The 54,858-nt window shown below is 66.1% G+C and carries 60 protein-coding genes, 1 tRNA gene and 2 pseudogenes (1 of these 63 only partly in view); 24 read left to right on the top strand and 39 right to left on the bottom strand.

The genetic code is table 11. The annotated features are described in order from the left end of the window. A protein-coding gene (locus ACZ3HV_RS31120; RefSeq protein WP_465689407.1) for an STAS domain-containing protein crosses the window boundary here: on the top strand, positions 1-431 show its 3' portion. It extends 85 nt beyond the left edge of the window; the window shows 431 of its 516 coding nt (coding positions 86-516); its start codon lies off the left edge, out of view; it ends in the stop codon at positions 429-431. 297 nt (positions 432-728) lie between these two features. Next, the gene (locus ACZ3HV_RS31115) at positions 729-2,036 is read left to right on the top strand and encodes an NAD(P)/FAD-dependent oxidoreductase (protein ID WP_465689405.1); all 1,308 of its coding nucleotides are present in this window, start codon (positions 729-731) and stop codon (positions 2,034-2,036) included. A 98-nt stretch (positions 2,037-2,134) separates the two neighbouring features. On the opposite strand, the pseudogene ACZ3HV_RS31110 reads toward ACZ3HV_RS31115, so the two are convergent. The 4 genes and pseudogenes from ACZ3HV_RS31110 to ACZ3HV_RS31095 all read right to left on the bottom strand — a co-directional run. Beyond that, positions 2,135-2,320: pseudogene (locus ACZ3HV_RS31110) on the bottom strand (glycoside hydrolase domain-containing protein); the annotation flags it as partial. Positions 2,321-2,358: 38 nt separating this feature from the next. After that, positions 2,359-2,766 (bottom strand): annotated as a pseudogene (locus tag ACZ3HV_RS31105) (GH92 family glycosyl hydrolase); the annotation flags it as partial. A gap of 50 nt (positions 2,767-2,816) precedes the next feature. Beyond that, the gene (locus ACZ3HV_RS31100) at positions 2,817-3,473 is read right to left on the bottom strand and encodes a response regulator (RefSeq protein WP_465689403.1); all 657 of its coding nucleotides are present in this window, start codon (positions 3,471-3,473) and stop codon (positions 2,817-2,819) included. Then, complete coding sequence (locus ACZ3HV_RS31095; RefSeq protein WP_465689401.1) at positions 3,470-4,591, bottom strand: sensor histidine kinase; 1,122 nt, start codon at positions 4,589-4,591, stop codon at positions 3,470-3,472. The genes ACZ3HV_RS31100 and ACZ3HV_RS31095 overlap by 4 nt, the downstream gene beginning before the upstream one ends. A 104-nt stretch (positions 4,592-4,695) precedes the next feature. Here ACZ3HV_RS31095 and ACZ3HV_RS31090 point away from each other — a divergent pair, with 104 nt between their 5' ends. The 3 genes from ACZ3HV_RS31090 (at position 4,696) to ACZ3HV_RS31080 (ending at position 5,856) form a co-directional block, all read left to right on the top strand. Then, positions 4,696-5,202 (top strand): glycine cleavage system transcriptional repressor, encoded by a 507-nt coding sequence (locus ACZ3HV_RS31090; RefSeq protein WP_465689399.1) that lies wholly within the window; start codon positions 4,696-4,698, stop codon positions 5,200-5,202. Next, entirely contained in the window at positions 5,199-5,747 is a 549-nt protein-coding gene (gene def, locus ACZ3HV_RS31085; protein ID WP_465689397.1) for a peptide deformylase, read from the top strand. Before ACZ3HV_RS31090 ends, def begins: the two co-directional genes overlap by 4 nt. A 26-nt stretch (positions 5,748-5,773) precedes the next feature. Next, positions 5,774-5,856: transfer RNA gene (locus ACZ3HV_RS31080), tRNA-Leu, on the top strand. A gap of 97 nt (positions 5,857-5,953) precedes the next feature. Here the strand turns inward: ACZ3HV_RS31080 and ACZ3HV_RS31075 are convergent. The 20 genes from ACZ3HV_RS31075 to ACZ3HV_RS30980 form a co-directional block, all read right to left on the bottom strand. Then, entirely contained in the window at positions 5,954-7,192 is a 1,239-nt protein-coding gene (locus tag ACZ3HV_RS31075; protein WP_465689395.1) for a tyrosine-type recombinase/integrase, read from the bottom strand. A 15-nt stretch (positions 7,193-7,207) separates the two neighbouring features. Beyond that, positions 7,208-7,393 (bottom strand): helix-turn-helix domain-containing protein, encoded by a 186-nt coding sequence (locus ACZ3HV_RS31070; protein WP_465689393.1) that lies wholly within the window; start codon positions 7,391-7,393, stop codon positions 7,208-7,210. Between the two features lie 32 nt (positions 7,394-7,425). Beyond that, positions 7,426-8,988 carry a replication initiator gene (locus tag ACZ3HV_RS31065; protein ID WP_465689391.1) on the bottom strand — a complete coding sequence of 521 codons (1,563 nt, stop codon included), beginning with the start codon at positions 8,986-8,988 and terminating at the stop codon, positions 7,426-7,428. 64 nt (positions 8,989-9,052) lie between these two features. Further along, positions 9,053-9,484, bottom strand: a complete 432-nt coding sequence (locus tag ACZ3HV_RS31060; protein ID WP_465689389.1) for a hypothetical protein — start codon at positions 9,482-9,484, stop codon at positions 9,053-9,055. A gap of 62 nt (positions 9,485-9,546) precedes the next feature. After that, positions 9,547-9,825 carry a hypothetical protein gene (locus ACZ3HV_RS31055; protein ID WP_465689387.1) on the bottom strand — a complete coding sequence of 93 codons (279 nt, stop codon included), beginning with the start codon at positions 9,823-9,825 and terminating at the stop codon, positions 9,547-9,549. A gap of 98 nt (positions 9,826-9,923) precedes the next feature. Then, entirely contained in the window at positions 9,924-10,916 is a 993-nt protein-coding gene (locus ACZ3HV_RS31050) for a hypothetical protein (RefSeq protein ID WP_465689385.1), read from the bottom strand. Further along, positions 10,913-11,230 (bottom strand): hypothetical protein, encoded by a 318-nt coding sequence (locus ACZ3HV_RS31045; protein ID WP_465689383.1) that lies wholly within the window; start codon positions 11,228-11,230, stop codon positions 10,913-10,915. The genes ACZ3HV_RS31050 and ACZ3HV_RS31045 overlap by 4 nt, the downstream gene beginning before the upstream one ends. Beyond that, the gene (locus ACZ3HV_RS31040) at positions 11,227-11,445 is read right to left on the bottom strand and encodes a hypothetical protein (protein ID WP_465689381.1); all 219 of its coding nucleotides are present in this window, start codon (positions 11,443-11,445) and stop codon (positions 11,227-11,229) included. Before ACZ3HV_RS31040 ends, ACZ3HV_RS31045 begins: the two co-directional genes overlap by 4 nt. Further along, positions 11,442-12,284, bottom strand: a complete 843-nt coding sequence (locus ACZ3HV_RS31035) for an FtsK/SpoIIIE domain-containing protein (protein WP_465689380.1) — start codon at positions 12,282-12,284, stop codon at positions 11,442-11,444. The genes ACZ3HV_RS31040 and ACZ3HV_RS31035 overlap by 4 nt, the downstream gene beginning before the upstream one ends. Continuing rightward, on the bottom strand, positions 12,277-13,122 hold the full coding sequence (locus tag ACZ3HV_RS31030) for a hypothetical protein (RefSeq protein ID WP_465689378.1): 846 nt from the start codon (positions 13,120-13,122) through the stop codon (positions 12,277-12,279). Before ACZ3HV_RS31030 ends, ACZ3HV_RS31035 begins: the two co-directional genes overlap by 8 nt. 126 nt (positions 13,123-13,248) lie before the next feature. Beyond that, complete coding sequence (locus tag ACZ3HV_RS31025; protein ID WP_465689376.1) at positions 13,249-13,596, bottom strand: hypothetical protein; 348 nt, start codon at positions 13,594-13,596, stop codon at positions 13,249-13,251. Between the two features lie 47 nt (positions 13,597-13,643). Continuing rightward, positions 13,644-13,973 carry a hypothetical protein gene (locus ACZ3HV_RS31020; RefSeq protein ID WP_465689374.1) on the bottom strand — a complete coding sequence of 110 codons (330 nt, stop codon included), beginning with the start codon at positions 13,971-13,973 and terminating at the stop codon, positions 13,644-13,646. A gap of 133 nt (positions 13,974-14,106) precedes the next feature. Further along, complete coding sequence (locus ACZ3HV_RS31015; RefSeq protein ID WP_465689372.1) at positions 14,107-14,871, bottom strand: GntR family transcriptional regulator; 765 nt, start codon at positions 14,869-14,871, stop codon at positions 14,107-14,109. Between the two features lie 71 nt (positions 14,872-14,942). Then, positions 14,943-15,134 carry a hypothetical protein gene (locus ACZ3HV_RS31010; RefSeq protein WP_465689370.1) on the bottom strand — a complete coding sequence of 64 codons (192 nt, stop codon included), beginning with the start codon at positions 15,132-15,134 and terminating at the stop codon, positions 14,943-14,945. 2 nt (positions 15,135-15,136) lie between these two features. Then, the gene (locus ACZ3HV_RS31005) at positions 15,137-15,979 is read right to left on the bottom strand and encodes a phosphoribosylaminoimidazolesuccinocarboxamide synthase (protein ID WP_465689368.1); all 843 of its coding nucleotides are present in this window, start codon (positions 15,977-15,979) and stop codon (positions 15,137-15,139) included. 238 nt (positions 15,980-16,217) lie between these two features. Then, positions 16,218-17,933, bottom strand: a complete 1,716-nt coding sequence (locus ACZ3HV_RS31000; RefSeq protein ID WP_465689366.1) for a tetratricopeptide repeat protein — start codon at positions 17,931-17,933, stop codon at positions 16,218-16,220. A 627-nt stretch (positions 17,934-18,560) separates the two neighbouring features. Continuing rightward, positions 18,561-20,321, bottom strand: coding sequence for a P-loop ATPase, Sll1717 family (locus tag ACZ3HV_RS30995; RefSeq protein ID WP_465689806.1), 1,761 nt, complete (start codon positions 20,319-20,321; stop codon positions 18,561-18,563). A gap of 1,292 nt (positions 20,322-21,613) precedes the next feature. Beyond that, complete coding sequence (locus ACZ3HV_RS30990) at positions 21,614-22,651, bottom strand: DUF8094 domain-containing protein (RefSeq protein WP_465689364.1); 1,038 nt, start codon at positions 22,649-22,651, stop codon at positions 21,614-21,616. A gap of 361 nt (positions 22,652-23,012) precedes the next feature. Further along, complete coding sequence (locus ACZ3HV_RS30985) at positions 23,013-24,221, bottom strand: GNAT family N-acetyltransferase (protein WP_465689363.1); 1,209 nt, start codon at positions 24,219-24,221, stop codon at positions 23,013-23,015. A 46-nt stretch (positions 24,222-24,267) separates the two neighbouring features. Continuing rightward, complete coding sequence (locus ACZ3HV_RS30980; protein WP_465689361.1) at positions 24,268-24,768, bottom strand: DinB family protein; 501 nt, start codon at positions 24,766-24,768, stop codon at positions 24,268-24,270. 73 nt (positions 24,769-24,841) lie between these two features. On the opposite strand from ACZ3HV_RS30980, the gene ACZ3HV_RS30975 reads away from it, so the two are divergent. From ACZ3HV_RS30975 to ACZ3HV_RS30965, 3 genes are all read left to right on the top strand, one after another. Beyond that, a complete protein-coding gene (locus tag ACZ3HV_RS30975) occupies positions 24,842-25,591 on the top strand; it encodes a DUF4118 domain-containing protein (RefSeq protein ID WP_465689359.1) in 750 nt (249 codons plus the stop codon). A 444-nt stretch (positions 25,592-26,035) separates the two neighbouring features. Beyond that, positions 26,036-26,857: a Bax inhibitor-1/YccA family protein gene (locus ACZ3HV_RS30970; protein ID WP_465689357.1), complete on the top strand. Its 822-nt coding sequence runs from the start codon at positions 26,036-26,038 to the stop codon at positions 26,855-26,857. Between the two features lie 393 nt (positions 26,858-27,250). Continuing rightward, complete coding sequence (locus tag ACZ3HV_RS30965) at positions 27,251-28,495, top strand: VOC family protein (protein WP_465689355.1); 1,245 nt, start codon at positions 27,251-27,253, stop codon at positions 28,493-28,495. Positions 28,496-28,552: 57 nt separating this feature from the next. Here the strand turns inward: ACZ3HV_RS30965 and ACZ3HV_RS30960 are convergent, their stop codons facing one another. Together ACZ3HV_RS30960 and ACZ3HV_RS30955 are read right to left on the bottom strand one after the other, a co-directional pair. Further along, positions 28,553-28,783: a DUF4287 domain-containing protein gene (locus tag ACZ3HV_RS30960; RefSeq protein ID WP_360362475.1), complete on the bottom strand. Its 231-nt coding sequence runs from the start codon at positions 28,781-28,783 to the stop codon at positions 28,553-28,555. A 166-nt stretch (positions 28,784-28,949) separates the two neighbouring features. Continuing rightward, a complete protein-coding gene (locus ACZ3HV_RS30955) occupies positions 28,950-29,978 on the bottom strand; it encodes an SGNH/GDSL hydrolase family protein (protein WP_465689353.1) in 1,029 nt (342 codons plus the stop codon). Positions 29,979-30,070: 92 nt separating this feature from the next. Here ACZ3HV_RS30955 and ACZ3HV_RS30950 point away from each other — a divergent pair, with 92 nt between their 5' ends. Next, positions 30,071-31,444 (top strand): cystathionine beta-synthase, encoded by a 1,374-nt coding sequence (locus ACZ3HV_RS30950; RefSeq protein WP_465689351.1) that lies wholly within the window; start codon positions 30,071-30,073, stop codon positions 31,442-31,444. A 249-nt stretch (positions 31,445-31,693) separates the two neighbouring features. Here the strand turns inward: ACZ3HV_RS30950 and ACZ3HV_RS30945 are convergent, their stop codons facing one another. After that, on the bottom strand, positions 31,694-33,145 hold the full coding sequence (locus ACZ3HV_RS30945; RefSeq protein ID WP_465689349.1) for a flavin-containing monooxygenase: 1,452 nt from the start codon (positions 33,143-33,145) through the stop codon (positions 31,694-31,696). 35 nt (positions 33,146-33,180) lie between these two features. After that, a complete protein-coding gene (locus tag ACZ3HV_RS30940; RefSeq protein WP_465689347.1) occupies positions 33,181-34,413 on the bottom strand; it encodes a lactate racemase domain-containing protein in 1,233 nt (410 codons plus the stop codon). Between the two features lie 253 nt (positions 34,414-34,666). Here ACZ3HV_RS30940 and ACZ3HV_RS30935 point away from each other — a divergent pair, with 253 nt between their 5' ends. Further along, the gene (locus tag ACZ3HV_RS30935; protein ID WP_465689345.1) at positions 34,667-36,046 is read left to right on the top strand and encodes an FAD-binding oxidoreductase; all 1,380 of its coding nucleotides are present in this window, start codon (positions 34,667-34,669) and stop codon (positions 36,044-36,046) included. Here ACZ3HV_RS30935 and ACZ3HV_RS30930 read toward each other — a convergent pair. Continuing rightward, positions 36,012-36,776, bottom strand: a complete 765-nt coding sequence (locus tag ACZ3HV_RS30930; protein WP_465689343.1) for a hypothetical protein — start codon at positions 36,774-36,776, stop codon at positions 36,012-36,014. The genes ACZ3HV_RS30935 and ACZ3HV_RS30930 overlap by 35 nt on opposite strands. Before the next feature lie 18 nt (positions 36,777-36,794). Here ACZ3HV_RS30930 and ACZ3HV_RS30925 point away from each other — a divergent pair, with 18 nt between their 5' ends. Next, a complete protein-coding gene (locus ACZ3HV_RS30925; protein WP_465689341.1) occupies positions 36,795-37,283 on the top strand; it encodes an NUDIX domain-containing protein in 489 nt (162 codons plus the stop codon). On the opposite strand, the gene ACZ3HV_RS30920 is transcribed toward ACZ3HV_RS30925, so the two are convergent. Further along, positions 37,271-37,990, bottom strand: coding sequence for a class I SAM-dependent methyltransferase (locus ACZ3HV_RS30920; RefSeq protein WP_465689339.1), 720 nt, complete (start codon positions 37,988-37,990; stop codon positions 37,271-37,273). The genes ACZ3HV_RS30925 and ACZ3HV_RS30920 overlap by 13 nt on opposite strands. A 140-nt stretch (positions 37,991-38,130) precedes the next feature. Between ACZ3HV_RS30920 and ACZ3HV_RS30915 the strand changes: the two genes are divergently transcribed. After that, positions 38,131-38,958: an AAC(3) family N-acetyltransferase gene (locus tag ACZ3HV_RS30915; RefSeq protein ID WP_465689337.1), complete on the top strand. Its 828-nt coding sequence runs from the start codon at positions 38,131-38,133 to the stop codon at positions 38,956-38,958. 130 nt (positions 38,959-39,088) lie between these two features. Next, entirely contained in the window at positions 39,089-40,564 is a 1,476-nt protein-coding gene (locus ACZ3HV_RS30910) for a M28 family metallopeptidase (RefSeq protein ID WP_465689335.1), read from the top strand. Between the two features lie 35 nt (positions 40,565-40,599). Here ACZ3HV_RS30910 and ACZ3HV_RS30905 read toward each other — a convergent pair whose 3' ends face one another. The 3 genes from ACZ3HV_RS30905 to ACZ3HV_RS30895 form a co-directional block, all read right to left on the bottom strand. Beyond that, a complete protein-coding gene (locus ACZ3HV_RS30905) occupies positions 40,600-41,625 on the bottom strand; it encodes an NADPH:quinone reductase (RefSeq protein ID WP_465689333.1) in 1,026 nt (341 codons plus the stop codon). A gap of 69 nt (positions 41,626-41,694) precedes the next feature. Continuing rightward, the gene (locus ACZ3HV_RS30900; protein WP_465689331.1) at positions 41,695-42,510 is read right to left on the bottom strand and encodes an alpha/beta fold hydrolase; all 816 of its coding nucleotides are present in this window, start codon (positions 42,508-42,510) and stop codon (positions 41,695-41,697) included. A 71-nt stretch (positions 42,511-42,581) separates the two neighbouring features. Continuing rightward, positions 42,582-43,406, bottom strand: coding sequence for an alpha/beta fold hydrolase (locus ACZ3HV_RS30895; RefSeq protein WP_465689329.1), 825 nt, complete (start codon positions 43,404-43,406; stop codon positions 42,582-42,584). Positions 43,407-43,669: 263 nt separating this feature from the next. On the opposite strand from ACZ3HV_RS30895, the gene ACZ3HV_RS30890 reads away from it, so the two are divergent. The 3 genes from ACZ3HV_RS30890 (at position 43,670) to ACZ3HV_RS30880 (ending at position 45,703) form a co-directional block, all read left to right on the top strand. Continuing rightward, positions 43,670-44,491: a class I SAM-dependent methyltransferase gene (locus ACZ3HV_RS30890; RefSeq protein WP_465689327.1), complete on the top strand. Its 822-nt coding sequence runs from the start codon at positions 43,670-43,672 to the stop codon at positions 44,489-44,491. A 43-nt stretch (positions 44,492-44,534) separates the two neighbouring features. Next, positions 44,535-45,071, top strand: coding sequence for a DinB family protein (locus ACZ3HV_RS30885; protein ID WP_360362523.1), 537 nt, complete (start codon positions 44,535-44,537; stop codon positions 45,069-45,071). A gap of 125 nt (positions 45,072-45,196) precedes the next feature. Further along, a complete protein-coding gene (locus tag ACZ3HV_RS30880) occupies positions 45,197-45,703 on the top strand; it encodes a GNAT family N-acetyltransferase (RefSeq protein ID WP_465689324.1) in 507 nt (168 codons plus the stop codon). A gap of 15 nt (positions 45,704-45,718) precedes the next feature. On the opposite strand, the gene ACZ3HV_RS30875 is transcribed toward ACZ3HV_RS30880, so the two are convergent. The 4 genes from ACZ3HV_RS30875 to ACZ3HV_RS30860 are packed head-to-tail and all read right to left on the bottom strand — an operon-like array spanning position 45,719 to position 47,125. Next, entirely contained in the window at positions 45,719-45,985 is a 267-nt protein-coding gene (locus ACZ3HV_RS30875) for a hypothetical protein (RefSeq protein WP_465689322.1), read from the bottom strand. After that, complete coding sequence (locus tag ACZ3HV_RS30870; protein ID WP_360362532.1) at positions 45,966-46,166, bottom strand: hypothetical protein; 201 nt, start codon at positions 46,164-46,166, stop codon at positions 45,966-45,968. Before ACZ3HV_RS30870 ends, ACZ3HV_RS30875 begins: the two co-directional genes overlap by 20 nt. Further along, positions 46,163-46,342, bottom strand: a complete 180-nt coding sequence (locus ACZ3HV_RS30865; RefSeq protein WP_465689320.1) for a hypothetical protein — start codon at positions 46,340-46,342, stop codon at positions 46,163-46,165. The genes ACZ3HV_RS30870 and ACZ3HV_RS30865 overlap by 4 nt, the downstream gene beginning before the upstream one ends. A gap of 18 nt (positions 46,343-46,360) precedes the next feature. Next, the gene (locus ACZ3HV_RS30860) at positions 46,361-47,125 is read right to left on the bottom strand and encodes a hypothetical protein (RefSeq protein ID WP_465689318.1); all 765 of its coding nucleotides are present in this window, start codon (positions 47,123-47,125) and stop codon (positions 46,361-46,363) included. A gap of 348 nt (positions 47,126-47,473) precedes the next feature. Between ACZ3HV_RS30860 and ACZ3HV_RS30855 the strand changes: the two genes are divergently transcribed. From ACZ3HV_RS30855 to bfr, 4 genes are all read left to right on the top strand, one after another. Continuing rightward, positions 47,474-47,974, top strand: a complete 501-nt coding sequence (locus ACZ3HV_RS30855; RefSeq protein WP_465689316.1) for a histidine phosphatase family protein — start codon at positions 47,474-47,476, stop codon at positions 47,972-47,974. A 547-nt stretch (positions 47,975-48,521) separates the two neighbouring features. Next, complete coding sequence (locus tag ACZ3HV_RS30850; RefSeq protein ID WP_465689314.1) at positions 48,522-49,094, top strand: hypothetical protein; 573 nt, start codon at positions 48,522-48,524, stop codon at positions 49,092-49,094. A gap of 71 nt (positions 49,095-49,165) precedes the next feature. Beyond that, positions 49,166-49,375: a (2Fe-2S)-binding protein gene (locus tag ACZ3HV_RS30845; protein WP_465689312.1), complete on the top strand. Its 210-nt coding sequence runs from the start codon at positions 49,166-49,168 to the stop codon at positions 49,373-49,375. Next, a complete protein-coding gene (gene bfr / locus ACZ3HV_RS30840; protein ID WP_465689310.1) occupies positions 49,362-49,850 on the top strand; it encodes a bacterioferritin in 489 nt (162 codons plus the stop codon). The genes ACZ3HV_RS30845 and bfr overlap by 14 nt, the downstream gene beginning before the upstream one ends. Here bfr and ACZ3HV_RS30835 read toward each other — a convergent pair. Then, positions 49,847-50,857, bottom strand: coding sequence for an aminoglycoside phosphotransferase family protein (locus tag ACZ3HV_RS30835; protein WP_465689307.1), 1,011 nt, complete (start codon positions 50,855-50,857; stop codon positions 49,847-49,849). The two genes, bfr and ACZ3HV_RS30835, sit on opposite strands and share 4 nt — an antisense overlap. 208 nt (positions 50,858-51,065) lie before the next feature. Next, positions 51,066-52,436: an FAD-binding oxidoreductase gene (locus ACZ3HV_RS30830; protein WP_465689305.1), complete on the bottom strand. Its 1,371-nt coding sequence runs from the start codon at positions 52,434-52,436 to the stop codon at positions 51,066-51,068. 139 nt (positions 52,437-52,575) lie between these two features. Here ACZ3HV_RS30830 and ACZ3HV_RS30825 point away from each other — a divergent pair, with 139 nt between their 5' ends. The 4 genes from ACZ3HV_RS30825 (at position 52,576) to ACZ3HV_RS30810 (ending at position 54,703) form a co-directional block, all read left to right on the top strand. Continuing rightward, a complete protein-coding gene (locus tag ACZ3HV_RS30825) occupies positions 52,576-53,274 on the top strand; it encodes a winged helix-turn-helix transcriptional regulator (protein ID WP_465689304.1) in 699 nt (232 codons plus the stop codon). A gap of 276 nt (positions 53,275-53,550) precedes the next feature. Further along, entirely contained in the window at positions 53,551-53,892 is a 342-nt protein-coding gene (locus ACZ3HV_RS30820; protein ID WP_465689302.1) for a transposase, read from the top strand. Beyond that, positions 53,889-54,155 carry a hypothetical protein gene (locus ACZ3HV_RS30815; RefSeq protein ID WP_465689300.1) on the top strand — a complete coding sequence of 89 codons (267 nt, stop codon included), beginning with the start codon at positions 53,889-53,891 and terminating at the stop codon, positions 54,153-54,155. Before ACZ3HV_RS30820 ends, ACZ3HV_RS30815 begins: the two co-directional genes overlap by 4 nt. Then, entirely contained in the window at positions 54,110-54,703 is a 594-nt protein-coding gene (locus tag ACZ3HV_RS30810; protein ID WP_465689298.1) for an IS3 family transposase, read from the top strand. The genes ACZ3HV_RS30815 and ACZ3HV_RS30810 overlap by 46 nt, the downstream gene beginning before the upstream one ends. Positions 54,704-54,858: the final 155 nt, after the last annotated feature.

Genomic DNA, 54,858 nt, shown 5'->3' with positions numbered 1-54,858 from the left:
ACCGCGCGTCCCGTCCCAACGTCGCAGTGCTCGGCCGCGTACCGGGCAGCTCCGAGCCGTGGGTGGACCGGGCCCGCTATCCAGACGCGCGGTCCGAACCGGGGGTCTTGGTCGCACGGGTGGAAAGTGGCCTGTTCTTCGCCAACGCGGACCACGTCCGGCAACGAATCCGGGACCTCGCGCGCACCGAATCAGCCCGGGTCGTGGTCCTCGACGCCGAGACGACGCCGTCGATCGACATCACCGCAACCCAGATGCTCCTGGACCTGTCCCGCGACCTGTCCCGCAACGGGATAGCCCTGCTGATCGCCCGCGACATCGGCCAGGTTCGCGACCTGCTTGGCCAGGCAGGCGCAGAAGACACTCTGACCCGCATCTACCGCACTGTGGACGCCGCCGTGACCGCCGCACTCGACAACGAAGGGGCCTGAACCGACCGGACCGAGTGCCCGGGACGCTCACCCGAGCCAAACCCGGATCCGCTGCGCGAAACCCCGTGGAGATCTGTCAGCAGGTCGGCGCAGTGGTGGGCTTGCGGTTCTGTGACGGTGGTTGTGAGTGCTGGCGACCGGGTGCTTCGGGCCGCACCATGAGGGGATGGTGATCCCTCGAGTGGGGGAGCGTTCGGTGGGTGAGATCACTCGCGGGAGGGTTTGTGAAATGTTTCACGAGCCCTTAGCGTTGAAGCGAACATGAAGTCGGAGAACCACTCAGGGAGAGTGAACCGCATGACAGCCCAGGTGCCGCACATCCTCGTCGTCGGAGGCGGTTACGTCGGGATGTACACCGCGTACGGCCTGCGCCGCGCGGCTCGCAAGGGCCGGATCCGGGTGACTGTGGTCGACCCGCGTTCGGTGATGACCTACCAGCCATTCCTGCCCGAGGCTGCGGCCGGCTCGGTGGAGCCGCGGCACGTGGTGGTACCACTGCGTAAGACCCTCAAGGGCTGCCGGGTGGTGACCGGCCGGGTGACCGGGATCGATCACGCGCACAAGGTCGCCAAGGTGATGCCCGAGGAGGGTCCGGAGTACGAGTTGGCCTACGACCAGATCGTGGTCGCGCTCGGCTCGATCGCCCGTACGCTGCCGATCCCCGGCCTGGCCGAGGAGGCCACCGGGTTCAAGAACGTCGAAGAGGCCATCGCGCTGCGCAACAAGGTGCTGGACCGCCTCGACGTCGCGTCGTCGCAGCCCGACCCCGCGCTGCGCAAGTCCGCGCTGACCTTCGTCTTCATCGGCGGTGGGTACGCCGGTGTCGAGGCGTTCGCGGAGCTCGAGGACATGGCCCGTTACGCCACCAGGTACTACGACAACATCAAGCCCGAGGACATGCGCTGGGTGCTGGTCGAAGCCACTGACCGGATCCTGCCCGAGGTCGGCCCGGACCTCGGCAAGTACACCGTGGACCAGCTGCGCAAGCGCAACATGGACATCAAGCTGGAGACCCGGCTCGAGTCCTGCGAGAAGGGTCGCGTGATCCTCAGCGACGGCGACGAGTTCGACGCCGACACGATCGTCTGGACCGCCGGTGTGAAGGCGAACCCGGCGCTCGCCGCGACCGACTTCCCGCTGGACGAGAAGGGCCGCGTCAAGACGCTGGCGAATCTGCGGATCGAGGGTGTCGCCGACGCCTGGACCGCCGGTGACAACGCCGCCGTCCCCGACCTCACGAGCGAGACCGGCGCGTACTGCGCTCCGAACGCCCAGCACGCGGTCCGCCAGGCGCACCAGCTCGCCGCGAACATCCTCCGGGTGGTCGACGGGCAGCCCCCGCAGGACTACAAGCACAAGTACGTCGGCTCGGTCGCGAGCCTCGGCCTGCACAAGGGCGTCGCGCAGCTGTACGGCGTGAAGGTGAAGGGCTGGCTGGCCTGGTTCCTGCACCGGACCTACCACGTGTCCCGCGTCCCCACCACCAACCGCAAGGCACGGGTCATCCTCGACTGGACGCTGGCGCTGTTCTTCCGGCGCGAGGTCACCAGCCTGGGCAGCCTGCAGACCCCGAACGACGAGTTCCGCCGCGCGACGCAGTCCTGATGATCGGCGGGAGCGGCACCCCATTCGCTGCGTGCCGCTCCCAGCTGTACGACGATCCGCCCGCCGCGCGTCACGAATGACTCCGGCAACCAAGACTCAGCTCGCGTGCGCCCGTTGAACGTCAGCGACTGCACGTACTGGTTCGCATCCGACGTCGCCGGCGCCTCCACAGTCAGCCGTATGCCGTTGCTCCGCCGCAGCTCCACCTTCGGGAACAGCGGGCTCCCGACCAGCAGTTCAGCGCGACCAGGAGTCTGCGGGAACAGCCCGATCGCGGCGAACACGTACCACGCGGACAGCGTGCCCAGATCTTCCAGGTGCCGTTGGCAACGATCGGCTGGTCGAAGGACGCGGTGAAGTAGAGGCGGTAGTACGACTTCCGGTTGTTCACGCCGCCGTTCGCGCGACGGCCGCAGAACGCGCCGGTCAGCACGGAGCCGGTGACCTTTCGGCCGGCGGCGCCGATGGAGATCTCCGCGTCCTCGCTGCCGTTGAGGGAGTTCGACGTACGGAACAGCAGGTTCGCGGCCCGGTCGGCCGGGAAGGTGAACTCGCCGACGCCCGCGCGGGTGCTGACGGCCAGGTCGGTCTTCACGCCGTTGGCCAGCGTCACGGTGTAGCGGCCGGGCTTGGCCGTCTCGTCCGCGTGGCTGAAGTTGCTTGCGTACTTCGCGTCCGTCGTGTCGGCGGTCGGCGAGGAGTCGACGGTCCCGGCGCCCGGCATGATCGGTACGTCGGTTGCCGTGCGGTGATGCTGAGGTGTCTAGTGCAACAGGCTGTCTAGTGCAAGAGACCGGCATCGTGGACGAGCAAAGCGATTTGCACGCGGTTGTTCAGGTCGAGTTTGGTCAGGATCCGGGAGACGTGCGTCTTCACGGTCGGGACGCTGAGGTAGAGCGTCGCGCTGATCTCCGCGTTCGACTTCCCCTCGCCGACCGCAACGGCGATCTCACGCTCACGCGCGTTCAGGCCGTCGAGCCGGGCGCGCGCCTTGGCCTTGCGGTCGTCGTGGCCGGAGGCGGCGACGCGGGTGATCAGGCGTTTGGTGACGGCCGGCGAGAGTACGGGCTGTCCGCCGGCTACCCGGCGTACCGACTCGACGATCTCGGCCGGCGGGGTGTCCTTGAGGACGAACCCGGCAGCCCCGGCGCGGAGCGCGCGCAGGACATGCTCGTCGGCGTCGAACGTGGTCAGGATGACGACCTCGGGCGCGCCCGGGCGCAGCCGTACCGCCTCCGTCGCGGTCAGCCCGTCGGTGCCGGGCATCCGGATGTCCATCAGGATGACGTCCGGAGCGAGCCGGTCGATCAGTCCTGGTACGCCGCTACCGTCACCGGCTTCGCCGACCACCCGGATGTCCGGCGCGCCCGCGAGCATCATCTTCAGCCCGGCACGCAACAGCGGATCATCGTCGACGATCAGTACCCGAATGGTCATGCGGGCCACGGTAACCAGGCGAAGAGGCGGAACTCGCCGTCGGGGGTGCGACCGTGTTCCACCCGTCCCTCGACCAGGGCCGCGCGCTCGGCCAATCCCTTCAAACCCTGACCGTCTCCTCGTCTGCGGTTCGGCGCCAGGTTGCGCACCTCGACTTCCAGGCCGTTGCCTGGGGCACCGGTCACGCTGATGCTCACATGCTCGCCCGGCGCGTGCTTCATCGCGTTGGTGAGACCTTCCTGCACGATCCGGTACGCCGTACGCCCGACGTGGTCCGGCAGTGGGCCGGGGGCATCCAGCGTGAGATCGACGGGGAACCCTGCGGTGCGGGACCCCTCGACCAGCTGCGGCAGGTCGGCGAACGTCGGCTGCGGGAGTTCACCCACCGGAGCCCGCAGTACGCCGATCACCTCGCGAAGGTCCTGCAGGGCCTGGTGCGCGCTGGCCCGGATGATCTCGGCGGCCCCGGAAACCTCCTCGGTGGACGCGTCCGGGCGATACGCCAGCGCGCCCGCGTGCACGCTCAGCAGCGACAGGCGATGCCCGAGTACGTCGTGCATCTCGCGAGCGATCTCCTCGCGGGCCCGCATTTGGGCCTGCTTGGCCTCGAGCTTGGCGACGGTCTCGGCCCGCTCGGCGCGATCGCGCAGCGTCTGCAGGAGTTGCCGGCGCGAGCGGATGTAGAAGCCCCAGCCGGCCACCGCGATGTAGATCGCCACGGCGGCGACCGCGAGCGCCTGCTGGTCCTCCTTCTGCCGGACCTGGAAGTACATGACCAGGCTGACGGAGTTCGCGACGAAGATCAGCAGCGACGTACGCCATGGCTTGTGGATCGCCACCGTCATGATCAGCAGCAGCGTCGCGCCGCTGGCCGCCTCGGAGTAGATCGAGACCACGGCCGCGACGAGGGCCAGCTGGACCGGCCAGCGCCGGCGGAACCAGAGCGTGAGGCAGAGCGCCATCCCCGACAGGAGGTCCAGCGCGAGCAGTGTCTGGTTGACGGGGTCGCGCTCGCCTTCGCTGTACGTGTACAGGCCGAGCAGGACAGCCAGGACGAAGGTGATGCTGTCCACGATCCAGTCGCGCGTACTGCGGCGGCGGTGCGTGGACCCGGTCATGCTCCGAATCTAGCGGTGCGTAAGCGCTCTCCGGAGCCTTTGGGGCTGTCCGGATACCGAAGTCGTTTTCTTGAGCTACTTAGGTCAACGGTAGGTTGCCGGGCATGAGTCAGCTCGCTGTCACCGTCATCGGACCCGACCGCCCGGGCATCATCGCGGACGTCACCGAGGCCCTGGCCGGGACCGGAGTCAACCTCGAGGACTCGACCATGACGCTGCTGCGCGGTCATTTCGCGATGATGATCGTCTGCTCCGGGCCGTTCGACGAGGTGAAGTCGGCGCTGGAGCCGCTGCGCGGCGAGCTGGTCATCACGGTGCGGCAAGTTGGCCCCGAACACGAGCACGCGCCGATCGGACCGCCGTACATGCTGAGCGTGCACGGGGCGGACCGGCCGGGGATCGTGGCGGCGGTGACCCGGATGATCGCGTCGGCCGGTGGGACGATCACGGACCTGACGACGCGGCTCAGCGGGGAGCTGTACGTCCTGACCGCGGAGGTTGAGCTGCCGCCGTCCGCTGTCCTGTCGATGCTCTACCGGGCGCTGGAGATCACCGCCGAGGAGCTCGGCGTCGGCGTCACGTTGCGCCCGGCCGAGAGCGACGACCTGTGACCGTCCTGACCGGCTGGAGCCCTTCGCAGCTAGGTGTTTCCGGCGAGGTTCTGGAGGTTCTCCACGCGCCGCACCCCGTCCTCGCGACCGAGGGCGCGACCGTGGATCCGCTCGACCCGGCGATGATCCAGCTCGCGGCCGACCTGGTCGCAACCATGCGGGTGTCGCCCGGCTGCGTCGGGCTGGCGGCGCCGCAGGTCGGAGTAGCTGCGCAGATGTTCTCGCTCGACGTCACCGATCACCCCAAGACCCGCACCTGCCACGGCGTTTTCGTCCTCTGCAACGCCGTCGTGGTCGAAGCATCCCGCCAGGAGAAGGGCCGCGAGGGCTGCATGTCCGTCCCCGACTTCACCGGCGACGTCAAACGCGCCACCCGGCTGACCGTCACCGGCGTCCTCCCCGGTACGACGGACGAGATCACGATCACCACCGACGCCTTCGAAGCCCGCGCCCTCCAGCACGAGATCGACCACTGCAACGGCAAGCTCTTCCTCGACCGCGTCGCCGGCGCCCACGCCGTCTACCCCCGCAAGGTCTACAAGTAAGTTGTAGTCTCAGTCCTCGCCGTACAGCCCGGGTGGCGGAACGGCAGACGCAGCGAGCTTAAACCTCGCGGCCCTAACAGGCATACGGGTTCGAATCCCGTCCCGGGCACCTGGCTCTGACCTGCGCAGATGCCGCGCATGGAATATTAGCCAGGCTGGAAACAAGCCAGCAATGGTTGCACCGGCGGTTGCAGTTGTCGCTGCGATCACGCCCACAGCGCCTTCCCCATCTTGGCCGCAGCATCCTCGGCAAGCTTGCTCGTCACATGCGTGTAGCGCTTGGTCACCGCCAAGGACGAGTGTCCGAGAATCTCTTGCACCACCCGAATGTCAACACCCTGCTCAAGGAGCAACGTGGCAGCCGTGTGCCGCGCATCGTGCGGTCGCGCATCCCGAAGGCCGGCCGATTTGAGCATGGCCTTGAACTCAGCCCAGTCCCGTCGCGGGTTGATAGGCCTGCCAGTCGGGCCAGCGAAGACGAGATCCCAGTCTTCCCACTGATCCCCTGCGGCGAGCCGTTCTGCCGACTGAGCGGCCTTCTGAGCCTTCAGTTGCGGGATCAGCGGCTCGGGGATGACGCTCCACCTGGTCTTCCCACCCTTCGGTGGTCGGAACACCCACTCACCGCCCTTACGCTCCGGGCAGTACCGAGCGTGATTCACACATGCGGGAGCACAGGTCGCACGATGACGGGTCGTCGCGCACTCCCTCGGATCTGAACAGCCGTGCGAGAACCTCTGACGCTTCAACTGCCACACCTGAACACGACGCTTCTCAAGATCGAGATAGCTCCACCGCATTCCGAGAGCCTCGGACTGCCGATGACCGAGCGCGAACGCTACAGACCAACGGGCGCCATTGCGCCTCTTTGCCGACTCTCGCAGGATCGCCTTTGCCTCCTCTTGCGCAAGGGCTTCGATCTCGGTGTCGCGATGTTTCGGCGCATCGATCAGGGTTGCCACGTTGACTCCGATGATCCTTCGACGCACAGCCATCTTGAGGCACCGACTGATCTGTTGATGGACCATCAGCACTGACTTGGTCGCCAGTCCCGCGTCGGCGACTTCGAGGTAGAGAGCATCGAGGTGCTCGGCCCGCAGCTTGTCGAGCTGATGCCGGCCAATGCGAGGAATGACCCAGTTCTCCAGGCGCGGACGGTAGACAGACTCGATCGTTGATTCACTTGCTGTCCGCGGGGCGATGTCAGACAACCACGTTCGTATCCACTGCGCGACCGTTGGAATCTTCCCGGCAACGGACACGACTCCGTCCGCACGGTGCTGCTCGAGCTCCTTGACCTTGTCGGTTACCTCCGTCTTCGTTTTGCCACGCCGGTGGCGTCGATCCGGTTGGCCGTTCGCCTTGACGCCGACGGTTACCCAGCCATGCCAGACACCATCAGCATCCTCGTAGATCGAGGACCGACCGTTGGCATTACGTGCCATCTGAACTCACCTCCTCTATGCCGCAGCTGATTCGAGCTTCTTGGCGTACTCACGCAACGCGTCGACTGACACGCGTCGGGAGCGCCCGATCAGTACCGAGTTGACCTCGCCCTTGGCGATCAAGTCGAACATTCGAGTCCGACCGATGCGCAGCGCAGCAGCGGCCTCCTCAACGGTCATGAAGATCTGAACCTCAGCCATGTCTGAAACCTCCTTTCGTTGACAGTTACGTGTCACTCGTCGTTGTTCTCGGCAAGTAGTTCCTTGACGAGGCGTCGGTGTTCTCGGGCTTTGGCGGCGGCGGTGTTGGCGAGGAGTGCGTCGCCGATGGTTCGCCAGCCGGTGCCTGCGTAGGTGAAGTTGCCGACGATGAGGGTGGTTTCGACGTCGTCGGTGTGGTCGGCGGTGCGGTGGTGGTCGCGGCGCCAGTTGGCGCGGGCTTCGCGGAGTTCTTTAAGGGTGGTGGAGTACTGGCGTGACTTGGTGGAGAAGTGGCCGCCGAAGCCGAGCATGTGCGCCCAGCGCTGCAACCGGCGATACGAGAGCCGTCCGGAGTTCTTGACTGCCTCTTGCTCGTCGAGGTCGGAGCCGGGGCGCCCGACCCGCCAGCAGGCGTCGACCAATCGGCCGGCATGGGTGTGCTCGCTGGCGTAGCGCCGAACCGTAGCTTTGGTGAGCCGTGCCGACGAATGCCCGGTGGCCTCAGCGCCCTTGGTGGCGTACTTGGCGAGATACCCGGCAACGGCGGTCTCGGTGATCGCACCATCAACGGCCTGCCGGACAGGACGTACGTCGAGCTGGGTCTCCCACTCGATCAGCCAGCCCTCGGCGTTGTCCGGGTGCGGCAGGGACCGGAAGCGGGTGCTGGTGGCGGCGCGGCGGACGGCCTCGGCAAGCAGGGCGAAGGTCGCGGCGCAGACCGGTGGTTCGATGAGGGTCGGGTCGAGCGGGTCAACCCCGTCGAGGCGCATCAGCGCGTGGAAGTGGGCGACTCCCCTGGCCTGCATTTCGGCGACCTTGCCGTAGGACAGCTTCACCGTCGCAGCGTGTTTCTTGGCTTCGGTGCGGAGGATGTCTTTGGCGCGGTCCATCGTGCGCCGCCACAGTTCGCCGGACAGGGCGTTCCAGACGACCTGGTGGTCGTGGTCGTAGCAGTCCAGGCACAGCGGGGTGCCGAGGATCTTCTCGCCGTCGCGGTGGGTCTGGTGACAGCGCAGGTCGATGCCATGGGGGCAGTGCTCGGGGTTGCGGCGGGGTCGGCAGGGCCGGTTCCTCAGTTGGCCGGCGCGGCCTCGGATGGCGCGGGTGCCGTGGACCGGGCCGAAGGTGGGAGCGGTGAAGGTGACGAACGCCGATGGATGCTGGGCGACGGTGGTGGGGATGCCTTTGCCGCCTTGGAGGCCGGCCAGAACGAGTTGGTAGGTGTCACCGCGGTAGGTCTCCGCACAGGAAGGGCAGACGGCAGCGCGGCGGTTACCGCAAGCCTTGTAGATCACACCGTCGGGCATCACATCGGTGTGCCGGGTAGAGATGATCCGCCCGGTGCGCTCGGACACGACGTACGACTCCCCACGGAGACGGATGGGCTGGGCGCAGCCACCTGCGGAGGCGGTGTGGTCAAGCCAGCCGCTGTAGTCAGCGGTCGACGCGGCGCGGGCGATGGCTTCCTCGACGCCGGAGGCGGGGTTGTGACGCTTGCCGGGATCGATGGCGGGTCGACGGGTCTCGATGACCAGGAGCGGCTCCTGGAGGCCGCTCGGGACGTCGGTGGCGGTGTCTGGGTTGGTGTGAGTCACGAGCGGCCTCCTCTCGATCGATGCGTCGTGATGGTGTGGCGGGTCGGTGTCCGGTTGGTGCTGGCTACAGGAGTCGGGGTGCGGCGGTGTAGCCGTGGCGGGTGGCGTAGCTGGTCTGCACAAGGCCGAGGCGCGGAAGGTCGATCAGTTGACCGGTGGCTTCGCAGTCCCGGTGGATCGCGGCGACGAGTGCCGTCATGCCGGCCTCCTCCTCGATGCGGACGGCGAGGGTGTTGTAGGCGAAGCGCAGGCAGCTGTGGAAGACGTCCCGCCTGGCGATGCAGGCCGGGTCGGTGAGGCGCGACCAGACGCCTCCCGGAGACCAGAGGCCGTCGTCGGACCAGGCGTCAGCCGGGGTGTTCACATCGGGGTGACCGTGGAGGTACGCGGTGCGGAGCGCGTCGATGACAGCGGTAAGGGTGGCGGCGGGCAGGAGCGCGCTGGTGTAGGTGGAGGTGATGGGCCTGGCCGCACTGGTGTCACTGGTGGTGCTCATGGGTGGTTCCTTCCGGTGGTGGCGGGCAACGACCCGGGATTGGTGTCGTTGACGCCTAGGTGTCAAAGGACGGGGATGGGGGCGGGTTCGAGTTCGGGGAGTCCGAACATCTGGTAGCCGCAGCCGATGCAGTAGCGGCCGATGACTCGGTAGGGCTCGGGGTTGCTGGCGGGGTTGATCTGGACGACGAGGGCGTAGTCGTCGCCGGGTTCGAGGACGGTGGGGCACCAGTCGTGACCGTCGAGGTGGTCGGAGGCGACCCAGTCGCAGAGGAACTGGTGGTCGGCGGTGGCGCGGTGGGCGGTGATGTTGGCGTAGGCGTTGATGTCGACAGTGGTCATGTCTGGTGTCCCTCCGGGAGTGGTTGGGTGTTCGGTGTTCGCCCTCGTCTCCGAGACCTCGTGGATTCCGGAGACGGGAGCCAGCAACGAACCGGGATCTATTCGTCAGGTTCGAAGGTGGACTCGCAGACGCCGCAGGTGATCTCGCCCTCGGCGAGGACTGCTTTGGCGACGCGGATGCGGCGTGGGCACTGGCATGCGCAGGCGACCGCGTTGTTGGAGGTCTTCTCCTTGCCGGTCCCGATGGCCTCGGGATGGCGGTAGGCGATCAGTGCCTTCTTCAATTCGCCGATGACACCCTTGTAGGTGGTCGCGGTCTCCGTGCGGAGGGTGCACAGCGACCAGCCGATGCGTGGGTCTTTGGTGGCGTCGAGTCCGAGCTCGGAGGCGAGTTCGGCGAACTTCTGGTTGTGCCACCGGCCTTGACGGCTGGTGTCCTTGATCTCGCGGACATCAGCCAGAGCGTGTGCTGCCTCGTGCAAGAGGGTGGTGAAGACCTCTTCGGCGGGGCGTTTGAGTCCTTCGCCGGAAATGAGAACCTCGGCCAGGCGCTGTTCGCCGTGTTGCCACCGCACCGGTGCGAAGTGCCCGTACTTGGCGTGTTTGGTGGCGGTGCCGGAGCCGACGATGATCACGACGGCCGGCACTTCTTGGTGGTTGGCGCGGATCGCGGCCCACGAGGTTTCAAGGGCCAGGACGAGCTCGGCGGTGGTGTATTCGGTTTGACGCTTACGTGTCAGCCGAGCCTTGGGCGACCCGTTGCGAGTCGTCTTGTTGGCGGGCTTCTTGGTGGCCCGCTTGATGGTGACCGTGACAGCGGGGTGGCTGCCGCCGGTGCTGAGTTCCTTGAGTTTGTTGCGCACAGCAATGAGTGAGGCGTAACCGGTGGCTCTGCCGCCCTCGGTGGCCCGGACCTGGTCCATGTGGGTCTGGACCGAGTTCAGTGCTGTAGTGGGTGCGCCGTTGTAGACGGCGGTGGTTTTCGACACGGTCCAGCCGGTGATGCCGGACAGCGCCGTGGTGTTGTGGTTGGTCAAGCCGGTGAGCTTGGTCGTGGTCGCGGGTTTCGCCGCAACTGTCGTGTGGCTCATGGCTGGTCCTCCGTCCAGTTGTCGGGGAGGTAGAGCGCGTCCTGGGTCCAGGCGGCGTTGTCGGTCGCGTGCTGGACTTGGTGTTCCTCGAGGAGGGCACGGGCTTCGTAGAGGGCGTCAATCAGGTGGCTGATCGCGGTCACGGAGCCGGTGACGAGCTCGACCTCGATCGGTGTCCCGCCGAGGTCAATGACGACCTGTGGGGTTTCGCCGTTGCAGACGAGGTTGAGGCCGGCCACTGAGTGATCGGTGAAGTCGTAGCCGACGATGATGCGGTCTTCGCGTTCGCCGCCGGAGGCGTCGTAGTAGGTCATGACCCCTCCTCGTGACGGATGAACAGCTGGTGCCAGGCGCCATAGTTGGACATGGCCTGGCGGCGATTGCTGCGGCACTCAAGGCAGCCGCTAGGGGTGGTTCGGCTGTAGACGATGAAGCCGCAGTCGTGGACGTAGGCGTACTTGTTGGCGCGGAAGTCGAGCAGTGCTGCGTAGCCCGTGCCGAGGTCGGACTCGACGCCGATGGTGATCATGCGGCCCTCCTGAGGTGAGCAGCGCGACGGACGATCTGGTTGACGTGGTGGTCGTTGAGAAATGCGCCTTTCATGCGGCGCGGGAAGCCGCCTTCGGCGCGGAGCAGTCCGACACCCAGGGCTTCGGGTTCGATGTCCACGGCGGTGTGGCCTTGGGAGGCCCAGCCGGTGCCGAGGATGATGTCGCTGCTGGAGTCGGTGGCGCAGCGGAACGCGAGCCGGTAGCCGAATAGGTCTCGCAGTGAGGTCGGGACGATGTCTGCCGAGGGCCGCTGGGTGGCAACGACCACGATGATGCCCGCGGCACGACCACGAGCGACGATGTCTCGGACGAGGGTCCGGAACTCTTCTTGCTGTTCCTTGGTGCCGACGGTGACGGTGAAGTAGGCCAGCTCATCGATGACCACGAGCTTGGCCCGGAAGCCGTCATCGGGGCGGATCTTCTTGCGTCCTGTGCGGGCCAGGTGCAGATAGCGCTGATCTAGGTCGGCTTGGAGTTTGCGCAGTACACGCAACGCCTTGTTCATGTCGTTGCCGACGAAGTCTTTAGCGACGGGCGCGTAGGGCAGGAATTCGACGATCTTGCCGTCGATCAGCACGAGATCAACGTCGACGCAGAGCGCGGCGTGGGAGACGATGTTGCCGAGCGCAACGGACTTCCCGGAGCCGGGTTCGCCGCCGATGAGGATGTTGCGGTACATCAAGGTGACGTAGACGGGTTTGCCTCGTGTGTCGACACCGAGGTAGATGGGGTCGTAGATGGATAGTGCGCCCTTCGGCGCAGGGGTGGCCCCCGGCGTGCGCCGGGGGAACACCTGTTTCGGTTTGAAGCTAGACATAGTCGGACACGTCTTCTCCGTTGGCGCCCAGGATCACCGCGTGGCTGTCGTCCACGGAGGCGGTGGTCTTGGTCTTCGAGGTTCTGGTTCGGGTCTCACCACTGCCGGTTCTGGCCGGCGGTTGGTTGGAGTCCTGCGGGGCGTTGTCCGGCGTGAGGAACGCGAGGACAGCGTCGTCGGCGACTGCCGCTTCGGGCATGCCGCTGGTGTCTTCGAGCAGTGGCGAGTCGATGGTCTTGTTCGACAGCGGGTCGCGGCGGTCGATGTCGATCCGCACGAGGGCGGCGTTGCGCTTGTGCCGGGCGATGGTGGCTTTGCGTGCCCAGCAGGCCGAGGCGAGGGTTTCGGCTTGGTTCTCGAGCTTCTCGACTGAGAGGCCGGGGCGCATCCACAGCCAGACGACCTGTCCGGTCTTGGTGGCGAAGCAGCCCACGATGAACGGCAGGTTGCCGGAGTAGTTGAGCATCCTGGTTTCGATCAGGCAGGCCCTGACCCGGTGGCGGGTGATGACGCACCACATCCGGTTATGCAGGAACCGGCGTACCGGGGTGTCGGCGACGAGCCAGTAGAGGGTCCCGATCAGGAACACGACGGCGACCCAGGTGGGCAGGGTGTCGGTGAAGAAGGTCCGGATCGAGGTGAGGTGCCAGTGCCAGACGTAGATGAGTCCTGTCAGGCAGGCCAGTTCCCAGCGCCAGCGCCACACGGTGAGCAGGAGGATGACCGGCCAGGTCTGGTTCGGCCGGGTGATGGTTTCGACGGCTCCGGGCAGGACACGGCTTGAGCGTCCGCCACGGCGTGATCGCCACGACGACTTCGAGCGGGTAGATTTGGGCATGACAAGACCTCCCGATCAGGGGGTTGAGTCAGGAAAGACACGAAGCCAGGACGGTTTCTCAGGCCTGTGACCCGGCTTCGTGTCTCGCTTCCAGGGAGCGGCCCTTTCGAGGGCCGTTCTTGGTTTCTAGCGGTTGTTGATGGGCGTTGACACGTAGGTGTCAGCCGCGGTGGCTTCATTCGAAGCCGACGTCCACACCAGCAGCGCGTAGTCGCGTGCGGCGTACAGATCACGACGCCGGTTTTCGGCCTCGCGGTACAGGTCCAACAGTTTCCAGAACGCGTCGGACGCGTAGACGGCAAGCACCTCGTGATGGTCGGTGACGACCGGTTCGGCAGCGTGAAGGCTGCGCACGAGGGCGGTTTCGAGGTACGTGAGTACCATCTCGATCTCGATGAGTTCGTTGCACTTGGCCACATACTCGGCCCGTGCCTGATTCGCTGTGACGGTTCGATGTTCCATCGGTTGCGACATGACTACCCCTAGCTGAGCAGTACACGAATCACGGGATCAGTGGAGAACTACTTGCTCGCACCCTGCGCGCCGAGGGTCTTGGCCCGGTACGCGACACCGTTCCGCCCATTGGTGGCCCACGGCATGGCCTCCAGCTCGACCGGCACGACAACAGCGCCAACGTTGACCTTCGGCATGGCATTGCCCGCCAGAGTCACGTTGATCACCTCGCCGCCCGTCTCGTCGAGCGCCATCACCTGAACCGACCAGAGCAGCTCGCCGGTGTTCCGATCCGTCTTCTGCCGACCCGGCCGGCCGTTCTGACCCGGCTCCGTCTTCTCCTCCGCTCCCCTGGTGACCGTGAACGTCTTGCCCGTGGTGTCGATGTTCAGCTTCATGAGGAATCGCCCCTTCTAGGCGTCCGACCCGCCCCCATTGAGCAGGTGTTCTAGTTCGAATACTAGAACACCAATCTCGAGCAGACAAGCACTAAGAGCGATTAGTTGATAACTGATTGTTGACGCTTAAGTGTCAACGCGAGACGCGAGTGGGGGAGTCGCCGAGTCGGCCCCGATAGGTCACGCGCCCGAAGGTGATGCTTTCGCCGTACTCCAGCACGTCGCCGGTGTCGTCGTAGATCCAGTTGCGGCCGACCATGATGAGGGCGCCCTCGTCCAGACCCAGCTTCTCAGCTTGCTCAGCGGTAGCGGCAGCCGGTTCGAACTGGTCCTGCCACGCATCGATCTCACGCTTGAGGATGTTCGCTATGTAGGCGAATGTGCCTTCTTTGATCCGCTCAGCGCTCAGCAGCAGAGGTGCCTTCTCGGCCAGATGACCTCGGTAGTACGACGTCGACGCAGAGGCCGGCTTATCGTCCGACCGATAGGTCGTCCGGACGCGGCGAATGACCGGAGCGCCGGGCTTCAGACCTAATGCGTCGGCAACCTGCTCTGACGCCTCAGTGATCACAGCCTCAGTGATCTTCGCGTAGCTCCCAGTGGGATAAATCTTGCCGGTACGCCGAGAATTGTCGACACGGTCGTTGGCAGCTCGTCCGCGCTCCTCCTCGGTCGTAACGATGCTGCCAACACCACGCTCGGGCTTGATGTACCCCTCAGCCCGCAGAGTCGACAATGCTCGCTGAGCGGTAGCGATAGCCACACCCCAGTCACGCATCAGCGAACGCACAGACGGCACCAAATCGCCAGCCTGCAACTCACCACTGGAGATCCGGGTGCGAATCTCGGTGGCAATCTGCTGATACGGCGGAGCGGGACGCTCCAGCTTCGGGGGCATGACCAGACCTCGACTTCTTGCAATCAGTGTTCTAGAACACCGCAAGCATAGACGGAACAGCGGGGAGCGGTCTAGTAATCGTCCCGCGCGTTGACCCGGTCGATACCGCCGTATCCAGTCGCGGCGACCGAGCGGGCAACCTCCACATCGTGAGGATCCGGCTCGACACCCTGCTCTTTGGCGGCGAGCAGGCGCTTGTGCACCTTCTGCAGCTCCAAGACCTCGCTGAGGCGAGCCTGTGCGATTTCATCCCATGTGGCCATCGTCAGTCCCACTTCAGACCGGTGATGCGCTCGTACATGGCAACGTAGCGAGACCGCGTCTCCTCAACGACCTCCGGCGGGATCTCGGGTCCGGGTGGGGTCTTGTCCCATGTGCCCAGATCACGCGCCCAGTCGCGGACGAACTGCTTGTCGTACGAGATCTGCCGCTGGCCCGGCTTCCAGTCCTCATCACGCCAGTACCGCGAGGAGTCCGAGGTCAGAACCTCGTCCGCCAGGACCAGGGTCCCGTCCTTGGCGAGACCGAACTCGAACTTCGTGTCCGCCAGGTGCACACCACGGTCCTTGGTGATCTCAGTGGCTCTTGCGAAGAGCTCGAGCGTCGTCTCCTCGAGCGTCTTGGCCAGCTCAGGGCCAACAGCCTGCGAGACCTCGTCGAAGGTCATCGGTTCGTCGTGCCCATCCTCGGGTGCCGTCTTCGTGGTCGGCGTGAATACCGGCTGCGGAAGCTTGTCACCCTCGCGGAGCCCCGGAGGGATCTCGACGCCAGAGATCTTGCCGGTCTCCCGGTACGCATCCCAGCCAAGGCCGGCCAGGTAGCCGCGGGCGATGCACTCGACCTGCACGATGTCGACCTGCTGACACCGGACAGCACGACCCTCGAATTCGGCCGGCACGTCGGTAGCCGAGATCACATGGTTCGGCATCACATCCGCCAACTGCTCGAACCACCACAGCGACAGACTCGTCAGCAACTTCCCCTTGTCAGGGACCGGCGTCGGCAGCACCACGTCATAGACCGACACCCGATCAGTCGCAACCAGGATCACCTCCCCCGGCCGATCGCTGTACACATCCCGAACCTTGCCCCGATGCAACAGCTCCATAGGACTGTTCTAGCACACCTGGCCTACGAGCGAAGAACCTCCCCGTATCTCAGGACGACCTTAGTACGGACCGTCAGATGCACCGTCCTGGCCGCGGCAAGTCCGTCTCGAGGCTGGAACCGGGACACAGCGCCTTTCCTCGGCCTGCAGGTTCTTTCGCGGACAGAGCGAGCGCACAAGAACGGCCACCGATCTCGCCGGATACTGAAAATCAAAGCCGCCATCTAACTGCAACTTCTCATTTCTCGTCACCGGCCGGCGCTTCCTTGCGCCCCAGTGATCGCAGATCGACTGCAAGTCCACGGATAGCCGCGATTCTTTCTTTTGCCGTGGGATCCAGTACGAACAGGAACCAAACCAATCCCCAGGTAACGCTAACTAACGCACCTCGACTTATAACATTCTTGTCTGAGCCAACAAGTGGCGCCACCAAGATATATATCAAGCCAGGCACGATTATTGCGATAGTGAACTTGGCTACACCGAGCAGTCGTAATTTTATTCCTCGGGCAGCAGCGGGTTGTGGTCTCCGATACGGAGCTGCTCGCCAGTTTTCAGTAGCGATCGCAACCAGTTGCTGATCCAAGATCTTCGTCAATCGGCTCCAACTTTGACCGGACGGCGAGATTACGAACGTCTTCATATGTCGAAACGATTCGGCGACGCCTTTGGACCAACTGGAGAGCGATGTCTGTGCGCTAGGATCATTAAGTGAAACCTCACGAGCAAAGTACCCCTCGATCACAGCGGCATCTCGCTCAAGCATCCGTATCCATCGGCGACGCATTTCCGGGTTATGCCGATGCTCGACGTTGCGCACCTCCCGAGAGAGGAATGAAATGCTTGCGATAACCCAACCCCGAGCATAGTGAATAAAAAATTGATTTGAGAGAATCCCGCCAATGACACTGATTACGAGATTGAAGAACAGCAAGAATGCAGCCATTATGGCGCCAAGCTTCAAAAGGAGCGCTAACGAGAAGAGGTCGCGCGGCGGAGGCTGCGAGTACAGGCGCTCAACGATCGTTGGAGAGAAATAGATTAGAATTGTTACCACAGCGGCAATAGTTATGCCACGCGCCCGAACTCCAAGCTGCTGGTACACCCATACCAACAACAAGAAAGCGGCCAGGATGGCACCTGTCCACAGGAACCGGGTCGTAGTCCGAACATCGGGGGTCTCGCTATAGAACTGTATGAGTCCCATGATGACTAACGGAGCGGTCGCCAAGAGAGCAAACTTCCGGGCCAACGATGACAAGAAGGAAATAGCAGTGCCGAGCAATTCAGTCTCGTCCAATAGCGCATTTAATCGATACCGTTGCGCACGCACACTGTAAGGTAATCTTGCGATGAGATCATACGACTCGTCTGGTAACCACAGTTGACTTTGAAACTTTCGTTCCAATCTCAACAAAACTTTGTCCAGCGTTGCCCGCAGAAGCCATTGGCCTATTTGGCCAAATCGCGACAAGGTAATGTTGTACTCGTCTACCTCAGTGCAAGCGGGCGGGCTTACCATCCGAGCATGGGCTGTGAGCCCGATTGCTTTGTAAACGCGAGATAAAGTTGCCTGGATTCTGCGATCGTCCTTCTTGTCGTGCGGGAGACGATCATAGACCATTAGCATCTGCCGATAGTTCCTTGCATGGAAAAGCAAGTCAAGCTTCTTGGCAATTGCAGCGGTGTCGTCGCCGTCGAGAATACACGCTTCATCAATGTAGTCGAGTGCATCGCCGAGGTGGTCCTGAGCTTGAGCAATTCGGGCCATCCAATAGCATGCCACCTGACGCATGCTATCTTGCTCCTGCAGTTCAGACGCAATAGACAAGGCAGCGTCATAGTCGTTCTCACCGAAGTGTCGCTCAAGCTCAGCGATCCTAGGTGCGTTCACCGAGCTACTAATGCCCACGACGTCTCCCGCCGCATCGTCAATCTGCAGTTGATCGCCCACTTGAACCCCTCCAGTCCACCAGATCTCTGCTGGTCTGCAGACGCTTGGCGACCCCCACACAACACGATAGCCGCCATGCTTGACCTAGGTATATGGGCACGGCGGAGCGTCCAACCTCGCCAGGCCAGTCAGGCCACTGGTCAATCCCGGAAGCTCTGTCGGTCGCACGCCGATCCACGAGACGATCTGACAAGTTTCTCTACGTCTTCAAGACGGCCCCTTCAGGGCCGAATGCGCGCCGCCACCGGAGGGCGGGCCACCTGCCCTCCACTCCGCTTCGCTCCGCTCCGAGCGCGGCCCTTGGCTTGGCGCGCACGTGCCAACAGGGTGCCGGGTCGAAGACAGCAGAACTCGCCATCAACGATCGACACCCTGTCGATGTACTGCTCGCCTCGGCGGCCGGCTACCCGCTCACGGCGACTGACGCGTTCCCGTCTGACCCGTAGGCTCCCGCATCGCCCCGCTAGCAATCATGGGACAGTGCGGTCCGGACCGGCATGCGTCAAGGGCGCCTGCGGCGTCGCAAGCGATCGAGCAAGCTCGACCCTTGACCCCCACCGGTCCGGACCTGAGGTCGGCAGCTATCGGGGCGATGCCGGGGGACTGCCGTGCGTTGACACGTAATCGTCAACCGACAGTAGTCTTTTCCTCTCCCCTGGGATATGGCTTCTTCGCAATATCCAGAGCCGGGTGGAAGGTGGGATGGATCATGAATCCCGTAGCTTGTCGCAAGTTCGTCAGATGGTCCGGAAATGTCGGGTCGTCGTAACTGAAAATTGCCGGCTCATCATACTCCTTCTCCGAAATAACCGCGCCGATGAAGCCGATGTTGTGCAGCAGGCGGATCAATGGCTGGTAGATCTCTACCCAATCGTCCCCTGAGGTAGAGGACCACAGCGGCTCAGTGAGCTCAGTTAACCAAACAACACCGGGAAAATCTGTGTCCGCCATCATCATGGCGCACTCATCGAGCCGCTCGGTGAGTGCGTCAACTTCTAGGACGTACGGAGATCTTCTAAAATGAGCGAAGATTTCATCGATTCCCGGATATGTTGGTTTCCATTCATCTCGGAGAGCCAAGAGGCGATTAACGGAGTAATCCTTCTCGGCCGTGGCGATAGCCTTCCAAGTCACCTTGCCTTGACTATTTGCATTGGCTAGACACCGGTTCATGAAGGAAATAGCGTCTCGAGGGCGCATCAAGGTCCGATTGATGATGTACCGGAACGGGTCACCCATAGTGTCATTTGCCCGCGGCAAGACATCGCGGACGGTTGAAATCTGAGACAGATCCTGTTGTGATGCTGCGGCGGCCACTCGCCCATCAAGCATGGCCCGAAGCTCTTCGCTCGACCATCTGATGACTTGGGTCAAGTCGCGGTACTTCTCTTCCTGGCCGCCTGAGCGACCAAAGTCTAACGCTTCGAAAATGTTGGTGCGCAGGGCAACCAGGACCTTGAGATTGTCGACACCTTTATTCAGATCGTAAGTTGCCCGGAAGAGGCAGCGGATCAGGTCGTTCGTTATCTTCTCGTCCGCCCAATCGCGGTCTAGATCATCGATCACGATATAGGTGTAGTTTTGCTCGGAGTCGAGAATGTTTTCGTTCAGAATGTCGATCATCTTGTTCAAGCGAGGCAGTTGTGTGGCGTTCACGACTCGCTGGAACACGCTGGCCAGCTCGACTCTCTCGGTCCTGGAAGCAGTGCCTGTTTCACCAATGCCGGCACTCAGGTTGGTGCCATTGGTTCCGATCTTGAGGCCAAGCTCGTCCTTAACCTGCGCCTCGAATTTGTCCGTGACCTCTCGGATGCGCATGTCGGCTTCGTTCCAGAATGTTCCTTCAAACTCCTCCATGTACGCCAGCGCTTCAAGCTTACTCTTGTCTTTCCGAATCTTCTCGCGGAGGTTGTTAAGGAAGCGCGCCTTGGCATCAGCGGAATCAACATTGTAGCGATGCCTAATCACCTCAACCACGAGGACATGCTTCCAGAGCGCAATGAAGAGTGGATCTGGACTCACACCCAAAGAGGTCAGTCTCTGCATGACATCGAGACCGGCCAAGTAGGTTAGAGAGAGATCTTCGGGATTTATATTGATGACGTGCTCGGCGTGCTGCTCCGCCAAGTGCTTGAAACACGCGGATTTGCCGCTTCCGGTGCGCCCGACAATGAAGCATTTGACGTGATCATGAGATTCTAGATCTGCATAGAGCAGGTTTTCGTAGAAGGCATCTCGCAGCAAGCTGTCGAATTCTGCCTGTTCTCCCCCCAACGACAGTTTGCGTCTCAGTACCTGTTTGTTATGTGACCCCACCAAGTCCCCCTCAGGCCTACGGTAGATGGCTCTGCCGCCAATCCGTGTAGCGCATTCGATCCAAGGGAGCATAGTGCGTGCAGCGCCGGATGACACGTACCTGTCAAAGCTGCCTGTTTCGCGAGGCGAACAAACCGGGAGGTCGGAGCACCGCAGGTCCACCAGACCGCCCACGCCGACCAGCAGTCGAGTGACGCAGCGAGGCTGACCAGTACTGTCTCTGTCGAGCCTACAGATCAAGCCGGGTGGTTGCAGTTCTGGTTGCAGTTCGGCCGCATTCAGTTTCGTTCGGACGAGTCGCGCTCGCGGGCAACCGTGACGGCGTGAACCCTTGCGGATCACTCTGGACAGCGGCAGGTCGAACTTAAACCTCGCGGCCTCACAGGCATACGGGTTCGAATCCCGTCCCGGGCACAAGACGCCGGTGTGGTCCGGCCAACGCGTGCTCCGCAGTCGCTCCCTCGTCGCGCCGCTCCTCGTCGCGTCAGCTACGCCCGCTCTCACCCACCCCCGGCTCATCGCCGGTGCATCCCATCCGGCTCTCGCCGGGTCCTCCGGCTTCGCCGGGTGTTGCCGGCTGCCGCTGGCGACCTGCGGGCTATCGCCCGCGTCTTTCGGGCTGCCGCCCGGTTGTACGCGCTGCCGCGCGATCAACCACCTCCGCGCCTCGCCATCTCCTGATGAGTAAGCCTGTTGCGATGAGACGCGGCAACGAAGACCGTCGTGTTCCAGGTGTCATGATGAGGCGGAAACTGCGAGACCAAACACGCTTCAGCCAGTCACCCCCCACTCACACCTGCAAGGCACACACAGGCTCGCATCCGGGCACCAGGCACAACATCTGACAAGCTTCTCCACGTCTTCAAGACGGGCCCTCGAGGGGCCCGAATGCGCGCCGCCACCGTAGGACCGGGGGAGCGGGGCAACCTTCGGCTCCTCGCCTGAGGACTCGTCGGCCCCGTCCCCCGTTGGCTTGGCGCGCACGCGCCAACCGGGTGCCGGTCGAAGACAGCAGAACTCGCCATCAACGATCGACACCCTGCCGATGCACCACTCACGCAAGGGGCGCGGTTACCCGCGGCCTCAGACCGGTGCAGTCTGCCGTCTGAGCCGTGGAACTGGGCTCCGCATCGCCCCGCTAGCAATCATGGGAAGTGCGGTCCGGACCGGCACGCCTCAAGGGCGCCGCCGGCGTCGCTCCGCGATCGAGCAAGCTCGCCCCTTGACCCGCACCGACCCGAACCTAATGGCGGCGGCTATCGGGGCGATGCGGAGAGACTGCCCGCGCAGCTTGACACGTAAGTGTCAGCGGTTGTGGAGGCAACCAGTCGTCGCCGAGCGAATCCCGCCCGGGACGCGACGCCTCAGCTTCCGCGGACCGACAGCGGAAACCAGCGACTCGCGAGGAGGCGCATCGTGCCCTTGCCCTTCGGGGGGATGTAGGCGACCAGTTCGTAGCGCTCCTGCCGAGTGATCGACGACGTGACCTCTGATGGCAACCCGAATCCCTGCTGCATGTCGCCCGCGGTCTCGGTATCCCACACCATGTTGGTGTCACCCTTGTTGCGATAGGAGTGCAGCAGGTCGAGCCCGAACCAGACGAGCGCACCGCCGGATTTCGTCCGCACGGCAAATACCGGGGTCGGGGCGGCAACGGCCCGGCTGGTCCCGGCCCAGTCGTTGCTCGTGTAGGCACTCCGGTTGTCGACGATTCTGCCGCGCACCGTCTGGAAGATGTCATCCTGCGCGAACCGTCTTGCGTACGGGCTCTTGCTGCCCTCGGTCACGGCGCTGGCCAAGACGGCGGCAACCTTGCCCGGTGCGGTCGCCAGGTGGGTGTCGCCTGCGGCCACGACCGCTGGAAAATCTGCAACGTCCACTCCGGGCGCGAGCGCACCGGTCGCCCTACTCGAGAATGGCGCGTAGGTCGCGCGCCACGGCGCACCGCTACGATCCTGGACGAAAAGCAGGAAGTCCCGTGTCGCGGGCTCCGAACCGCGGTCCGTCGCGGCCGTGAAAAACCACTTGGGATAGCCCGTGACCATCGGTGCCGCGCCCAGCGCTCCGACGTACTTGACCGGCGGGTAGCGCAAGTCGTTCTTCCGGTACACGCGGTACTGCGCACTGTGGATCTTCAGAGCCGATCCCGTCTCTATCTTCGCAGCTCGTGCCGGGTCCAGTTTTGTGTTCGCCTGGCCGATAGCCGACATGTACCGCTTTAGCACGTCCTCCGCTCCACGCGTGCTGATCGCGGGGGTCGGCTTCGGTCGGGCCGACGGGGACGGGGACGGCTTCGATGAGACGGTGGCAGCGCGATCTTCGGCGTCCTCCTGATCCCCGCCGCAGCCTGCCGTCGCAAACATGAGAGCAACGACCAGGGCGGTCGCCGGGGTCCAGCGCATTCGTCTCTCGCTTTCGTCGGAGTTGAAGCCGACCGATGATCTCGTCTCCTCGGCAGACGCGCCAAATCCTGCTCTCAGTAGCCGATGAATCGCACGTCCAGGCACGGCCGGTGTCTTCAACGTGTCTGACCGTGAAGCGCCACGGATCATGCTCGATCCCGCCGCAGACAACACAGACGTCTTCGCGCTCCCCGCGCACGAAGGGCCCGGCAAGCTGACCGCCGCTACGAACGGGTCCCGCTCCAGAGCCCGGCCGGCGGCCCGTACTTCGGCAAACTCGACCTGGCCTGAACGACACTCGACCCGTCAGCGGGGTCGAACGCGTGCGCCACCTGATCTGGCGCTGGAAGGAAGGCTGCCATCAGGCGGGTAAGCGGTAGACGGAGATGTGGGAGGGGGAGTCGGCGGTGAAGGGGGTGCCGGTCCAGTCGGCGTGGCGGGATTCGAGGGTCAGGCCGGCTAGTTGGGCCATGAGGTCCAGTTCGGGGGGCCAGATGTACCGGTGGGGGCTTCGGAAGAGTTGGGCTGAGGTGCCTTCGCCGAAGTGGACGTGGTGGGAGACGACGTGCTGGTTCAGTACGTCGTACGTGTCCAAGAGGATGTAGCCGGGATCGGCCACGCCGACGGTGGCGGGGATGCCGGGTGGGAGGCGGCGGAGTTCGGGGACCCAGAGTTCGATGACGAAGCGGCCGCCGGGGGAGAGGTGGCGGGCCGCGTTCCGGAAGCAGGCGACCTGCTCTTCCTGGGTCAGCAGGTTCGAGATCGTGTTGTAGACCAAGTACACAAGGGAGAACTCGCCGGGGACCCGCACCGCGGACATGTCGCCGACGGCGACCGGGATCGTGGCCTCGTCGGCCTTCGTGCGCAGCTGGGCGAGCATCGCGGTGGACATCTCGATCCCGCTGACCGGTACGCCGCGTTCGACCAGCGGTACGGCGACCCGCCCGGTGCCGATCGCGAACTCGAGCGCCCGCCCGTCGCCCGTGAGCTCGGCCAGTCGGTCGACCGTCGGCCCCAGCACCTCGGGGGCGAACATGCCGGCACCGGGGGTGTCGTAACGGCCGGCGGCGTCGGCGTTCCAGATCTCGTTCTGCCGTGCCGCGGCCGGTGCGAGCCAGCGGAGCTTGTCCTCGCCGCCGTCCTCGCCGATCTTGCGGAAGCCGAGGCGGTCGTACAGCCGGCGGGCGTTCGGGTTGTCCTGTTCCACCCCGAGATCCAGCGGTACGCCCGTACGAGCGGCTTCGGACTGCAGTTCCGTGATGATCGCCGTACCGATCCCGCGGTTCTGGACCGTGGGATGGAGCTGGATCCCGTTCAGCTGGATGGATTCCGCGGTGCGGTTGACCCGGAGGCGTCCGACCGGGCGGCCGTCGAGTTCGACCACGCTCAGGCTGGACGACTCGTCCTCGAGCAGGTCGCGGCGGTGCCACTCGGCGAACCCGGCGCGCCACGCATCCTCTTCGAAGTCGGCGTCCAGCCTGCCCTGGGCGCGGGTCGCTTCGAGCGTGACGTCGGTGAGGAAGTCGACATCGGCCGACGTGGCTGGGCGAAGACGGTATGGCTCTGTCATGGCACCCCAACCTAGGCGCGCGGGTCCGCGCCAGGCCACGGCTTTTCTACTCGCCGACCAACCCGTCGGTGCACTCGCGAAGCAGGTCGAGATGGCCGAGATGACGGGCCGTTTCCTCGATCAGGTGGGCGACGGCGTACCGCAGGGTGAAGGTCATGCCGTCCGAGCGGGCGCGGTCATCGAGCGACGCTGCCGCGACGATCTCGCGCGAGCGGGCGCATTCGGCCCGGTACGACGCCAGTACGCCGTCGACCGTGTCGCCGGGGGCGATCGGGAACCCGCCATGGGGGTCCTCCTCGGTCCACGGCCACGCCAGGTCGAGCCCTGCGAAGTCGATCGCGAACCAGAACCGCTCCACCGCGGTCAGGTGCTTGACGATGCCCGCCGGTGTCAGCGCGGACGGGTGGACCGGGCGGGCGAACGCCTGGGCCTCGGTCAGGCCGGTCAGTTTGAGCTCGATGGTCGAGCGGAGGAAGTCGAGCAGGCCGGTGAGCGTACTGCGTTCGTCGGCGTCCTCAGCGGGTCGGATGCGGGCGATTTCGGGCACTCGATCACGGTAGGCCCGATAGACCTCTGTGAGAAACGTTGATTGCCGGCGTCGGGTGAGGATCAATAGGAGTGTGGAGACCTACCGCAATCCGGTCCTGGCGGGTTCGCTGCTCGTACCCCCGGCCGTGTGTGCGCTGCTGACGCCGTTCCGCGACAACTTCGACAACGCGAACGCGGCTCTGCTGCTCGTCGTGGTGATCGTCGGCGTCGCGGCGTTCGGGATCCGGCTGGCCGGCGTACTGGCGGCGGTGTCGAGCGCGGTGTGGTTCGACTTCTTCCTGACCGTGCCGTACAACACGTTCACGATCAACAGCAGCGACGACGTCGAGCTGACCATCCTGCTGGTGCTGATCGGGGCCGCGGTCACGGAGATCGCGATCTGGGGCCGGAGGCAACAAGCCAAGGCGTCCCGGCATCGTGGGTACCTGGACGGGGTGATCACCACCTCGCAGGCGGTCGCGGCCGGCGGGTCCACGGATAACCTGATCGAGCAGGTGCGCGCGGAGCTGACCGCCGTACTGGGGATCGACGCGGCCAAGTTCGTTGCCGGGGACAAGCAAACGCAGGCGCCGCGGCTGAACGCGGACGGATCCGTGACCCGCGGCAGCCACGTCCTCAAGATCGAACGCGACGGACTGCCGACGAACTCCGAGATCGAGCTGGCCGTCCAGCACGCCGGCGAGACCCGCGGCCGCTTCCTGCTGATCGCCGCCGCCCACATCGCCCGCCCGGACCTCGAGCAACGCCTCGTCGCTGTCGCCCTGGCCGACCAGGTCGGCGCCGCCCTCTCCTCCCACGAGGCTCTGCACCCGCACCTCTGACCACCCCCTGATCCGGCCTGCGGGAGCACCGCGTCCTGGGTGGCCGCCGGTCCCGGGGGGGGGGGGGGGGGGGGGGGGGGGGGGGGGGGGGGGGGGGGGGGGGGGGGGGGGGGGGGGGGGGGGGAGAGGGGGGGGGGGGGGGGATCCCCCTCCCCCCCCCCCCCCCCCCCCCCCCCCCCCCCCTCCTCCCCCCCCCCCCCCCCTCCCTCCCCCCCCCCCCCCCTTCCTCCCCCCCCCCCCCCCCCCCCCCCCCCCGCCGGACCGTGATTTCCTTGCCTCCAAACGCCCGTACGACGTACTCGCATCGGGAAGCGATTGAGTTGTGCAACCGTTTGCCCAGCGGGGATTTCGGTTGGGGAACATCGGGTTGATTCTCAGATGTTGTTAAGGGTGGGACCGTAGTATCTCGATACGGCCCCGGATGTGGGTCACCAGGAGGATGACATGCAGAGCAGTAACCCGGTCCTGAACCGGTCGAGTGCGTTCGCGCCTGGCCACGGCCAGGCGTATCCGGGCGCCGCTCCGTACGGCCAGCCTGGACCGTACGGCTCCGGCGGTGTGCCGCCGCAGCAGTACCAAGGTGCTCCGGCCGGCAGCCGCCCGATGACGATGGACGACGTGATCGTCCGGACCGCCGCGACCCTGGCCGTCGTCACGGTTGTCGCCGCGATCGCCTGGAACACGATCCCCGACTCAGTCGTCACCCCCGCTTTCCTGGCCGGTGCCTTGCTGGCCTTCGTGCTCGGCCTGGTGCTGTCGTTCTCCCGCAAGGTGAACCCGGCGCTGGTGATGGTGTACGCCGCGGCCGAGGGTGTGTTCCTCGGGATCGGCAGCAAGTTCATCGCCAACTGGGTCGGTGACTCCGGCATCATCGTGCAGGCGGTGCTCGCGACGCTGGTGACGGCCGGTCTGACGCTGGCGACGTACAAGTACTTCGCGATCAAGGTGACGCCGCGATTCACCAAGATGGTGATCATCGCGACGATGGGCTTCGCCGGCGTGATCCTGATTAACTTCATCGCCAGCCTCTTCGGCTTCAACACCGGGATCGGCGGGTTCGGCGCGATGGGCCTGGTGTTCGCTGCGCTCGGTGCCGGCCTGGCGGTTTTCAACCTGATCCTCGACTTCGACATGATCGAGCGGGGAGTCGCGAACGGTGCCCCGCAGAACGAGGCCTGGCGGGCCGCATTCGGCCTGACCGTCACCCTCGTCTGGCTGTACTGGAACATCCTGCGCATCCTCGCCATCCTCCGCGGCGGCGACTGATCCCGCAGTAACCCGAAGGGCCGGCCCACCAGGGCCGGCCCTTCGGCGTTTCATGCGACAAGAGCGTGCTCGTCACCTCGGGCGGCCGCTGTCCGATCGGGCAGGCGGCGGCGGGGGGCGGCGGCTTGCGTGGGTTGGGACACCTTCAGGCGGGCTTGAACAAGCAATAACCTGTCCAAGCCCACCGGTTCCCACCCCAACCCACCACTTCCCGTCCCAGGCCCCCGCTGGCTGTTCAGCCCACCGGGTTCCGGTCGCAGCCCCCCGGTTGCTGTTCAGCCCACCGGTTCCTGTCGCAGCCCCCCGGTCGTTGTCCGGGGTCGCCAGTTCTGGTTGCGGCATGTTGGGACAATCCGGACGGGAAATGTCCGGATGTGGTTCTACGCTGACGGCATGACGCGACTGGCGGAAAGTGAGTTCGAGCAGGCGGATGGTGTGGGGGACTGGCGGGTGCTCGGGGCTGGGCTGAGTGCATGGTTCACGGCCGGGTCGCTGGGCGCCGGGGCGGAGCTGATCACACGCGTCGCGGAGCTGACGGGTGGGAAGTGGCTGCCGGATGTGGATCTGCGCGCCAGTGGCGTGCACGTCCGGATTGGCGCGTCAGAGCCGGCGGGTTTCGGCGAGAATGACGTCGAGCTGGCCCGCACGGTCTCGGCGGCGGCGCGGGAGCTGGGTTTGGTGGCGGATCCGGCCGCGCTGCAGATCCTGCGGCTGGCGATCGATGTCGTCGACCAGCCCGAGGTGATGTCCTTCTGGCGTACGACGTTCGCCTACGAGCCGATCGGTGACAACGCGCTCGCAGACCCGTTGCACCGGGATCCGGCGATCTCGTTCCACTCCACGGATCAGCTACGGCCATTGCGGAATCGGATCCATGTTGATGTGTGCCGGGGCGCCGAAACGGTGGACGAGGTCAAGGCCACCCTCTCCCAAGAGGCGTACGGCGCCTACGGCCTCACGCTCGCCGATGCAGAAGGAAATGAGATCGATCTGGTCCCGGGGGATGGGCTGCCGGATGCGGCGGACTGGCGGACGCAGTTCGGGGCGATGACCTTCTACCCGACGGCATCGCCCGTACAGGCGAGCAGTCTCGCCGCAGCCGTCGCCAGGTTGGCCGACGACGCGGACGAGCCCGTCCTGGTGGATCTGCGACCGGACGGCGTCACGATCGACGGCGCGAAGGACCAGTGGGAGGTCGACGGCGTGGCCCGGCCGGAATTCGTGGAGCTCGCCGGTCGGATCCAGGCAGGAGCCCACAACCTTGGCCTGACGGCGGACCCCACGCGGCTGAGGTTCGTGCAGCTCGGCATCGACGCTGTCGATGTCCCCACGGTACGAGCGTTCTGGAAAGCGTTGCTCGGCTACCGGCCCGACCCGCGCACCGACCTGACCGACATCTACGACCCGCGCCGGCTCAACCCGGTCATCATGTTCCAGGAGATGGACGCCTCGGACGAGGACCGCCGCAAGCAGCGCAACCGGATCCACGTCGACCTCGACGTACCGCACGACCAACTGAAGGCCCGCATCGACACCGCGCTCGCAGGTGGTGGACGACTCGTGACCGAGACCCCGCAGCAGTGTCTGCTCACCGACCCGGAGGGCCTCGAGATCAGGCTCATCACCCAGGAAACATGAAGACCTGCCCCTCCACCTGAAAGGGCAGGTCTTCTGTAAGTTCGCTCCTGTTCGGGATCAGCCCATTCGCCGGTGCGCTCTGACCAGGTCGTACTCGTGAACGATGGCGGTTGCGTGCCCGTGCGCGAGGGCGTACTCGCTGGAAAGCCATCTCACTCTGTCGTCGAAGCGCAGGAACGACGGTCCGTCGTTCATCAGCTGGAACCACTCGGTCATCTCACGTCCGGTGCACCTGGGCACCCTCTCCACCAGACGCTGATGCGTCTCCTCGGAGTGGCTCAAGCCCATCTTCGCCTCCCGTCATCGGGGTAATGCGTAGTTATCGACTGTGCACCACAAAGATGCCCACAAGCAAGACTTTCGTCATGAATGTCCCCGCTCAGCGGACGCACGAAAACGTCGCGACCCGACCAGAGCCGTCGCCGTACGGCGGAACGCCGCGAAGGTGACGTTGTCAGTTGCCGACCGGGACGGCGTCGGCCGTCTCGGTGCTCTCCTCGTCGACCCGCTCGACATCGACCTCCGGGTGCCGGCGGCGGTGCCGGAGGGCGGCCCAGCGACCGCGTGGCCCGCGCTCGCGACCGGCGACCTCGGTGGCCGCGACCTCGGTCCCGGCGGTCCGGGCGGCCTGGACGGCGGCCTCGGCGATCGGCAGGATCGCCTCGCCCCGGAACGACTCCGGGTGCACGAACGACTCCGGTCCGACCCCCATCGCGGCCGCTACCGAGGGCAGCAGTGCGGCGGAGGCCGCGGCGTACCCGGTGGCTGATGGGTGGAAGTTGTCCCGGCCCCACATCGTCGGGTCGGTCCGGAACACCTTGCCGAGCAGCGACCCGAGCGACACAGATCGGCCGCCTGCCTCGACCACTGCGATGGTCTGAGCGGCGGCCAGCCGCTGGCTCCAGGACCGGGCGACCTGCCGCAGCGGCGGCATGATCGACCGGACCGCGCCGAGGTCCGGGCAGGTCCCCACCACCACCTCACAGTGCGCGGCCCGCAACCTGCGGACCGCGGCCGACAGCAGCCGGACCGAGGTCGAGGGCGGCATCTTGGCCTTCACGTCGTTGACGCCGATCAGGATCACCGCGACATGTGGCCCCGCCTGCAGCGCGGCGTCCACCTGCGCGGCGAGGTCGGTCGACTTCGCACCGGTCTTCGCCACATCGACCAGCCGCACCGGCCGTCTGGCCAGCTCAGCCAGCCCGGAGGCGAGCAGAACCCCGGGTGTCTCGTCCGGCGACTCGGTGCCGTACCCGGCGGCACTGGAGTCGCCGAGCATGGCGAACGTGATCGGATGTCCTGGATAGCGGCCGTACAGGCCGTCGCCCGGAGTCGGGTAGTAGCGCGTCGGTCCGATCACGCGCTTCGCATACTCCGCCTCAGCGGTGAGCACGCCGTACAACGTGGCACCGATGAGGCCGAGTCCCCCGCCCCCAAAAGCTGCGGCCTGGGCCAGTCGCTTCGCGGCCCTGGCTCTACTCATGAGTCAAGGATTACACGCTGTGACGACAACGCAAGTGAAATAGGGATAGGACGCGCCTGAAGTTCCAGAGAACCGAGCACTACAGTAAAGACGTGCGCTACGCAGACTCTCTCCTGGACCTGGTCGGCAACACCCCGCTCGTGAAGCTGGGCAGGACGACCGACGGTGCCAAGCCGCTCGTGCTCGCCAAGGTCGAGTACTTCAACCCCGGCGGCTCGGTGAAGGACCGGATCGCGGTCCGGATGATCGAGGCCGCGGAGGCCTCCGGCGAGCTCAAGCCCGGCGGCACGATCGTCGAGCCGACGTCCGGCAACACCGGCGTCGGACTGGCGATGGTGGCCCAGCAGAAGGGCTACAAGTGCGTCTTCGTATGCCCGGACAAGGTCAGTGAGGACAAGCGCAACGTGCTCAAGGCGTACGGCGCCGAGGTCGTGGTCTGCCCGACCGCGGTGGCCCCCGAGCACCCCGACTCGTACTACAACGTCTCCGACCGCCTGGTCCGTGAGATCGAGGGCGCCTGGAAGCCGAACCAGTACGCCAACCAGAACAACCCCCGCTCCCACTACGAGACCACCGGTCCGGAGCTGTGGGAGCAGACCGAGGGCAAGATCACCCACTTCGTCGCGGGCGTCGGTACGGGCGGCACGATCAGCGGCACCGGCAAGTACCTCAAAGAGGTCTCCGGCGGGAAGGTGCAGATCATCGGCGCCGACCCCGAGGGCTCGGTGTACTCCGGCGGCACCGGCCGGCCGTACCTGGTCGAGGGCGTCGGTGAGGACTTCTGGCCGGAGACCTACGACAAGGACATCTGCGACCGCGTCATCGAGGTCTCGGACGCGGACTCGTTCGCGCTGACCCGGCGGCTGGCGCGCGAGGAGGCCATGCTGGTCGGCGGTTCCGCGGGCATGGCCGCGGCGGCCGCGATCCGGTTGGCGCACGAGCTCGATGACCCCGAAGCCGTCATCGTCGTACTGCTGCCGGACGGCGGCCGCGGCTACCTGACCAAGGTCTTCAACGACGACTGGCTGGCGCAGTACGGCTTCCTCGCGCACGCCCGGCAGGGCGCGACGCTCGGTGACATCCTGGCCGGCAAGGACGGCAGCCTGCCGCCGCTGGTGCACACCCACCCGCACGAAACGGTCGCCGAGGCGGTCGCGATCCTGCGCGAGTACGGCGTCTCCCAGATGCCGGTCGTCCGGGCCGAGCCGCCGGTGATGGCGGCCGAGGTGGCCGGCGCGGTGTCGGAGCGGACGTTGATGGACGCCCTGTACACCGGCAAGGCGCGGCTGGCCGACATGGTCGAGCAGCACATGGACCCGGCACTGCCGTCCCTGGGCGCCGGCGAACCGGTCACCAAGGCGGTCGAGCTGCTCGAGGGTCGCGACGCCCTGATGGTGCTGGACGACGGCAAGCCGGTGGGCGTTCTGACCCGGCAGGACCTGTTGGTCCATCTGTCCGCCGGCTGACTTCCCCTGTGGGGAAGACTTATCGGTCGACGACCGAGGGCACGATGGCGAGCAGGACCATGACCACGATGCCGATCACGATGGCTGCCGCTCCAGCGATCTGAAGGATTTCCATACCTCAAGAATCCTTCAGCGCGGGCCTGTGGACATCGGCCCGAGGACCGGTCTTACCTTCATCCCAAGGTCGTACGCCGCCATCCCCGCACTCCTACTTCGGGAGTGCGGGCCATCCCCTAAGGGACGCTGTCCCTAATGGACCAGCACGAAGTCCGACGGATCCAGTCGTCGCGTACGGCGCCAGTACGAGAGCGTCCACTCCGGCCAGATCGTCGAGTTGCGCCCGGACGCATCCATGTACCAGCTGCTGCAGCCCGACTGCCAGACCGTGTCTCCGAGCTCACCCTGGATCCCGTCCACGAACCGCTCCTGGGCGTCCGCGCGGACCTCGACGTACGACGCTCCGCGCCGCCGCAGCATGTGCAACGCCTGCATCACGTAGCGGACCTGGGCCTCGATCATGAACACCATCGACGAGTGGCCGAGGACCGTGTTCGGGCCGACCAGCAGGAACAGGTTCGGGTAGCCGGCGACCGTGATGCCGAGGTGGGCGCCGATGCCGTTGCGCTTCCAGTGGTCGGCCAGATCCACGCCGTCCTTGCCCAGGATCGGCATCCGGGTCAGGTTGGCCGACACCTCGAACCCGGTGCCCAGTACGAGCGTGTCGCACGCCCGCTCGGTCCCGTCCGTGGTGACCACACCGGTCGGCGTGACCCGCGCGATCGGGGTGGTCACGATGTCCACGTTCGGCCGGGCTAGCGCGGGATAGTAGTCGTTCGAGAGCAGGATCCGCTTGCAGCCGATCTGGTAGTCCGGGGTCAGCTTGGCGCGCAGTTCGGGATCGGTGACCTGCTTGCGGAGGTGGTGTTTCGCCTGGACCTCGAGGCCTTTCATCAGCTTCGGATTGCCCGCGAAGCCGGCGCCGCGGCCCTCGAGCCCCCAGTAGATGACGTTGCGGATCGCCCGCTGACCCGCCGGGAACCGCTCGTGCAGCCGGCGCTCCCAGTGTCCGATCGAGCGGTCCGGCTTCGGCGTGATCCACGGTGGCGTCCGCTGGTACACATCGAGCTGCGCGACCTCCGGGGCGATCGCCGGGACGAACTGGATCGCCGACGCCCCGGTCCCGATCACCGCGACGTTCCGCCCGCGCAGGTCCTGGGAGTGATCCCACTGAGCGGAGTGGAACGTCGTACCGGCGAAGGAGTCCAGGCCCGGGAGGTCCGGGAGCTTGGGTTGGTGCAAGCTGCCGACTCCGGCGACCAGGGCCTGGGTCTCGATCGTCTCGGTGTCGTTCACGGTCACGGTCCACTGACCGGTCGCCTCGTCGAACACCGCCTCGGTGACCTCGGCGCCGTACCGGATCTTGTCCGCGATCCCGTACTTGTCCGCGCAGTGCCGCAGGTAGGCGAGGATCTCGTCCCACGGCGCGAACATCCGCTGCCAGTGCGGGTTCTGCTCGAACGAGAACGAGTAGAGGTACGACGGGATGTCGCACGCGCAGCCTGGATAGGTGTTGTCCCGCCAGGTGCCGCCGAGGTCGTCCGCCTTCTCCAGGATGACGAAGTCCTCACAGCCGGCCTGCCGCAGCTTGATCCCCATGCACAACCCGGCGAACCCGGACCCGATGATCACGACCTCACTCATGTCTGCCGAGGTTACCGGCGGGTCACTCTGTGAGGCTAGTGCTTCAGGCGGTGCAGGATCTCGCCGGCGTTCGGCACCACCAGGGTGTCGGGGTCTTTCTCGTACTGCTCCAGGTCGACGTCGGCCGGATCCAGGTAGCCGAGGTTGGCCGCGCGTACGACGTCCTCCGGGATGCCGGTCGCGAGCGTGACCTGGACGCGGAGGTGCTCGCCGGTCGCGGGATCCCAGGTGCCGGCGCCGCGGAGATGGGTCGAGTGCGCGAGGACGCCCCAGTGCAGGTCGCGGAACCGCTCCCACTGGCCGATGAAGTAGTCGCGGCAGTGGTAGCCGATCTCCTCGATCTCCGGGTGCATCGCGGCCAGTTGGGTGACGTGCGGCGCGTAGAGGATCACCTCGCCGCCGTCCGCGACGATCGGCTCGACCTTGTAGAACCCCTTGGCCGCGGTCCAGATGTCGGCGTACCTTGGCGGCATCACCGAGACCACGCGCTGGACCGGGTGGTCGACGTACCGGACGTGGGTCTGGGCGGAGATCCCGGCGGCGGCCTCCCACGACGAGATCGTGTCGCCGAACGCGATCGCGTGCAGGGCGTCGGTGCCGGACTGCGCGACAACCGACAGCGCGAGCTTCTCGGCCGGGATCATCGCCGCTGCCTCGTCGATCAACGCCCGCACAGGTGTGGTGCCCGGCGTACCGATGATGTTCGCGCTGGTGATCAGGGCGCCGAGCCAGTGGCTCAGGTCGATGACCTCCTGGCCGGCGACACCGGGGAAGAAGTACTTGTTGCCGCCGGAGAAGCCGACCACCTCGTGCGGGAACACCGGGCCGACGACGAGCGCGACGTCGTGCTCGACCACGGCGCGGTTGAGCCGGACCGGGACCTCGTCGCGGAGCATCTCGTCGGAGATCTCGCCGACCCGGTCCGGGCTGATCGTGCCGAGGTCGGCGAAGGTGTCCGGCTTCCACCACTCGTGGTTGATCACGTTCGGGTAGTCGCCACCCAGGTGGGCGCTGAGCTGCTCGGCGGTCATCTCGGCATGGGTGCCTAGGGCAACCAGGATGGTGAGGCGGGAGACCCGGCCGTCGAGCGCGGTGTGGACTGCCTTCAGCAGCAGGGGCAGCGGGCAGCTGCGGGTGGCGTCCGGGACGATCACGCACACGCTGCGTCCCTCGAGCCCCGCGCCGGCCAGGGAGTCGGCGACGAAGCCGATCACCTGGTCCTCGGTCAGTACCTGTCCCGCCCCACCGATCACCGCCGTACTGGTCACGCTCCGACCCTACCGAGCAACGATCCGCGATCCCACCCCGCGACCCGATCCACCTTGGGCACGGGTCAACCAGATCCCGCCGCAAATCATGGTTGAACCGTGCTCAAGGATGCCGGGGGTGACCGGGTGGGAACCGTTGGTAGGGCGGGGGATTGGGGCATCGGGGGGTAAAGGGGCGAGGCGTTGACCGGGTGGGGCCGGCAGTGGACCATCGGTGGATCACCTGGGGGAGTGAGCAAGGGGGAGATCCACCATGGCCGAGACAATCGAGTGGTCGAGACCGCAGGGTTTCGGGGGCGTGCTGCTGCGGAACGGGGACGAGGGGTACGACGACGCCCGGACGGTTTTCAACGGGATGATCGACAAGCGGCCGGCGATGATCGCGCAGTGCGAGTCCGCGGCCGACGTCCAGGCGGCCGTGCGGCACGGCGTGGCCCAGGGACTCGAGATCGCGGTCCGGGGCGGCGGTCACGGGGTGGCCGGGACGGCGGTGACCGAGGGTGGTCTGGTCGTGGATCTGCGCCGAATGAACAGCGTCCAGGTCGACCCGTTCGCCAAGATCGCGCGGGTCGGCGGCGGTGCGACCTGGGGTGATTTCGACCGGGCCTGCCAGAAGGACCTGCTGGCGACGACCGGCGGACGGGCATCTACAACGGGGGTTGCCGGTCTGACGCTCGGTGGTGGATCGGGCTGGCTGGAGCGGAAGTTCGGGCTCGCCTGTGACTCGCTCATCTCGGTCGAGCTCGTCACCGCGGACGGGCGGTTGCTGATCGCGGACGAGACGAAGAACACCGAGTTGTTCTGGGCCCTGCACGGTGGTGGCGGGAACTTCGGTGTCGCGACCTCACTGACCTTCCACCTCCAGCAGTTGCCGACGACAACGTTGGCGTTGCTGATGTGGCCGGCGGCGATGGGTCCCGACGTACTCCGCGCGTACCGGGATCTGATCGAGGCGGGCGCCCCGGAGGATCTCGGGGGTGGCGTGATCTACCTGACCGGGCCGCCGGAGGAGTTCGTGCCCGCGCACCTGCAGGGGCAGCTGATCATTGGTGCGGCCGCGATCCTTGCCGGGAGCGAGGCGGACTTGCGCGAGGTGTTCGCGCCGCTGTTCGCGCTGGCCCCGGAGGCCGAGCTGGTCGCCGAGATGCCGTACGCCGACATCCAGTCGGCGCTCGATGATCCGCCGGGGTTCCGCAACTACTGGTCGGCGGAGCACCTGTCGTCGTTCCCCGATCCGGCGATCCAGGCGTTCAGTGACCGGTCGAAGGACATGATCACGCCGTCACCGTCGCAGCAGATCGCGGTGCCGTGGGGTGGTGCGGTCCTGCGTGGAGCTGACACGTGGCCGCTCCCGCACCGGCAGGCGGCATGGGTGATCCATCCGTTCGGGCTGTGGTCCGATCCGGCGGACGACGCGCGTGGGCGGCAGTGGTCGCGGGATGTGTGCATGGACCTCGAGGAGTGGGCGACCGGGTTCGTGTACCTGAACTTCATCGGCAACGAGGGGCAGAACCGGGTGATCGCCGGGTTCGGTGAGCAGAACTACCAGCGGCTGTCGCGGGTCAAGTGCGAGTACGACCCCGAGAACGTCTTCCACCTCAATCAGAATATTGAGCCGGGCTGGCCTTGCTAGCCGGCTGACGCGACCACTGCACGGCGACGACCGCCGCATAGGCGATCGCGCCCACCGGGACGGACCACAGCCGGAAGAACGGCAATTGGCCGGTGAGCGCGGTCGCCGCGAAAATCACGCCGAACACGGTGACTCCGGCGACCGCACCACGTCGCCTGCTGTCGAGCGTCGTACTGGGAAGTGGACCCATGTGCTGGTCCAGGACAACGCCGAGTGCGCTCAGGCCGGCGATCGACGCGATCGCGAAGAGGATCCCGCCGGGGAGTCCGCCGAAGATGATCGCTGCGGCGTTGAAGAACGTGAGTACGGCGACGACCACGCCGACATCGAGCGCACCGAAGGTCAGTTGGTTGATCATTCGGCGGCGCAGATTCACGCCGTCTGCTGTTGTGGTGACGCCGGGTTCGCCGGAGAACCTCTTGACTGTTTGCACTAGCCCGGTCACGAGCACGATCAGGATCAGTACGCCGACGATCGACAGCACCACGGATCGGGTCGTGGACATGTATTGGACGGGACCATTCCCGAAGTCGCAGCTCGCCGACGGCGGGAACCATCCGGTGTGGACCTCGGCGCCGCCGGTGTTGTCGTATCCGCCGACCTTCCGCGTGCAGGCCTCACTCGGGTCGTACGAGTCCGGCATGGACAGGGTCACCGCTGCCGTCCATCCCAATCCCAGAACCAGGCCTGACCCCAGCAACAACCCGGCCCGCCGCTTCACCCACTCCACCCGCCTACCCTCTCATCGATGACATTTGAAGGCTCATACCTGTGGGAGCTCCGCCAGCGGGTGGGCCCGCGGCTGCTGCTGATGCCGGGCGCCCAGGTGCTGGTGGTGGACTCGGACGATCGGATCCTCTTCCAGCGAAGCCGGGACTCCGGATTATGGGAGCTGCCTGCCGGTGCCGCCGAACCGGGCGACAGCTTCCGTACGGCGGCGGCCCGGGAACTCTTCGAGGAGACCGGGCTTCGGGTGGAGGCCCAGGATCTGGTTCCGTTCGCCAGCCTGTCGGAGGCGGATCTGCATACGCTCACCTATCCCAACGGCGACGTGCTGCAGTGCTTCGCGTTGTGCTTCGAGGCCCGCGTTTGGACCGGCTCCCTGGTGGCGGATCCTGGAGAGGTCCTGGATCTGGGGTTCTTCGAGCGGCCGCCGGCTGAGCTCCATCCGCCGACGAAGGTGGTGCTGGAGTTGTACGCCGCCTATCGCGAATCGGGAGTGTTTCAGGCCCGATAGGCCACGGTGACGATGTTCTCGCTGGTGGGAGTGAGGGGGCCTCGGGACCAGTCGCCGTACTGCGCCTCGACATCGAAGCCGGTCTTGATGAGTACGGCGTTCAGGGTGTCGACCCCGAGGAAGTTGAGGGTGGCGCGGTCGGTGCGGAGCGGGGTGTTGTCCCGGAGGGCGGTCGTTTCGGTGAAGGTGACGGCGTCGCCCTCGACCTGCTCGACGTGATAGATCATCCGGAGTTCGCGGCCGGCGTGGTCGACGACGTCGTACGGGTTGGACGGGTTCCAGCTCTCCCACTCGCGGACTTCCGGGTTGCGGGTGCCGAACACGAACCGTCCGCCGTCGACGAGCGCCGTACGGATCTTGACGAGTGATTCCTCCAGGTCCGCCACGAGGAACTGGAACGCGTTGCTCGCCATCACCGCGACGTCGAACTCATTCACCCACGCGATGTCCGCGGCCTTGCCCTCGACCCACTCGGCGTCTGGCACCCGTTGCCGCGCCCGATCCAGCATCGCCACATCCGGATCGATCCCCGCGAGCCGTCCGGTGTGTCCATCCTGCCGAGCTTTCGCGAGGAGCGATCCCGTCCCGCAGCCCACGTCGAGCACACTGCCCGCGCCCATCACCAAGGACAGGTAGAAGTCGTCGCTCTCGCCCCACCGGTTGAGCAGGTCGTAAAGCTCGGCCGCATCGGCGTCGGAGTACCCCATCCCCCCACCTTCTCCTACCCTGCAACTGATTTTGCTCCCCTGGCACCCGGGACGCCCGGCCGACGGCAATTCGTGCGATGCGGGTATCTCGGGTGGAAAATGGTAGGCGAATTCACTGGTCGGGGTGAGATATTTTCGGGATGCGCGCGGTCACGGGACACGACATTGTGGACGGGTTGTACAGGCTTGGTCTGGATCGGTCGTCGAGTGTGATTGTGCATTCGTCGCTCAGTTCGTTCGGGTACGTCGATGGTGGTGCAGAGGCGGTGTGTCACGCGCTGACGTCGGTGTGCGGGACGCTGCTGCTGCCAGGCGGGACCTGGGATCTCACCGGCGTCCCGGCACCTCCCGGTCTTGTCCGACCGGACAATGCTTACCCGATGGCTGAGACCTGGCCGGAGTTCGACGAGAAGTTGTCCAAGGCAACTAGCTTCCGGATGGATCTGCCGGTCGATCGCTGGCTGGGGCGGATCCCCGACACGTTCCGGCTGGCGCACTCGCCGTTGCGCACCTCGCATCCGCTCTTCTCCTATCTCGCGGCCGGGCCGGACGCCGAGCGGCTGCTCGCCGCGCAACGCCTGGACTGGCCGCTCGGCCCGATCGAGGCGCTCGACGGCGACGTACTGCTGATCGGCGTCGACCACACGACCAACACGACGATGCACCTGGCCGAGCAACTCCTCGGCCGCTCGCGCTTCTACCGCTACGCGAAGACCGCCGAGGGCGTGTGCACGGAGCTCCCCAACATCCCCGGTGACAGTCACCGCTTCGACGCCATCGAGCCCGAACTGCGCTCGGCGACGAAGGAGGTCCGGATCGGACGCGCGCGAGTACGTCGCATCCCGAAGGACGCCGTACTCGCGGTCACCACGCGCCTGATCCTGGACGACCCGGCGGCCCTGCTCTGCACCGACGATCCCGCCTGCCGCTGCGCCGCCGCACTTAACCAACGGTTACGCGTCGCCTGAATTCGATCAGAAACCAATGCAAACATTTCTCTTTCAGAAAGGCTGAGGTCTGGCCGGGCGTCATTCGCCCGGTTAGATTGCCGGCAGCGTGCGACCTGGGGGACTCGTCAATTCGCTTTGTGGGGGAACCATGCGCGTTTTCCGTCGTCGTGGCGCCGCCGGCGCCGTCACTCTCACTCTGGCCGTCGCCGTGGTGGCAGTACAGCAGGCACCGGCCAGTGCCGTTCCGAAGGACGAGCAGTACGCCGAACTGCTCGTCAAGAAGGTGGACGGCAAGAACGTCGAGAAACACCTGGTCGCCTTGCAGGCGATCGCCAGTGCCAACGGCAACACCCGCGCCGCCGGGACGAAGGGTTACGACCTGTCGGCTGCCTATGTCGCGCTTCAGTTGAAGGCCGCCGGGTACAAGGTCACGCTCGACCCGATCAACTTCGTCGAGGCCTGGGTGGAGAACAGTCCACCGGTGCTGCAGCAGACGGCCCCGGTCAACAAGACGTACGTGCCGAACCAGGAGTTCTTCACGTTCCAGCCGTCGCCGCCCGGTGACGTGACGGCGCAGGTCCAAGCTGTCGACCTGACCCTGCCGCCGACACCGGCTCCGTCATCGACCAGCGGGTGCGAGACATCCGACTTCGCCGGTTTCGTGACCGGCCGGATCGCGCTCATCCAGCGCGGGACGTGCCCGTTCGCGACCAAGGTACGCAACGCGGGCTTGGCGGGCGCGTCCGGCATCATCATCTTCAACGAAGGCCAGCCGGGCCGGACCGACGCGTTCCCGCTGGACATCGGCGAATGGCGAGCCGGGATCCCGATGGTGTTCGCCAGTTTCGCCATCGGTAACGAGCTCGCCGCCGGCCCCGCGACCACGGTCCGGCTGAAGGTCGATTCCACCTTGACCCTCGGCACCGACACCAACGTGATCGCCGAGACCAAGAAGGGCGACCCGAACAACGTCGTCATGGTCGGAGCACACCTCGACAGCGTCCCGGCGGGACCGGGGATCAACGACAACGGCTCGGGTACCGCCGCGATCCTCGAGACCGCGCTGCAGATCGGGAACTTCCCGGTGAAGAACAAGGTCCGGTTCGGGTTCTGGGCGGCCGAGGAGATCGGGCTGCTGGGCTCCGACCAGTACGTCGAGGGCCTGTCCGCCGTGGAGCGCGACCGGATCCGGCTCTACCTCAACTTCGACATGGTCGCGTCACCGAACTACGCCTACAAGGTGTACGACGGCGACGACTCCGACGCGACCGGTGCACCGGCCGGACCGCCCGGCTCGGCCCAGATCGAGAACCAGCTGACGTCGTTCTTCGACAGCCGCGGCCTCGGTCACGTCGGCACCGACTTCGACGGCCGCTCCGACTACGGCCCGTTCATCGCGGCCGGCATCCCCGCCGGCGGCATCTTCACCGGCGCCGAGGGCATCAAGACTGCCGCGGAAGCCGCGCTCTTCGGCGGCACGGCGGGCGTCGCGTACGACGTCTGCTACCACCAGGCCTGCGACACCATCGCCAACGTCAACTCCACCGCGCTGGACGTCAACTCCGACGCCATCGCCGACTCCACCGCCCGCTTCGCCTTCAACCTCAGCAGCATCCCCAACTAACTCTGGCGAGAGCTGACCGGGGGCACGTCCCCCGGTCAGTCCCTCAGGTCGATGAGGACCTTGCCGACGATGCTTTGCTGCACGGCTGCGTGGGCATCGGCGGCCTGCTCGAGGGTGTAGTGGTGCAGCGGGAGCCCAGCCTCAGGCCCGACGCGTACGGCGCCGGCCTGGACCGCGGCGGTGAGATCGCCCAGGGCACGTGGGCGCCAGGAGTCCGGGGCGGTGTAGAGCAGAACGAATTGCCACCGCACGTTCGGCACCATCGACGGCCGTACCGGCAACTCCATGGTGTTGCCTCCGTCGGTGGCGTAGACCGCGACGGATCCATGCAACGCGACCACCTCGGCGTCGATGGCCGCGTTCGCCGCGGGAGACACCTCGACGATCGTGTTCACGCCGTGCGGCGCGATCGCGCGTACCTCCTCGACGACGTTCTGCTGTTTGTAGTTGATGACGTGGTCGGCGCCCGCCAGCGCGGCCAGGTTGCCCTTCTCCGGGCTGCTCACCGTCGTGATCACGGTGGCGTCCGACCACCGCGCCAGCTGGATCGCGGCGTTGCCGACCGCGCCCGCGCCGCCGGCCACCAGGACGGTACGACCGGCCAGCCTCCCCGGCCCGAGATGTTCAGGCCCGTCCTCGGTCACCGTCAGACAGCGGTGGGCCGTCAAGAACGGCACACCGAGACTGGCACCGAGGTCGTACGACGCTTCGTCCGGCAGCGGCACCACATGCCGCACCGGGACCACGGCGTACTCCTGCGCCGTACCTCCGGAGGGACGCAGATGGGCCGCCTCCCAGATCCAGACGCGGCGACCCTCGAGCCCCACGTCGACACCTTCACCGACGGCGTCCACGGCACCGGAGCCGTCCTGATTCGGCACCTGCGGCGGGTCGACCGGCGTACCGGCTTCACTGCCCTGGCGCGACTTCCAGTCGGTCGGGTTGACCCCGGACCGGTGGATGCGCACCCGCACCTGGCCCGGCCCGGGCTCAGGCATCGCCCTGTCGACGAGCTTCAGAACACTGGGATCACCGGTCATCGAGTACTCGATCGCACGCACCCCACGACGCTACCTCGCGGCCCACTCGGCGACGAGAGGGCGCCGCTGCCGAGCGGCGCCCTCCTGGAGTCACCGGGTGGCTCGGGCGGCTTGTTCTATGACCTTGGTGATGGGGGCCGGGTTGGAGATCAGGCCGAGGTGGCCGGCCTTGATTCGGGTGATCTCGGAGTTGGCCCGGGTCGCCATGAAGAGCTGGGCCTCCGGGGTGATGATCAGGTCACGGGTGCCGAGGACGTACCAGGACGGGATCGTGTCGTACGCCGGCGTACCGGACGGCTCGAAACCGGCGCTGAGCGTCAGGGGGCGCTGGGACGGGTAGAGGTTCTCGGCCTCGCGGCGGGGGACACCGGACGCGAACGACGTCAGGAAGGTGTCGCGCTTGAGGTAGAGGTCCACGTCACCGGCGGGCGCGCCGGGGTAGGGGACGAAGTCGAAGACGTTCTCGGGCGGGACGGCCAGGGCGGAGTCCGCGCCGGCCAGCGGGAAGATCGGTTCTCCCGCCGCGGGGGCGAAGGCGTCGACGTACACCAGCGCCTTGACGTTCGGGTTGCCGGTCGCCGCGTTGGTGATGACGGCACCGCCGTACGAGTGGCCGACCAGGACGATCGGGCCGGACAAGGTGGACAGGAAGTCCCTGATGGTTGCGGCGTCGCTGCTGAGCAGGCGCAGCGGGTTCGGTGGCACGCGGACGGTGTAGCCGTCGTCCAGGAGGCGACTGGTGACCTTGGCCCAGCTGGATCCGTCCGCCCAGGCGCCGTGCACCAGCACGATCGTCGGTTTGGGTTTGTCCGGGTGTGACGCCGCCGCAGGACTGGCCGCGGCCAGCACCACGGCCAGTACTGCGACCAGCACGGTCAGCAAGCGTTTGAGATGCGAGCGGTGCATCGAAAAATCCTTTCGTCAAGCGACTGTCGCCATGGGAGGGCGCTGATGCATGACGAACTGAAGGGGCCGGGCTATGACCGCAGGAACTCCAGCAGGTCGGCGTTGACCACATCGGCGTGCGTGGTCGGCATACCGTGCGGGAAGTCCTTGTAGGTCTTGAGGACGCCGTTCTGCAGGAGCGCGGCGGACTTGGGGCCCGAAGCGACGTACGGAACGATCTGGTCGTCCTCGCTGTGCATCACCAGCACCGGGATCGTGATCCGCCGCAGGTCCTCGGTGAAGTCGGTCTGGGAGAAGGCGACGATGCCGTCGTAGTGGGCCTTCGCCCCGCCCATCATGCCCTGCCGCCACCAGTTGGCGATGACCGCTTCGGACGACTCCACGCCCGGCCGGTTGAACCCGTAGAACGGGCCGGAGGGCAGCGCCCGGTAGAACTCCGACCGGTTGGCCGCGAGCTGGGCCTGCAGGTCGTCGAAGACGTCCTTGGGCAGACCTTCGGGGTTGGCGTCGGTCTTCACCATCAGCGGCGGCACCGCGCAGAGCAGTGCGGCCTTGGCAGCCCGTCCTTCGCCGTGCCGAGCCAGGTAGTGCGTGACCTCACCGCCACCGGTCGAGTGGCCGACGTGGATGGCGTCGTGCAGGTCGAGATGTTCGACGACCGCGGCGAGGTCGTCGGCGTAGTGGTCCATGTCGTGACCGCCGCCGGTCTGCGTGGACCGGCCGTGGCCGCGGCGGTCGTGCGCGACGACGCGATAACCGTGCTGCAGGAAGAACAGCATCTGGTTGTCCCAGTCGTCGGCCGACAACGGCCATCCGTGACTGAAGACGATCGGCTGCCCGTCGCCCCAGTCCTTGTAGAAGATTTCGGTACCGTCGCTGGTCGTGATCGTTCCCACGGTGGTGCCCCCTTAGAAGGTCATCCAGGCATGACTCAATCAGACCGAACAGGCTCCCCACGGCCCCAGGCCCTCGGTCTCGGCGATCAGCACGAAACCCTTTGTCCACAACAGGTTCGGTGGCCTCGCCACCCCCACGACACCTTAACCCTCGCCCGCCGATCTGAGGAGCCCCGAAATCATGCGGTGGGGGTGATGCCGGCCGGCGGGGTGGCGGGCAGGGTAGGCGCGAAGTCCACCCGTCAATCGGAGGGAGGATCCCGATGGGGATCACACTTCCGGCCTTCACGCCGCTCGAGGACAGCCTGTGGTTGACGCTCTGCTGCCGCGCACTCGACTACCGCTCGCCACGTCCGGTCCTCGGTGACGCCATGGCCGACCAGATCGTCCGTACGGTCGACTACGACTACAAGCGGCTCAACATCGGCACCAACCTGCTGCTCAACGCGACCATCCGGGCGAAGAAGATGGATGAGGTGGCGTCGAGGTACCTGACCCGGAACCCGAATGCCATCGGGCTCGACCTGGGCGCCGGGCTCGACACCCGCCGGCAGCGGCTCGCCCCGCCGGACACCGTCGACTGGTACGACGTCGACTTCCCGGTCGTCGCCACCGCGCGCCGCGAGCTGATCCCGGAGCGCCCGCACTCGCACGTCATCGGTGCCGACGTGACCGAGAAGGGCTGGCTGGACGGCGTACCCAGCGACCGGCCGGCGATCATCGTGGCCGACGGCCTGATGGGGTTCCTCAGCCAGGAAGAGCTGGCGGGACTGTTCGACCAGCTGCTCACCCACTTCCCCAGCGGCGAGATGGTGTTCAACAGCTACACCAAGTTCGCGGTCTTCGCGGCGCGGCACTCGCGCGGCACCGCGTCGGTCGCTGAGCTGATCAAGTTCCCCGGTGTCGACGATCCGCGCGACTTCGAGAAGTGGAACCCGAAGCTGCAACTGATCAAGGAGATCCTGATCAGCCGCGAACCCGAGGTCGCCAGCTTCCCGAACCCGCTGCGCCTCTACTACCGGGCCCAGGCTCGCAGCACCTCGTGGTCCCGCAAGGGAACCATCGTTCTGCACTACCGCTTCTGAGTAGAGGTCACAAACTGACCGCTATGGCTTCTAGGGTCGGAGTATGACGACGAACGAGCAGACCGTGACCGGGGAACGTGCCGACATCCTCGACTTCCTCGCCAAGCACCGCTACTTCCTGCGCCACACGGCGCAGGGGCTGACCGACGAGCAGGCGAACACCCGCAGCACCGTCAGCGCGCTGACCGTCGGCGGCCTGATCAAGCACGTCACCGCGGTCGAGCGGTCGTGGGCCGAATTCGCGCAGCAGGGCGGCGGTGGCGGCAAGGAGGTCGCCGAGGAGATCGAGTACACCCCGGAGATGATCGCCGAGTGGGAGAACCAGTTCCGCCTCGCCGACGGGGAGACGCTGGCCGGCGTACTCGCGGAGTACGAGAAGGTCGCCGCCGCCACCGACGACCTGGTCCGCACGCTCGACCTCGACACCAGCTACGAGCTCCCGGCCGCCCCTTGGCAGCCGCCGGGCGTCTTCTGGACGGTCCGCCGCGTCTTCCTCCACATAACAGCCGAAACCGCACAGCACGCCGGCCACGCCGACATCATCCGGGAAACCATCGACGGCCAGAAAACCATGGGCTAGTCTCCGATCCCCCTGTCGGGCGGCCCGTTCCGGACATTCATTTTCGGACTAGAAACCTCGTGACCTTGTCGACGGCGCCGGGCTAGCCTGCGGACGTCTGGATGCCGGGACTCGGAGGATCTCTCGTGGGCGAGTTGGCGATCAGGGCGTTGCGCGACGACGACCCGGTGGTGATCTCGGCGGCGTTCACCGCAATCGGCTGGGACAAGCCGGTGACGCAGTACGAGAAGTACCTGGCGGACCAACGGTCCGGCTTGCGTAACGTGCTGGTGGCGACCGTAGACGACGAGTTCGCCGGCTATGTCACCGTCTGGTGGGAGTCGACGTACGAGCCGTTCAACGGGATCCCGGAGATCTCGGACTTCAACGTCCTGCCGAAGTTCCGCCGCCGCGGCATCGGCACCGCCCTCATGGACGCCGCCGAGACCCTGGTCGCCGAGCGTTCCGACACCGTCGGCATCGGCGTCGGCCTCTACGCCGACTACGGCACAGCCCAACGAATGTACGTACGCCGCGGCTACCTCCCCGACGGCCGAGGCCTCGTCTACAACGGCAAACAAGTCCCCCCAGGCGAAACAATCCGCAACGACGACGCCGCCAACCTAATGTTCACCAAACCCCTCAGCAGCTAACTCCGGTCCGCGCGCTCAGTGGTCCAGCGCCCGCAGATCGTCGATGCTTTCGTCGATCAAGCGCGCGGTCGGAGCGAGCCTTGCCCCGATCCCCTTGGGCGGGGTCTTGCTGCCCTCGTGGGCCGGCGCGCGGGCACTATCCGCAGGCGGGTCGAGGAACGAGACCGGTGACAGCAGGACCGTCCCCTCGACGGTCAGAAGCCGCAATCCAAGCAGCCGTGCGACCAGCGAGGTGCGTACGACGGCGCCGCCGGCCAGGGTGTTAGTTCCGGCTGGTCTCATCCAGATAGCTGTCGAGCCCGTTGCTCCCCGCTCGGGAAGGCTTGCCGCGTTGACGGCGAGCCTCGTCGAACCGCTGCGACGACCTCTGGACCGCCTCGACAATCTGAACATAGCGTTCACGTCCCGCCTTGGCCCCGAGCACGTACCCCACGCCGAACAGCGCCAGACTGCGCAGCTTCATTTCTTCTCCTTCTGGCGCCGCGAGGTGACCACAGCGCTGGCTGCGCTCACACCGATGGCCGCGGCAGTTGCGGCGAGGCTATTGCGCACCGCACCACGGCGCATCGCCTTCGTCGTGCCGGTCGCGATCTGATCGACGATTCGCTCCGTCCGGCTCTTCCTGTGCAACAGTCCCATGATCGTCTCCACTCCTGGCTAGCGCCGCTTCGACCCGGTCGAGCGTTTGAGGGCGGTCACCAGTTCGGTCTTGCTCATCGCCGACCTGCCCTTGACCTCCTCGGCCGTCGCGAGGTTCAGCAGGTCCGTTTTGGTCATCTCAGTGAGGTCGGCCTTGGCGTGACTCGGTCCGTTGCGCTTGCGCTGTACGGCGGCGCGAGATCGGACCTGTTCGGCCTCGCGGACCCGTTCATCGGCGCTCTTGGCCTCGCGATCGGCGTTCGCGGCAAGCTGCGCGGCCTGCCGGTGTGCCTCCTCGGCCGCAGCCTTCGTCGCCTCGGTGGCCTCGTCGGCCAGCCGCCTGGCCTCTGCGAGGCTGGCGGTCGCGTCGGCCATAGTCTGCTTCGCCTTCGACTGCGCCGCCTCGGCCTCCTCGCGGGCCTTCGCGACCCGGTCGTCCGCCTCCGCCTTCGCCTTTTGCACCATGCGGTCGGCGTCTGCCTGCGCGGAGGCCCGAGCCCGCTCGACCCGCGCATCCGCCTCGCGGCGGGCTTCGCCGACCTTGTCGTTGACTTCCTGGGCCTGCTCCCGCTCCACGTCACGCACGTACGCTCGGCACCGTTCGGCGACATGACGTGCCTCGTCGCTGTACGCCTTCGCCTCCTCGGCCTCGCGAACTGCCTCTTCCTCCGCCTGCTGGGCCTCGTCGGCCGCGGCTCTGGCTCGCTGAAGCCTCAGCTCGATCGAGTCGCCGACGGGCAGCACGTCCATCACGGATGCCCCCGCGTGGCGAGCGATGTCCACCAGGCCGCTTCCTGCCGACTGAGTCGCGCTACCCGCCGCGTCCTTCGTCGCTTCCAATGGCGTCAACGCCTTCGACAGCAGCCAAGTCGTGTTCCGAGGTAAGTCCTTCACCCCGCTACCCCAGGCCTTCACCAACCTGCCCGCAGCGCCTGTTCCGGCCATATCGCTGCCTCCCTGATCCTGATCCGCACGACCACATACCAGGCCCCCAGCCACTCCGCAGGTACCCGGCCCTCGCCACCACAAACTCCTGCCCGACTTGCTTTTGCAGCAGTACCCGTTGAACCGAGGCGGTGCGTAGGGCGTCAATCAGGGGATGGAGTCGTTGGCGGGCGGACGGAGTACCGGATGAGCAGGACGGCGACGCGTTATCTCTATCTCGTCAGGCATGGTGAGGCGCTGGCGGATGGGAGTGGGTTGAGTGAGCGTGGTCGTCGGCAGGCGGTGTTGCTTGGGCGGCGGCTGCGGGACGTGCCTTTGTCCAGCGTTCATCACGGTCCGCTTCCGCGGGCGGCGCAGACTGCACAGCTGGTCAAGGAGCAGCTTAAGAAGGAAGTCCCACAGGAGGTTTCGGAAGAGGCCGGAGACTATGTCCCCTACGTGCCGGAGAGGGACGAGCTGCCGGCGGAGTCGGCGGATTCCTTGCTCGGCTTCCTCCAGCAGTCGACAGCCGAGGAGCTCGAGCGCGGACCTGTGTTGGGCCGCCTGGCACCGGAGCGGTTTGCCGGGCCGGTGGATGGCGAGGACGATCGGCACGAGCTGGTGGTGACCCACAACTTTCTGTTCGGCTGGCTCGTGGGACATGCCATGGATGCGCCGAAGTGGCGGTGGCTCAACCTTGCCCACTGAAACGCCGCGCTGACTGTCCTTCTGTACGCTCCTGGCCAGCCCTCTTCGGTCGTCTTGTACAACGACATGCGGCATCTGATTGCAGAGCTGCGTTGGACCGGTTTCCCTGCAGAGCTGCACATCTGAGCTCGGCTTCCGGGGAGACGAGGAGGGCGTCACCTTCGGGTGACGCCCTCTCTGTGTGGTCAGGTGAGCAATGCTTTGGTGAGGCGGTCGGGCATTGAGGCGAAGGGGGGAGTGGCTGGAGGGGAGGGTGCGGACGGCGAACTTCCTGCTCTCGGTCTTCGAGGGCGGCTGCTCGATCGAGGCCGCGATGGCGCTGGCTCGCGTCGGCGGCATCGATCCGGCCGCGAGCTCTGACCGTGATCTGCTAACTGGCCGGCCAGCAGTTCGATCTGGAGAACGCCGTCGCCGCGGGCGAGGAGGCCGTCACGGCGACCGCTGACCTGTGGACGACCGCTTGGTCCAAGCAGGCGCTCGGGCTGGCGCTGGAGGTCGCGGGCGATCATCAGCGAGTGCCGTCCTGCTCACCGAAGCGAGGGCGGTGATGGATGCGAAGGGCAGTCACTGGTACGTCGCCGCGAACGACCTCATCACCTGTCTTCGATCACTCCGCACCGGCGATTTGGACGAGCTCGACACGGCGAGTCACGAAGTACTCAGCCGGGCTGCCTTGATCGGCTATAAACCGTTCCGCTGCTGGGCGTATCTGTTGTGCAGCCGGGTCGCGGAGCTCCGGGGCGAGACCGCGACAGCTCGTGCAGAGGCCGAACGAGCAGTCCACGCGGCCCGGCGTACCCAACTGAACCACTACGTGTCGTTCGCCTTAGTGCAGCTCGGTCGGACCGCTCTCCTCGACGACGACCAGGCCGCGGCCGAGGGGGCCTGCCGCGAAGCGGTGATGGCTGCCGAGTCAGGCGGCGCTGGCTGGTTCGCAGCCCTGGCCCGCGTCGGCCTCGCGGCGGCCATGCGCTCAAAGGGCGACGATCAGGGCGCGACCTCTGCGCTTCAAGAGGTCGTCGCCTGGGGCGCCAGTACCAATGCAACCGGTCGCCAGTTCTTCTACCTCGCCCTCGCCGGAGACCCCCGAACCCTGGCAGCCGAGGCGCTCAGCGGATGAAATGATCCCTCTGGTCCGATATCCGTGGCCGATCGTGACTGGCCGGCGATGGTTAGGGTAGCCTTTCCTGCGTGATCGTCTGCCACTGCGAGGTCGTCAGCGACCGCGACGTCGTCGAGAGCATCGACGACGGCGCTCGTACGGTCGCGCAGGTGTGCGGGGCGACCGGGGCCGGGCGGAACTGTGGTGGCTGCGTCTTCTCGTTGAAGCGGTTGTTATGCCAGCATGGGAGGTCGGTCTCGGCAGCCTCATTCACGGAGGTGGCAGGTGCAGCCGGTTAGCCCACGCGTCGTCGTACTGCTCAACGAGGCGCTCACACTCGAGTTGACGGTGATCAACGGGTACTTCCTGGAAGCCAGGATGCTCGACAACTGGGGATTCGGCCGGCTCGGCAAGGTCTTCTACGACCTGTCCATCGACGAGATGAAGGACGCCGACGAGCTGATCAACCGCATCCTGTTGTTCGACGGTCACCCGAACCTGCAGAAGCTCGGTGCCGTGACGGTCGGTGAGGACGCCCAGGAGATGCTCCGGCTGGGCCTCGAGAGCGAGCACTCCGCGGTGGCGAAGTTCAACGCCTCCGCCAAGGAGTGCCACGACCTCGGCGACCACGGCACCGCCGCGGTCTTCGAGGACATGGTCCGCGACGAGGAGAAACACGTCGACTGGTTCGAATCCCAACTCGACGCCATCGAACGAGTCGGCGCTCAGCAATACCTCGCCCAGCAAATAGACCCCGGCAACTCACCCGGCTAGAGCAACGGCGGCTTGCTGATCAGGGTCGTGCGGCCGTCGAGGAGATCGATGGCGGCGAGCGATGTGCGGTACCACCTCACGCTGCGCTGGAAGACCGACTGGAACAGATTGCTGATCACGGAGAACCGGAAGTCCCAGTAGCAGAGGTCCCAGCTGTAATCGTTCACACCGGCTTTGCGCAACGCCTCCCAGTAGCGCCGCAAGAGTTCGCGGTCCCGGCTGAGTCGATCGATGGACGGTACGACGGTCAGGCAGTAAGCCAGGTCGTGTGGCGCCAGGCCGGGCTTCAGCTCGGACCAGTCGATCACCTTCGGGCGCGGGTCGCCCGTGGTGAAGAAGATGTTGCCGAGGAAGTGGAAGTCGCCGTGGACGAGCGTGATCGCACGGCCGTCGGCGACGCGGGCCCGGAACTGGCGCTCCCACGCGTCGACGACCTCCGCGAGGACCGAGCGCTCCGCCGGCTCCAGTTCGGAGGTCGTGGCGAAGAATCGCTCGGCCTCACCGCGCACCGCGTCGGCATTGCGCGTGATCACGTCGGGCGGCCACGCTTGCGCCGTACTGGTCACCGACGGCTCCGAAACGCCGCTCAGGTAGTCCGGCACGTCGTTCCAGAAGTGGGCGTGGAAGTCGGCGAGCATGTCGATCGCGCCGTGTAGTTGTGCGTCCGAAACCTCAGCACCGACAACGTGATAGCCCATTGCGCCCAGGTCTTCGGACAGCAGCAGTACGTCGTCGCCGTGATCCTGGAAGCCGAGCAGCCGCGGCGCGGGATGGTTCCACTGCGGTGCCAGTTGCTGGAAGAAGCGGATCTCCTGGCGGGCCGCCGTGGCCCCGGCACCGTTCGCCCGCTTACCGATGACGGTGGTACTGGAGCCGTCCGTACGTCGCAGTCGCAGCCGAACAACCTCAGCCTGCGACGCCACGAACGTGTCCAGCACCTCCACTGCGGCCACCGGCGTACCTAGGGCCGCGCTGACATCGGGGACGGAGAACACTGTGCGGCTCATCGAGCACCATCCCACCACAGAAGCCCGCCCGCCGACTGATCCGTTGCCAGTGCAGCGGGGGCCTGGCGTAGCGTCGAAGACGGGGATGTTATGCAGCGCACGGTCTTCGTGGTCGCCGTTGCGGTGATTGGTGCGCACGTTGTCGATGACTCGTACTCCGCAGCCCAGCATCCGAACCCCCGGGTAGGCCTAGGCACGCCCTGATGCCTCAAGTGGGGTGGATGTTCCTGTTGTGGTGGAAGGTGTTGTCGGGGTCGTACTTGGCCTTGACCTCGGCGAGCCGCCGGTAGGTGTGATCGCCGTATGCCTCTCGGATACGACTGCTGTCGTCGTCGGCATCAAGGAAGTTGATGTAGACGCCGGCGGCTCGGTGTGGCTGGAGGGCTTGCAGGAACTGCCGCGCCCACGCGGTCTCGGCGGCGGCCAGTTCGCCGGCCTGGTCAGGCAACCACACTCCTTCGATGACGATGGTGTGGGCCACATCGCGACCGGCGTATGCGGTGGCGTCGTGGGGGATTCGGGCGACGGCGCCGCCCATGTGAAACATCGCCGCGTACGACCTGGGCGAACCGGCGGTGTAGGCGTGCTCGGCGATGACAGCGATGGCGTCGTCGGAGAGTCCGGCGAGGTTCGTGGACTTCCAGTAGTAGTGCCAGCCATGGGGAACGGTGTCGTCGATGGCACTCTGGTGCGCGACGTACGGCGTGGGCGCGAGCAGGTCCGCGAGCGGCGTCCCGAACCGCCGCAGGCTCCGCACGGCACGCTCGCCGTCTTCCACGGCGCCGGCGTAGCAGCACGCAACAGCGATCGCCGGCCGCCAGTGCAGGTCATCGGGGATGGCCGGCCAGGGTGGGACCGTGCCGAGCCTGACCACGCTGCCGAGCTCGTCGGGGGCATCGGCAACGAAGTCCCGGTAGAAGCGCAGTACCTCCGCGGTGTCCTCGGCCGCCCAGAAGACGGCACCGGCGACGACGTCCGGGCCTACGGAGTGCAGCGCGAACTGGAACGAGGTGACGATGCCGAAGTTGCCGCCGCCGCCTCGTAGGGCCCAGAACAGGTCGGGGTGTTCGTCGGTGGACGCCCGAACGATGCTGCCCTCGGCGGTGACCACCTCGGCGGCCAGCAAGTTGTCCACGGCGAGCCCGTGTTTGCGCATGAGCCAGCCGAGGCCGCCACCGAGGGTGAGCCCGGCGACGCCGGTGTGGCTCACGATGCCGCCGGTGGTGGCCAGACCGTGGGCCTGCGTCTCGTGGTCGACGTCGCTCCAGAGGGCACCTCCCTGGACCCAGGCGGTGCGGCCCGCGGGGTCGACCCACACGGCCCGCATCGCCGAGAGGTCGATGACGATCCCGTCGTCGCATACCGCCGTACCGGCCACGTTGTGACCGCCGCCACGTACTGCGACCTCCAGGTCATGGTCGTGGGCGAAGCGCAGAGCCGCGACCACGTCGGCGGTCCCACTGCAGCAAGCGATCAGCCGGGGGTGCCGGTCGATGACGCCGTTCCACACCGCTCGGGCGGCGTCGTAGTCGGTGTGGTCGGCGGTGATCAGCCGGCCCAGGAACCCGTCGATCTCCATGGCGGTCACCTTCTCGCTCGGGTGGCCGACCTCGCCGGCCGTTTCGCTGTCGACGGCACCATCGCATCGCGGTCGCTCAGGGCCGTGAAGTCAAGAATCTGGACTTCACACGCGAGAGCCGCCGCAAGACACTGGCGTCGTGAGGACATACGGCCAGTACTGCCCCATCTCCCGCGGCGCCGAGATCTTCGCCGAGCGCTGGACGCCGCTGATCGTCCGCAACCTGTATCTGGGGTGCGGCACCTTCAGCGAGATCCTGGAGGGCGCGCCCGGGCTCTCTCGCACCCTGCTCTCGCAGCGGCTCAAGCAGCTCGAACGGTTCGGCATCGTCAGCTCGGCACTCAAGCCCGGCGGGCGTGGGCGCCACTACGAGCTCGCACCCGCGGGGCAGGGCCTGTTCAAGGTCTGCGTGTCGCTCGGCGAGTGGGGTGCCGCCTGGCTCGAGATCGCCCCCGAGCACCTCGATCCCTTTGTCGCCCTGTGGTCGATGTGCAACCTGCTGCGCCGAGACCGGCTCCCTGGCGGGCGCGTCGTCGTCCGCTTCGACTTCACCGGCCGCCAACGCCCCGAGCGGTACTGGCTGCTGATCGAGCACGGCGACACCGAGCTTTGCAAGACCTACCCCGGCCTCGATGAGGACCTCTACATCACGGCGGAAGCCGAAGCCTTCGTCAAATGGCACGCCGGCCAGCTCAGCTGGGCCGACGCCACCCGCAACCGCCGCATCCAGCTCCACGGCCCGTCGTCGCTCGTCCGAGCCTTCCCCACCTGGAACGCGCGCAGTGCCTTCGCCCACATCAAGCCGGTCCCCCGCACTACGGCGACCTCCGCAGCCTGACCGGACGGCTACACGCCCTGACCGGGGCCCAACGACCGAGGGCACCACCATCACTGAACTGCTCCCCGGAAGTTGGACTGAGGTTTTTGGTTCCGACTCCTGGGGAGCAGTTGTACGGGTGGACGTAGTTGGTTGTCTGGGGAGCAGCGGGTCGCGGCGGTAGCGTTGTTCGAGGCTGGCTGGGCCAGGCATGCGGTCGCGACGCGGCTGGGTGTGGGGGATTCGGCGGTGGGCCGGTTGTATGGCCGGTGGCGGGTTCGAGGTATGGGAGCGTTGGTGACGAAGCCGACGAAACGGGTCTTCTCGTTCGAGGTCAAGCGTGAGGTGGTACGGCGCTTCCTGGCGGGTGGGCCGAAGGTCGCTGTCGCGCAGGAGTTCGATCTGTCGTCGCCGAAGCTGGTCGAGACCTGGGCCCGGAAGTACTGCAACGAGGGCGAGGATGGGCTGCGTCCGAAGCGGGCTGGGCGGCCGCCGGGCTCACGGTCAGGACCAGACGGTGCACGCCAGGATGCACACCGGGATGCACACCAGGACGCGGCCAGTGAGTTGGAGCAGCTTCGCCGGGAGAACGAGCGGTTGCGGGCGGAGAACGCCTACCTGGGAAAATTGCGGCCTTGAGAGCGCGCGAGCGACGGGCTCAAGCCGTCATCGCTGTCAAGGCCGATCACCGTCTGGAGGTGTTGCTGGAGGTCGCCCGGCTGGCCCGGTCGACGTTCTTCTACCACCAGGCCCGCCTCGCCCTGCCTGATCCACAGGCCGATCTGAAGGCCGCCATCCGGGACGTGTTCGAGGAGAACAAGGGCCGCTCCGGGCATCGCCGTGTCCACCGTGAACTGTGCGCGCCGGGTGGCGGGTCGCGAAGAAGACCGTCCTCAAGCTGATGCGGCACCTCGGGCTTGTCTGCCTGGTCCGGCGCCGCCGCCGCTACAACTCGTTCAAGGGCGAGGTCGGCAAGATCGCCGAGAACCTGCTGGGCCGCGACTTCACCGCGACCGCCCCGAACCAGAAATGGGTCACCGACGTCACCGAGTTCAGCATCGGCCAAGGCAAGATCTACCTCTCACCGGTCATGGACCTGTTCGACCGGCAGATCATCGCCTGCTCCATCAGCGACTCACCCAACCTCGCGCTGACGAACTCCTGCCTCACGCAGGCACTCACAACCCTCGAACCCGGTCACGCCGTCCTGGTCCACTCCGACCAGGGATTCCAGTACCAACACCCCTCCTGGCAGGCCCTGCTCACCGACGCCGGCGCGACCCAGTCGACGTCCCGCAAGGGCAACTGCCTCGACAATGCAGTCATCGGGAGCTTCTTCGGACACCTCAAAGAAGAACTCTTCCACCACACAACGTTCACCAGCACCAACGCGCTCACCGCCGCGCTCCACGACTACCTCAGCCGGTACACAACCACCGCATCTCACTAGCACTCGAGGGCCTGAGCCCGGTGCGATACCGGACCCAGACCCTCGCGGCATAGGCTCTTACCTAGCCTCGGCGTTTCACGGGAATTTGGACAACACGTGAGGTGAAAAGGCGAGAGTGCCTTGTCTGTAAGGGAAAATTGGGCTTGCGAAGGACC

The organism is Kribbella sp. NPDC020701 (genome assembly GCF_055562215.1).
Note: the sequence above shows the minus strand (reverse complement) of the source record. Positions and strands in the feature narration are given on the sequence as shown.

Coding starts and splice junctions, on each gene's coding strand:
- ACZ3HV_RS31115 (WP_465689405.1), top strand. CDS start 729: ATGACAGCCCAGGTGCCGCACATCCTCGTCGTCGGAGGCGGTTACGTC.
- ACZ3HV_RS31100 (WP_465689403.1), bottom strand. CDS start 3,473: ATGACCATTCGGGTACTGATCGTCGACGATGATCCGCTGTTGCGTGCC.
- ACZ3HV_RS31095 (WP_465689401.1), bottom strand. CDS start 4,591: ATGACCGGGTCCACGCACCGCCGCCGCAGTACGCGCGACTGGATCGTG.
- ACZ3HV_RS31090 (WP_465689399.1), top strand. CDS start 4,696: ATGAGTCAGCTCGCTGTCACCGTCATCGGACCCGACCGCCCGGGCATC.
- ACZ3HV_RS31075 (WP_465689395.1), bottom strand. CDS start 7,192: ATGGCACGTAATGCCAACGGTCGGTCCTCGATCTACGAGGATGCTGAT.
- ACZ3HV_RS31070 (WP_465689393.1), bottom strand. CDS start 7,393: ATGGCTGAGGTTCAGATCTTCATGACCGTTGAGGAGGCCGCTGCTGCG.
- ACZ3HV_RS31060 (WP_465689389.1), bottom strand. CDS start 9,484: ATGAGCACCACCAGTGACACCAGTGCGGCCAGGCCCATCACCTCCACC.
- ACZ3HV_RS31055 (WP_465689387.1), bottom strand. CDS start 9,825: ATGACCACTGTCGACATCAACGCCTACGCCAACATCACCGCCCACCGC.
- ACZ3HV_RS31050 (WP_465689385.1), bottom strand. CDS start 10,916: ATGAGCCACACGACAGTTGCGGCGAAACCCGCGACCACGACCAAGCTC.
- ACZ3HV_RS31045 (WP_465689383.1), bottom strand. CDS start 11,230: ATGACCTACTACGACGCCTCCGGCGGCGAACGCGAAGACCGCATCATC.
- ACZ3HV_RS31040 (WP_465689381.1), bottom strand. CDS start 11,445: ATGATCACCATCGGCGTCGAGTCCGACCTCGGCACGGGCTACGCAGCA.
- ACZ3HV_RS31035 (WP_465689380.1), bottom strand. CDS start 12,284: ATGTCTAGCTTCAAACCGAAACAGGTGTTCCCCCGGCGCACGCCGGGG.
- ACZ3HV_RS31030 (WP_465689378.1), bottom strand. CDS start 13,122: ATGCCCAAATCTACCCGCTCGAAGTCGTCGTGGCGATCACGCCGTGGC.
- ACZ3HV_RS31025 (WP_465689376.1), bottom strand. CDS start 13,596: ATGTCGCAACCGATGGAACATCGAACCGTCACAGCGAATCAGGCACGG.
- ACZ3HV_RS31020 (WP_465689374.1), bottom strand. CDS start 13,973: ATGAAGCTGAACATCGACACCACGGGCAAGACGTTCACGGTCACCAGG.
- ACZ3HV_RS31015 (WP_465689372.1), bottom strand. CDS start 14,871: ATGCCCCCGAAGCTGGAGCGTCCCGCTCCGCCGTATCAGCAGATTGCC.
- ACZ3HV_RS31010 (WP_465689370.1), bottom strand. CDS start 15,134: ATGGCCACATGGGATGAAATCGCACAGGCTCGCCTCAGCGAGGTCTTG.
- ACZ3HV_RS31005 (WP_465689368.1), bottom strand. CDS start 15,979: ATGGAGCTGTTGCATCGGGGCAAGGTTCGGGATGTGTACAGCGATCGG.
- ACZ3HV_RS30995 (WP_465689806.1), bottom strand. CDS start 20,321: ATGCTCCCTTGGATCGAATGCGCTACACGGATTGGCGGCAGAGCCATC.
- ACZ3HV_RS30990 (WP_465689364.1), bottom strand. CDS start 22,651: ATGCGCTGGACCCCGGCGACCGCCCTGGTCGTTGCTCTCATGTTTGCG.
- ACZ3HV_RS30985 (WP_465689363.1), bottom strand. CDS start 24,221: ATGACAGAGCCATACCGTCTTCGCCCAGCCACGTCGGCCGATGTCGAC.
- ACZ3HV_RS30970 (WP_465689357.1), top strand. CDS start 26,036: ATGCAGAGCAGTAACCCGGTCCTGAACCGGTCGAGTGCGTTCGCGCCT.
- ACZ3HV_RS30965 (WP_465689355.1), top strand. CDS start 27,251: ATGACGCGACTGGCGGAAAGTGAGTTCGAGCAGGCGGATGGTGTGGGG.
- ACZ3HV_RS30960 (WP_360362475.1), bottom strand. CDS start 28,783: ATGGGCTTGAGCCACTCCGAGGAGACGCATCAGCGTCTGGTGGAGAGG.
- ACZ3HV_RS30955 (WP_465689353.1), bottom strand. CDS start 29,978: ATGAGTAGAGCCAGGGCCGCGAAGCGACTGGCCCAGGCCGCAGCTTTT.
- ACZ3HV_RS30945 (WP_465689349.1), bottom strand. CDS start 33,145: ATGAGTGAGGTCGTGATCATCGGGTCCGGGTTCGCCGGGTTGTGCATG.
- ACZ3HV_RS30935 (WP_465689345.1), top strand. CDS start 34,667: ATGGCCGAGACAATCGAGTGGTCGAGACCGCAGGGTTTCGGGGGCGTG.
- ACZ3HV_RS30925 (WP_465689341.1), top strand. CDS start 36,795: ATGACATTTGAAGGCTCATACCTGTGGGAGCTCCGCCAGCGGGTGGGC.
- ACZ3HV_RS30920 (WP_465689339.1), bottom strand. CDS start 37,990: ATGGGGTACTCCGACGCCGATGCGGCCGAGCTTTACGACCTGCTCAAC.
- ACZ3HV_RS30915 (WP_465689337.1), top strand. CDS start 38,131: ATGCGCGCGGTCACGGGACACGACATTGTGGACGGGTTGTACAGGCTT.
- ACZ3HV_RS30910 (WP_465689335.1), top strand. CDS start 39,089: ATGCGCGTTTTCCGTCGTCGTGGCGCCGCCGGCGCCGTCACTCTCACT.
- ACZ3HV_RS30900 (WP_465689331.1), bottom strand. CDS start 42,510: ATGCACCGCTCGCATCTCAAACGCTTGCTGACCGTGCTGGTCGCAGTA.
- ACZ3HV_RS30890 (WP_465689327.1), top strand. CDS start 43,670: ATGGGGATCACACTTCCGGCCTTCACGCCGCTCGAGGACAGCCTGTGG.
- ACZ3HV_RS30885 (WP_360362523.1), top strand. CDS start 44,535: ATGACGACGAACGAGCAGACCGTGACCGGGGAACGTGCCGACATCCTC.
- ACZ3HV_RS30875 (WP_465689322.1), bottom strand. CDS start 45,985: ATGAGACCAGCCGGAACTAACACCCTGGCCGGCGGCGCCGTCGTACGC.
- ACZ3HV_RS30870 (WP_360362532.1), bottom strand. CDS start 46,166: ATGAAGCTGCGCAGTCTGGCGCTGTTCGGCGTGGGGTACGTGCTCGGG.
- ACZ3HV_RS30865 (WP_465689320.1), bottom strand. CDS start 46,342: ATGGGACTGTTGCACAGGAAGAGCCGGACGGAGCGAATCGTCGATCAG.
- ACZ3HV_RS30855 (WP_465689316.1), top strand. CDS start 47,474: ATGAGCAGGACGGCGACGCGTTATCTCTATCTCGTCAGGCATGGTGAG.
- ACZ3HV_RS30850 (WP_465689314.1), top strand. CDS start 48,522: ATGGATGCGAAGGGCAGTCACTGGTACGTCGCCGCGAACGACCTCATC.
- ACZ3HV_RS30835 (WP_465689307.1), bottom strand. CDS start 50,857: ATGAGCCGCACAGTGTTCTCCGTCCCCGATGTCAGCGCGGCCCTAGGT.
- ACZ3HV_RS30830 (WP_465689305.1), bottom strand. CDS start 52,436: ATGGAGATCGACGGGTTCCTGGGCCGGCTGATCACCGCCGACCACACC.